Raw genomic sequence first — 55,629 nt, forward strand, 5'->3', positions numbered from 1 at the left:
CGGGCGGCTGGCGCGGGCGCCGCGGCTGGGGCGGGCGCGGCGGCCGGACGCACGGCGGCAGCCAGCACGGCGGCGCGCGGGTCGAGCAGGCTGGCTTCGCGCGCGGCCAGGGCTTCGGCCTGGGCGGTGGCGATGCGGGCCGCATCGGCCTGGGCATTGACGGCGCGCGCCGATTCGGCCGCCAGGGCCTGGGCGGCAACGGTGGCGGCGGCTGGGCTGGCCAGGGCATTGGCTTGCGCCTGCTGGCGCAGCAGGGCGGCATGGTCGGCAGCGGCGGCGCCGCTGGCCGGTGCGGTCAGGGCGGCGGCCACGGCCGCCACGCTGTCAGGGGTGGCGCCGGGCGTGCCGCCGCTGCTGCCCGTGCTTGGGGCCAGGGCGGCCAGGGCCAGGCCGTCCATGGCGGGCAGCATGGTGGCGACGGCTTGCGCCGCGGCGGCCGAGGTGCCGGCGGCGGCCTCGGCGCCCGGCTGGCTGGCCGTGCTGTCCTCGTCGGCGGGCGCGATGGCGCCGGCCATGGCGTCCAGCAGGGCGGCGAACGGCGCCGGGGCAAGCGCGGCGGCGCCTTCCAGCAAGGCGCCGGCCAGGCCCGCGTCGGCGCCGGCATTGGCGGCCGGGGCCGGCAGCAGGCTGGCGTCGGCGCCGCCAGCGGCGGCGTTAGGGGCGGGGACGGCGGGTGCCGCAGGCAAATTGATCATGCTTGTGTTCCGGTTGGTGCGTTGTCGCTGTCGAGGGCATATGCAAGCCAGCCCTCCCTGTTGTTCGTCAAATCGTGCATATGCTGGCCCAGCTCGGCGGCGGCGCCATCGACCTTGGCCACGGCCGCCAGGTGCAGCTCCCGCAGCGCGGCCAGCGCGGCGCGCTCGGCCGGGTTCCACTTGCCCTGCGCCGCCAGCTGCGGCAGGGTGGAGCCCATCAAAGTGTTAATCGCCGCCAGCGCTGCCCAGTCCCCGGCGGCGGTGGCGGCGCTCAGCTGCTGCCCCAGGTGCAGCAGCGTGCGATGCCTATCCATGCTTTTCTTGCACTCCCTGCCAGCCGGCGCGGATGGTGGTCAGCAAGCCCACCACCTCGTCGATCACGGCAGGGTCCATCTCCACCCCGGCCCGGTACAGGCGGGCGGCGCAATAGTCGTACAGCTTGCCCAGGTTGGCCACCACCTCGCCGCCCTGCTCGAAGTCGAGCGAGCTGGCCAGGCCGTTGATGATCTGCGTGCACTTATCGAGGCTGAGCGCCTTCTGTTCATAGCGCTTGCCCACGATATGGCCGCGGGCGCGCGCCAGCTCTTCCAGCAGGCCGTCGGTCAGCACCAGCACCAGTTCGACTGGCGTGGCGCGGGCCGTCTGCGCTTCAAGGTTGGTGCTGTGGTAGCTGCCGTAGGCGTCTTGGTTCATTGCTTAATGCTTTCAGGAGTCTGATTTGCTGAACAGCGCGTCGAACATGCTCGTCGTGCCGCTCATCTGCGATTGCAGGCTTTGCAGTTGCGTGAACTGCGCCAGGTAACGCTTGTAGGCGTTGTCGTATTGGGTCTCCAGCGCGGCCTGGCGGGTGGCCAGGGTCGCTTGCAGGCGCGTGTTGCTGTCCTTGCGCGTGGCCAGCTGGCCGGTGCCGGCCTTGGTCCAGCTGTTGACCAGGCTGTCCAGGCCGCCCAGCACGCCGGTGGCGTTGGCGCCGGTCTTGCCGAAGATCGCGTTCAGCCCATCCGGGTCGGCGGCCAGGGCTTTGCCGAGGCGACTCTTGTCGAGCGCCAGGGTGCCGTCGCGCTGGGCCGAGATGCCGTAGGCCACCAGGCTGCTGCCGCCCACTTCGGTGCGCAGCATTTCCTGCATGCGCGTCTTGAGGGCGGACAGGCCGGCGTCGTTGGCGTAAATGCCGGCCGCCTTGCCGCTGGCCGGGTCGCCGGCGGCCGATACTTCCTTGAACACGGCCAGCAGCTTGTTCCAGCTGTCGACAAAGTTCTGCACATTGGTGGCGGTGGCCGTGTCGTCGCGGCCCACGGTCAGCGTGACCGGGTTCTCCAGCGGCGCCTGGGCCTTGGTGAAGGTCATCGACACGCCGTCGATCACGTTGAAGGTGTTGCTGGCCTGCTGCAGCTTGTTGGCCGGGTCGCCGCCCTGGGCGCCGATCCAGACGATGGCGTCCTTGGCCGCCTGCAGCACGGTCTGGTTGGCCATGCCGAGCTCGTTGGCCAGGCCGGGGTCGGTGATCTGGCTGGTGTCGATGCCGACCACGCCATTGTCGGCGCCGGTCTGGGTCGAGGTCAGCACCAGGCGGGTCTGGCCGGCCACCGTCATGGTGGAGGCGGTAACGCGCGCGTTGTTGTTGGCTTCGACATTGATGGCGGCGGCGATTTCCTTGGCGGTCAGGGTGCCGTCCAGGTTCTTGTCGGCGCTGGCCAGGGTCACGGTGAAGTTGCTGCCGTCGGCCAGGGTGACGATCATGTTGCCGGCGGTGGCGGCGGCGGTGTTGCTGATGCCGTTGTACGACACCTGGCCGGCGGTGGCCAGCTGCTCGACATAGAACTGGTAGTTGCCCGGCGCGGCCGAGGCGCTGGCGGTGGCGCTGCCGACTTCCGCGCTGAAGCTTGCCTTGTTGGCAAGGATCGAGCTCTGGCCGCTGAGCGAGGACAGGGTGCCGCGGAAGGTGCTCATCGCGGTGCTGAGCTTGCTCAATGCCGACGCGATGGCGCTGGCATTGTTGGATTGGGTGGTCAGGATTTTCTGACGCCCTTCCACATAGAGCTGCGCCAGGTTGGTAGCGGTGCTCTTGGGATCAAAAGTTGGTGCGGTAGTTGCCATTTTCTCGTGCTCCGAGGAAATTTAAATGAAGTGTACCAAGGTATCAGGCGACCAAAGTAGTGACTTCATGAAATATTCCGTCCGAATCCTCATTTATGCCCGCGGTACCACAGTTGCGTTGCCAATTCGTCATGCTGCTTGCGTTCTTGCGAGCGCTGGGCGGTGACGGCGGCATGCTGGTGCTTTTCCAGCACCTGGCCCAGCACTTCGCGCTTGACGTAGGCGGCGGTCAGGGCGCGCTGCGACACCGCCATGTCGGCTTCGTGCATGGACAGGTTGACCTTCTGGCTGGCCGCCATCGCCATCACGCCCTGCTTGTAGTCGCCGCAGTTGAGGGCGAGCGCCATCGGCAGCCGGCCGGAGGCGCCGCTGCTCTCGTACAGCTGGGTGAGCTTGTCGAGCGTCTTCTGGTGGCGCTCGCGCAGGCTTTCCTTGGCCGCCACTTCCGACTGCAGCTTCTCCACTTCATTGCTGCGCAACTCGACCAGGGTCGACAGGTTGCGGATGGTGTGCTGGTTGTTCATGATGCCATCAGCCTTTCAAGTTGTTCGACGCAGGCGGCATAGGGGGCCGCTTCCTTGGTCCCCTGGCACAGGAATTCTTCGATATGCGGATGCAGGTTGACTGCCTTGTCCGTGACCGGGTCGGCGCCCGGCACGTAGGCGCCAAGCGGGATCAGGTCGCGCACGCGCTCGTGGCGCGCCATGGAGGCCTTCAGGGCGCGGGCGGCCAGCATGTGCTCGCGCGTGATGACGTGGTTCATGCAGCGGCTGATCGACGCGGCAATATTGATGGCCGGGTAATGGCCGCGTTCGGCCAGCTCGCGCGTGAGCACGATGTGGCCGTCCAGGATGGCGCGCGCGGTGTCGACCACCGGGTCCTGCTGGTCGTCGCCCTCGGCCAGCACGGTGTAGATGGCACTCATGCTGCCGTAGGGGTTTTCGCCGTTGCCGGCCGATTCGACCAGCTGCGGCAGGTTGGAGAATACCGACGGCGGGTAGCCCTTGGTGGCCGGCGGCTCGCCCAGGGCCAGCGCCACTTCGCGCAGCGCCATGGCGTAGCGCGTCAGCGAGTCGACCAGCAGCAGCACATTTTTGCCCTGGTCGCGGTAATGGGCCGCGATCGAATGGCACAGCTCGGTGGCCATGATGCGCATCAGCGGCGATTCGTCGGCCGGGGCGATCACCAGCACGGCCTTGCGCAAGCCTTCCGGGCCGAGCGACATTTCGACGAATTCGCGCACCTCGCGCGAGCGTTCGCCGATCAGGCCCACCACCACCACGTCGGCCACGGTCTGGCGCGTGATCAGGCCCAGCAGCACGGACTTGCCGACGCCGGAACCGGCCATCAGGCCGACGCGCTGGCCTTTGCCCAGGGTCAGCATGCTGTTAATGGCACGCACGCCGACGTCGAGCGCCTCGGTGACCGGCTTCTTCTTCAGCGGGTTGATGCGCGGCGGCTGCGATTCGAGCGGGTGCTCGCCTTCCAGCTTGCCCAGGCCGTCGATCGGCTCGCCCAGGCCGTTGACCATGCGGCCCAGCCAGCTTTTGCCGATCTGCAGGCTGACCTTGTCCGGCGAAGGCAGCACGCGGGCGCCGGTGGTCAGGCCGATGGCTTTCTTGAACGGCATCAGGAAGGACAGTTTTTCGCGGAAGCCGACCACCTGCGCGTCGAGCCAGTCGCCATCCACGGTCTCGATCTGGCAACGTTGGCCGGTATGCAATTTACAGCCGGCCGCTTCCAGCAGCAGGCCGGACGCGCCCACCAGCCGCCCGGTCGGGGTGGCCAGCGGAACGTCGTCGAGTTCCAGCTTGCGCAGTGCGTCTGCAATCATTCTTCGCTCTCAGCGTCGTCGCCGCCATCGGCGGCCTGCAACTGATTATCGACCTGTTCCATGACAGCAGCAAGACGCTGGTGGCAGCCGGCATCGACTTCGTTGTCGCCGGCACGAATCCGGCATTCGCCGACGTCGAGGCGGGCGTCGCCGATCAGGTTCCAGCGCTTGGCGCGCTTGGGGTCGACTTCCATGATGCGCTTGACTTCCTCCGGGTTGAGGTAGACGTCGATTTCATCGCGCGTGGGCGGCATCGAGGCCAGCGTTTCATCGACCAGGGCCATGATCTGCACCGGCTGCAGGGCCAGCTCGGCGCGGATCACATTGCGCGCCACTTTCGCCACCAGGTCGACCACTTCCTTGCGCTGCGCGGCGCGGTAGTCGGCGCGCAGTTTTTTCAGCGACTTCAGCATGCCGTCCACCGGGCGCGCCAGGTGGTCGAAGCCGACCAGGGTTTCCTGCCGGCCTTCCTCGCGGCCCAGTTCGATGCCTTGCTGGCGGCCCGCTTCGAAGCCGTCTTCCTGGCCGCGCTGCAGGCCGATTTCATAACCGTCGCGCTGGCCCTGCTCGAAGCCTTCGCTGACCGAGGCTTGCCACTGGGCGGCGTCGGCCATCTGGCCGGCGCCGGGGCCGCGCTGGCCGTTGTGGCCGTGCTGGTGCACGTACTGCTGCAGCGGCGGGAAACGGTAAGGGCGGAATTGTTTCATCACTCGACCACCGTTTCCGCGAACAGCTGCACTTCGACTTCGCCGGCGTCGGCCAGCGCCTTGACGGTGGCCATGATTTCCTGGCGCGTGGCCTCGATGCGCGACATCGGCACCGGGCCGGCGCGCCGCATCATGTCCTCGAACGCCTGCGCCTGGCGCTTCGGCATGGTCTTCAGCACCGCGTCGCGGATAGCCTGTTCGGCGCCCTTGAGCGCGATGGCCCACTGCTCGAGCGGCACTTCCTCGATGATGCGGGTGAGGGTGACTTCGGTCTGGGTCGACAGGATGAGGAAGTCGTACATCGACATCTCGATCTGCGCTACCACCTCCGGGTCGTGCGCGCGCAGCAGCTCGACGATCTGGGCGCGGTTGCCCGGCAGGCGGTTCAGGATCTCGGCCACCTGGCGCACGCCTTCCACGCTGGTCGACTGCGAATCAAACGAGGACAGGCAGCGGTTGACCAGCTCTTCCAGCTCCAGCAGCAGGTCGCGGTCGATCTCGTCCAGGCGTGCCATGTTCAGCAGCACCAGGTCGCGCCCTTCGAGCGGCAGCGCGTCGAGGATCTGGCCAGCCAGGGCCGGCGGCAGAAAGGCCAGGAACACGGCCTGCATCTGCACGTGCTCGTTGGCGATGAAGTCGGCCAGCCATTTCGGCGAGGCCCACTGCAGGCGCGCCATTTTCGGCCGCAGCTCGTCGCCGTAAATGCTGTTCAGCACGGTGTTCGCGATATCGCCGCCCAGCGCCAGGTCGAGCGAGCGCTTGAGGAAGGAGCGCGAGGCGCCATGCACGCCGGACTGCTGGCGGTAGTCGTCGAAGAAGGTCTGCATGGCGGTCTTCACCGCTTCCACCTTGATGCCGCTCATGCGCGACATCACTTGCGTCACTTCCAGCAGTTCCTCGCGCGACAGGCAGCGCAGCACGGCGGCGGCCGGCTCCTCGCCGATCGACAGCAGCACGATGGCGGCTTGCTCGACCGGGGTCAGGCTGTGCTCGTTTTCCTGGTCCAGGTTATTGTTGGTGTCGGCCATTTTTCTGCATCCATTGTTTGACGACTTCGGCTACGCGCTCCGGCTCTTTCTCGGCCAGGATCTTCAAGTGATCGACCATCACGTCCACCGGCGAACCGGCAGGCGGCAAATCGTAGTTTTCCAGCAGCGGCACCACCGGCATCTGGCTCGCATCGAGCGCGCCCGGGGTGCCGGCCTTGGCGGCGGCAGCGGCGGGCGCTTCCGGCGAGGCCAGGGCGGCCGGGGTGGCGGCCGCACCCGGCACCGCGGTGGCGGTGCCCGGGATCGGCGTCGCTTCGGCCTGGCCGGCGCGGGCGGCGCCCGCCAGGGCCGGCTTGGCGGCCGGCGCCGGCGGCGCGAAGCGCGCGGTCAGCAGGCGCAGCAGCGGACGCGCCAGCAGCAGGTAGCCCAGCAGCAGGGCCAGCGCGTAGCCCAGCCAGTTGGCCGAATCGACCACGGTGTCGCGTTCCTGCCACCATGGCACCTCGGCCGCCTTGGCCGGGAAGTTCATGGCGCTCACCACCAGCTTGTCGCCGCGCTCCTCGTTGATGCCAAGGCCGTTGCGCAGCACCTTGTCGATGTTGGCGATTTCGGCGGCGGTCCAGCCGGTTTTGGGGAAGGGCGCCGCCGCATGCGCCAGCACCACGGCCACGTTCTGGCGCACCAGGCGGCCGCGCGCCTTTTTGGTCTGGGTGATGCTGCGGTCGTAGGCGTACTGGCGCGTGGTGGCGTTCTTGCGCGCCGTGCCTTCGTTGGGCGCCTGGCCCGGCGCGCCGCCAGCGGCGGCGGCATCGGCGGCCTGCTGTTGCGGCGGGCGGTTGGACAGGGTGCCCGGCACGCCCATGGCGATGCGGTTGCGGTCCTGTTCCTCGCGCATGGCTTCGCTGGTGACTTTCGGATCGGCGCCGTACTTCTCGACGGTCTCTTCGACCTTGTCGTTGTCGACTTCGGCCGTCACGCTGACGCGGAAATTGCTGTCGCCGACGATCGGGCCCAGCATGCCTTTGATGTTGCCGCGGATTTCATCCTGCGCGCGCTTGGCGTTCTCGTTGGTGGCGGTGGAGGCGTCGAACGGCTCGCTCAGGTCGACGTGCGAGGACAGCAGGTTGCCGGACTGGTCGACCAGGCTGACGCGCGCCGGGCTGAGCGAGGCGACGCTGCCCGACACCATGTTGACGATGGCGGCGATATGTTCCGGCGCCAGGGTGCGGCCGGGCTTGGTGGCCACCACCACCGAGGCCGAGGACTTCTCGCCATCGCTGGCAACGAAGGAGGTCGACTTGGCGATCGACAGGTGCACGCGCGCGTGCGAGATCGCGTCCAGCGTCATGATCGACTGCGCCAGCTCGCCTTCCAGGCCGCGGCGGAAGCGCACGTCCTGCACGAACTGCGACACGCCGAGCGGGTCGTTCTTGTCCATCAGTTCCAGGCCGGCCGGCAGCTGGGCGGTCACGCCCTTGGCCGCCAGCATCATGCGCACCTGGCCGAGCTTACCCTCCGGCACCAGCACCTGGCCGGTCTCCGGATGGATGCGGTAGGAAATCTTTTCCGCATCGAGCACGTTCATCATGTCGGCCGTGGCGACTTTCTCGCGCTGGCCAAAGACCGGCTTGTAACCGCTCTGGTCCTTCCACAGGACCATCAGCACCAGGGCCGTCAGGCCGATGGCCAGCAGCAGCAAGGGATACAGGTTCTTCAGAACGGCGGGCGGCACGGTTGGCGCCGCAGCACCGCGCCAGCGTCCGATGGCGGACTTGATGTTTGCAATCACGTCTGGTCTTTCGAGAAAGAAGCGGAGATAGGTGCAGCTTACAGCGGAAGCTTGATCAATTCATCGACTGCGCCCATCACTTTGTTGCGTACCTGCATCAGCATCTGGAACGACAGGCTCGCTTCCTGGCTGGCCAGCATGGCGCCGACCAGGTCGTCGCTGCGGCCGGCATCGACGTCGGCCATCTTCTGGCCGGCATCGACGTCCTGCGCATTGACGCCGGCAATGGCGTCCTGCATGGACTGGGCGAAGGAGAAGGTATTGCCGGGCGGCTGGCCGGCAAAGTTGGCGGCGGGGGCGATAGCGCTAGCGTGCTGGGCCAGGTCGGCGGCCGCATTATTGAGCGCTGCCAGGTCGGCCTTGATCAAACTTGCGAATTCATTTGCCATTTAACACCTCAGTTTGGTTGCGCCACTGCTTGCACATCGTTACCATTAGTTCATCAGGCTTGGCTTAAGGATAAAGCGCCCGAATTGTTAAATGATGCCGCGTGGTATGAGTCATAGTAACCCGATTTCACGCTCGTAACAACCGCTTACAATTTGTAAAACTTCTTATAAATCATGCATTAAGCGCCGATTGTTAGAAGTTTATCTGTGAAACTTGCACTAATTTAGCTTACCCGCTGGCAACTTTTCTGTAAAGTGTTTTTGGCCTGCGAGTTACTTGATTCATGGCAATACTGAGGGATTTCGGTTATTCTACGCTTCCGAGATCATCCTGAGCGGATTACTTTGCGATACGATGTGATGCAGATGGATGGCCAACCATGAATACCACACAAAGCACTGTGCATTACGAAGTTCTTGACCCTTGCTTGCTGGGACGGCCGGTACACCGGCTGCCTGTGTTTGCTGCGCAACTGCGCGAGGACCTGGCCCAGGCCATGCGCCTGAATGTGCATCGCCGCTACTGGGGCACGTTCCAGGTCGACGACGTCGCCTTCAGCCGGCTGGACGGCAGTGAAGCGCGCCAGCGCTGGCTCGGCTTTGCCACGCCGGCCGGCCAGATCGCCTTTGCGCTCGAGCGCAAAATCCTGCTCAGTGTATTGAATTTCCGTTACGGCCGGGCCGCCCGGCCCGCCGCCGCCAGCAGCAGTACGGCTGTGGCCGACCCGGCCGTCGATGAACAGGCCGTGCGCGTGACGGCGACCGAAGAGCGGCTGGCCGTGGTGCTGGGGCAACAGTTGGCCGGCACGCTGGCCGCGCGCATTGAAAGCAACCTGCCCGCCGGCAGCCGTGACGCCGGCGACGAAGAAGGCATCAAACCCGGCACGGCAACCCAGCCGGGCAAGGGCAGCTGGATCGTCACCGTCAGCCTGAGCGACGGCGACCTGCAGGGCAAGGCCTGGTTTGCACTCGACAAGCAAGTGATGGGCAATGTGCTGCACGGCTTGCTGCCCGAGCGCGATACCAGTAAAAAGAGCAATAAGAATCCAGGGCCGCTGGCGGCGCGGCTCCAGGTTGGCCTGAACGGCCGGCTGGTTTCCAAGGAAACCACGCTGGGCGCGCTGTTCGACCTGCGTGTGGGCGATGTGATTCCCATCAGCCTGCACAGGGCAGACGTCATGCTCGAAGACTCCCGCCTGTTTACAGCTGCGGTAACAGAGCACAAGGGCAAACTCTGCTTAACCTCTTTTGAAGATATCGAATGAATATGATGAATGTGAACCCGAACGGGACCACCGACACGCTGCTGGACGACATGTCGGAGGAAATGATCATCGACCAGGTGTCGCAGGATCTGGCCGACGTGCCAGCCCCGCGCGCCAGCGGCCGGCGCGACCTGCCGGCCATGATGCGCAAGATCCCGGTCACCCTGACGCTGGAAGTGGGCTCGGCCCGCCTGTCGCTGCAGGACCTGATGCAGATCGGCCCGGACAGCGTGGTGGAACTGGACATGCTGGCCGGCGAGCCGCTGACCATCAAGGTCAACGGCACCGCCATCGGCCGCGCCGAGGTGGTGGTGGCCGGCGAAAACTACGGCCTGAAGGTCATTGATCTGGACGGTTTGAACCTCGACATGATGGCGCCATGACCTTGCGCCGCCTGGTGCCCGGCCTGGCGGCCGGGGCAGTGCTGCTGTGTGCCTGCGCGCCCGCGTGGGCGCAGGATTTGCTGGCCGGGGTAGTGCCCGGCGCCAAGACCGAGCTCTCGGTCAAGATGCAGATCCTGATCATCATGACCCTGCTGGGCCTGTTGCCCATCATGGTCATGATGATGACTTGCTTTACCCGTTTCGTCATCGTGCTCGCGCTGCTGCGCTCGGCCCTGGGCCTGCAGCAGGGCCTGCCCAACCGCATCATCACCGGCGTGGCCCTGATCCTGACCCTGCTGGTCATGCGCCCGGTCGGCGACACCGTGTGGCGCGACGCCTTCGTGCCCTACGACCAGGACAAGATCGGCTTGCAGGAAGCGCTGAAGATTGCTGAAAAACCGATTACGAAGTTCATGCTGGCGCAAACCAGCAAGGCGTCGCTGAAGCAGATCGCCGGCCTGGCGGGCGAAGCGAACGTCAGCAACCCGACTGAACACAGCTTTACCGTGAAGCTGGCCGCCTTCGTGCTGTCGGAACTGAAGACCGCCTTCCAGATCGGCTGCCTGCTGTTCATTCCCTTCCTGATCATCGACCTGGTGGTATCGTCGGTGCTGATGGCGATGGGTATGATGATGCTGTCGCCGCTGGTGATTTCGCTGCCGTTCAAGCTGCTGCTGTTCGTGCTGGTGGATGGCTGGACATTGACTGTCAACACGCTCGTCACGAGCATACAGGCCTATTAGATGTTGACCCCTGACGTGGCCGTTGACCTGGTGGTCGAGGCCCTGCATATCGTAATGATCCTGGTCATGGTGCTGGTGGTGCCAGGGCTGGTGGCGGGCCTGCTGGTGGCGCTGGTGCAGGCCGCCACCCAGATCAACGAGCAGACGCTGAGCTTTTTGCCGCGCCTGCTGGTGACCCTGCTGGCGATCATCCTGACGGGGCGCTGGATGTCCGGCTACCTGATGGATTATTGCGTCTCCATTTTCCAGCGCGCGGCAACACTGGTGGGATAGCGAAGCCATGGAACAGGTCCTGGCAAACCTCCTGGTCTGGCTGACCGCCATCTGGTGGCCCTTCGTGCGCTGCATGGCCATGCTGAGCGCGGCGCCGGTGCTGGGCGAGATGCTGGTGCCGGTCACGGTGCGCATCCTGGTGTCGCTGGTGCTGGCCATCGTGCTGCTGCCGCTGACGCAGGGGCAGGTGGCGCCGGGCATCGACCCGCTTTCGATCCAGGGCGTGGCGGTGACCATTGAGCAGGCGGTGATCGGCTTCGTGATCGGGCTGGCCTTCCATTTTTCGATGTCGGTGATCGCCTTGCTCGGCTACCTGATCTCGAGCCAGGTCGGCTTTTCCATGGCGGTGATGAACGACCCCACCAACGGCACCATGTCCGACGTGGTGTCGGCCATGCTGACCATGCTGGCCATCGTGGTCTTTTTCTCGATCGACGGCCACCTGGTGCTGGCCGGCGTGATCGGGCAAAGTTTCAAGGCCTGGCCGCTGGGCGGCGGCTTCCATCCGCTGCTGCTGCAGACGGTGGCGTGGAATGTGGCCTGGATTTTCTCGGCGGCCATGCTGCTGGCGATCCCGGTGGTGTTTTCCGCCCTGGTGGTGCAGATCGGCTTCGGCTTCCTGAACCGCGTGGCGCCCACGCTGAACCTGTTCGCGCTGGGTTTTTCGGTGATTACCATCTTCGGCCTGCTGATGCTGGGCCAGGTGGTGCGCTTCATCCCGCAGCATTACATCCGCATGTCGAACCGCGTGCTCGACATGATCCAGCAACAGATGGTGCCCCATGGCTGACGACAGCAGCGGCGACAAGTCAGAGAAGGCTTCACAACAGAAGCTGCGCAAGTCGCGCCAGGAAGGCCAGGTGGTGCGTTCGCGCGACCTGGCGACGGCCATCGGCATCCTGGTCTCGCTCAAACTGTTTGTGTATATGCTGCCGTCCTACCTGGTCGACTTCCGCGAGATCTTCCACCAGGCGTTTGCGCCGCTGGAAGGCGAGGGCGCCATCGACAACGTGATGAGCACGGTGTGGCTCAGTTCCTCGCTGCTGCTGGTGAAGATGGTGCTGCCGCTGTTCGTGGTGCCGCTGTTTATCGTGCTGGGCGCCATGGTGCCGGGCGGCTGGGTCATGAGCGCAAAGAACATCGAGCCCAAACTCGAACGTTTCAACCCGGTCACCAACCTGGGACGCCTGTTCACCAAACGCCACGCCTTTGAGCTGGCGGTGTCGATCGGCAAGGCGGCCGTCCTGTGCTGGGTGCTGGTCCACATCGGCACCACCACGATCAATGAGTACACCCGCCTGCAGGGCCTGGCCCTGAACGAAGCCATGCTGAACGGCGCCAGCCTGATGCTGGACGGCGTGATGGCCATGGTGGCCGTGTTCATCATCTTCGCCATCATCGACGTGCCGGCCCAGGCCTACTTCTACGCCGAGCAGCAGAAGATGACCAAGCAGGAGCTGAAGGAAGAATACAAGACGCAGGAAGGCCGGCCGGAAGTGCGCCAGCGCATCCGCCAGCTGCAGCGCGCCCTGGCCGAGCGGGCGGCGCGCAAGGTTGTGCCCGGCGCGGACGTGGTGATCGTCAACCCGGAGCACTACGCGGTGGCGCTGAAATACGACGACAAGCGCGCCGAGGCGCCGTTCGTGCTGGCCAAGGGTGTGGACGAGATGGCGCTTTACATCCGCAAGCTGGCGCAGGAAAACGGCGTCGATGTTTTATCCCTGCCACCTTTGGCGCGCGCCATTTACAATACGAGCCAGGTCAACCAGCAGATTCCCGTGCAGTTGTACCAGGCGGTGTCCATGGTCCTGCATTACGTGCTGCAGCTGAAGGCGTTCCGTGAAGGGCGCCGGCCGTCGCAGCCCAATCCGCTGGAAGCAGCGCAGGTACCAGTTCCAACATCCATGAGTGAGGCAGCAACGACATGAATTTCCTGAAGGCTCTGTTCGCGGAAGCGGGTCGCCACAAGATCGCCACGCCGGCGTTCCTGCTGGCGATCCTGGCGATGATTATCCTGCCCTTGCCGCCGATCCTGCTGGACGTCCTGTTCACTTTCAACATCATCCTGGCCCTGATCGTCATCCTGGTCAGCGTGAACGCCAAGCGGCCGCTGGACTTCTCGGTGTTCCCGACGGTGATCCTGGCCACCACCCTGATGCGCCTGACGCTGAACGTGGCCTCCACCCGCGTGGTGCTGCTGCACGGCCATGAAGGCACGCATGCCGCCGGCCGCGTGATCGAGGCCTTCGGCCAGGTGGTCATCGGCGGCAACTTCGTGGTCGGCCTGGTGGTGTTCGTGATCCTGATGATCATTAACTTCGCCGTGGTGACCAAGGGCGCGGAACGTATTTCCGAAGTGTCCGCGCGCTTTACCCTGGATGCCTTGCCGGGCAAGCAGATGGCGATCGACGCCGACCTGAATGCGGGCCTGATCAACCAGGAAAAGGCCACCGCGCGGCGCAAAGAAGTGGCGACCGAAGCGGACTTCTACGGCGCCATGGACGGTGCCGCCAAGTTCGTGCGCGGCGACGCCATTGCCTCGATCCTGATCCTGATCATCAATATCGTCGGCGGTGTCGCCATCGGTACCCTGATGCAGGACATGAGCTTTGGCGACGCGTTCAAGCAGTTTGCACTGCTGACCATCGGTGACGGCCTGGTGGCCCAGATCCCGGCGCTGCTGCTGTCGGCTGCGGCGGCGATCATCGTGACCCGTATTTCCGATTCCGACGCCAGCGACTTTGAAGCGCAGGTCGGCCAGCAGCTGCTGGCATCGCCGAATGTGCTGTTCAGCGCGACGGCGGTGATGGTGGTGCTCGGCCTGGTGCCGGGCATGCCGTGGGCTATGTTCCTGACCTTTGCGGCGGTGCTGGGTTATGTGGCCTACCGCCTGCGGGAGCGGCAGGCGGCGCCGGTGGCGGACAGCAACCTGGCCGCCATCGAAGCGGCGCTGCGCGAAGAGAAGGTGCCGGAACTGGAATGGCAGTCGCTGCCCGTGGTGCAGCCGCTGCAGGTATCGCTGGGCTATAAGCTGGTGGGCCTGATCGACAAGGCGCACGGCGAAGTGCTGACCAAGCGCCTGCGCGGCGTGCGGCAAAGCCTGTCGGAGTCGATGGGCATGGTGCTGCCGCAGATTTATGTGCGCGACGACCTGGCGCTGAAGCCGACGCAGTATGCGGTGATCCTGGGCGGTTCGAGCATCGCGCAGGCCGAGGTGTTTGCCGACCGGCTGATGGCGATCCCTTCGCCCACCGTGTACGGCCAGGTCGACGGCATTCCCGGCGTGGAGCCGGCCTACGGCATGCCGGTGACCTGGATCGAGGCCAAGGACAAGGCACATGCGCTGGGCCTGGGCTACCAGGTGGTGGAGGCGCCGAGCGCGATTGCGACCCATGTTTCGAAACTGGTGCGCGAGTACCTGCCCGAGCTGTTCCGCCACGAGGATGTGGCGGCGCTGATGGAGCGCTTGACGGCCTTGTCGCCGAAGCTGGCTGGGGCGCTGGACAAGGCGCTGACGCACACCCAGCTGCTGCGCGTGTTCCGCGTGCTGCTGCAGGAGAACGTGTCGCTGAAGGATATCGTGCCGATTGCGACGACCTTGCTGGATTCCTCGGAGACGACCAAGGACCCGATCCTGCTGGCGGCGGAGGTGCGCTGCGCGTTGCGGCGCCAGATCGTGTCCAGCCTGTTCGGGCAGAAGACGGAAATGCTGGCCTTTAACCTGGGCGGGGAGCTGGAGAATATGCTGCTTGGCTCGCTGAACCAGGCGCGCCAGAGCGGCAAAGTGGTGCTGGATAATTATCCGATCGATCCGCATCTGCTGGCGCAGCTGCAGGTGAATATGCCGGTGGCGCGCGAGCAGATGAAGCAGCAGGCGACGCCGCCTTTGCTGCTGGTGCTGCCACAGATCCGGCCGCTGCTGGCGCGCTATGCACGCCTGTTCGCGCCGGGGCTGCATGTGCTGTCGTATAACGAGGTGCCGGAGAACCGTGAGGTTTCCATTATTGGTACGGTTGGGTAAAACCCGGTAGGGCGGGGTCTGACCCAAGGGTCAGACCCCCAACGGTTTTGCAGTTGCTGGCACGGTTGTGCGCTTTTGATCTTCGACGAACATCAACGTCCCTAAACCAACACCAGCTGCGGTTGATCTGACGGGGTCTGACCCTTGGGTCAGACCCCGGTTTCCCGGGTTTAGGTTAAAATCCCCCGCCCGCACCAAAGCGGGCAAATCAAATACGTCTTCGGGGCGGGGTGCAATTCCCCACCGGCGGTAAGAACGGCAACGTTCAAGCCCGCGAGCGCCTGCCTGGCAGTAAGGGCAGGGTCAGCAGACCTGGTGTGACTCCAGGGCCGACGGTATAGTCCGGATGAAAGAAGATGTGCGCTGTACGCCGACCGCCTGTCCGTTCCCACGGCACGGGTGGCTGCGCCTATTCGCTTGCCCTGGAGCGTTTTTCGTTAACTTTTAGCGAGGAGCGTTTCCTATGTTGTCCCCTGCAACCCCTGTAGCATCCCGTATCCACGCCGCGCTGGAAGCCATGCGCGCCGGCGTTCCCGTCATCCTGCTCGACGACTTCGACCGCGAGAACGAAGCGGACCTGATCGTCGCCACCGACCGCCTCACCGTCGAAACCATGGCCCTGATGATCCGCGAATGCAGCGGCATTGTCTGCCTGTGCCTGACCGCCGACAAGGTGCGCGAACTGGAGCTGGCGCCCATGGCTTCCGAGAACGGCAGCAAATACGGCACCCCGTTCACGGTATCCATCGAAGCGCGCGAGGGCGTGACGACCGGCGTTTCCGCCGCCGACCGCGTCACCACCATCCGCGCCGCCACCGCGCCCAACGCACGCCCGGAGGACGTGGTGCGTCCCGGCCATGTGTTCCCGCTGCGCGCAGCGCCAGGCGGCGTGCTGGAGCGCGCCGGCCACACCGAAGGCTCGGTCGACCTGGCGCGCCTGGCCGGCCTGGCGCCTTACGCCGTGCTGTGCGAGCTGATGAACCCCGACGGAACGATGATGCGCGGCGAAGCGATCGAACAGTTCGCCGCGCTACACGGCATGCCGATCCTGACCATCGCAGAACTGATCGCGTGGCGCCAGCGCGGCTGATGTAGCTGCCGGGCGATGCAGCCACCCGAAAAAGGCGGTGGCTGCCAATGCGCCCAGCAGCTGGGCGGCGATATAGCCGGTGACGTCGCCCAGGCGGATGCCGGCCACGCTGTCCGTCGCCGCCCGCGCCAGCGTCAGCGCGGGGTTGGCGAACGAAGACGAGGCAGTGAACCAGTAACCGGCAACAATGTAGGCTGCGACGGCGAACGGCGCCAGGGCGGGCCGCTTGTGCGCGCAGCCCATGCCCACTGCCAGCAGGCCGAAAGTGGCGACGAATTCGCTCCACCATAGACTGCCGCCAGTGCGCGCCAGGGTGGCGCTGGCGAAGGCCGGCGCGCCGAACATCAGGTGGGCTGCCGCCACACCGGCGAAGGCGCCGCAGGTCTGCGCGGCGGTGTAGGCGGCGGCCTCGCGCCATGCCATTGTTCCGCGCCACGCCGCCGACAGGGTGACGGCCGGGTTGAGGTGGGCGCCGGAAATGTCGCCAAACGCCAGCAGCAATGCCAGCAGGCCGGCGCCGGAGGCGAGGGCGTTGGCCAGCAGGGCGAGCGCGGCATTGCCGCCGGCCAGGCGCCCGGCCATGATGGCGGAACCCACCACCATGGCCAGCAGCAGGGCCGTGCCGAGGGCTTCCGCCGCGAGGCGGCGCGCCCGGGTCATGCCAGCGCGCGCACCGCGTCCACCGCATCCAGGATCGCTTCGCCGGTGGCGGGCGCGCGCAGCGGCGGGTTGACGCGGTAGTCGCCGACCGAGGCGATGGCGTCGCGGATGGCCAGGAAGACCGAGAACGGCAGCAGCAGCGGCGGTTCGCCGACCGCCTTGGAGCGGTGGATGCTGTCGAAGGCGTTGCGGTTCCTGAACAGGCGTACGTTGAAGTTGTCAGGGCAGTCCGACACGGCGGGGATCTTGTAGGTCGACGGCGCGTGGGTCATCAGCTTGCCCTGGCCGTTCCACCACAGTTCTTCCGTCGTCAGCCAGCCCATGCCCTGGATGAAGGCGCCTTCCACCTGGCCGACATCGATGGCCGGGTTGAGCGAATTGCCGGCGTCGTACAGACAGTCGGCCTGCAGCAGCTTCCATTCGCCGGTCAGGGTATCGACGATCACTTCCGACACCGAGGCGCCGTAGGCGTAATAGCCGAAGGGGTTGCCGCTCATGGTTTCGCGGTCCCAGCTCAGGCCCGGGGTGGCGTAGAAGCCATCCGACCAGAGCTGGACGCGCGCCAGGTAGGCCTTTTGCACCAGGTCGGCGAAAGGCAGCACGGTTTCGCCAGCGAACACGGTGCCGTTGGCCAGCACCACCTCGGACGAGGCGACGCCGAACGAGCGCGCGGCGAATTCCACCAGGCGCTGGCGCAGCGTGGCGGCGGCGTCCTGCGCGGCTTTGCCGTTCAGGTCCGCGCCGGTGGAAGCGGCGGTGGCGGAGGTGTTGGCGACCTTGCTGGTGTCGGTGGCGGAGGCGCGCACGCGCGACAGCGGGATGCCCAGTTCATGCGCCACCACCTGGCACACCTTGGTATTGATGCCCTGGCCCATTTCGGTGCCGCCGTGGTTCACCAGCACCGAGCCGTCGGTGTAGATGTGCACCAGCGCGCCGGCCTGGTTGAAGTGGGTGACGTTGAAGGCGATACCGAACTTGACCGGCGTCAGCGCCAGGCCCTTTTTCAGCACCGGGCTGGCTGCGTTGAAGGCGCGCACGGCGTCGCGGCGGGCGCGGTAGGCGGAATCGTCCTCCAGTTGCGCCACCAGGTCGTGGATCACATTGTCCACCACCTTCTGGCCGTACTGCGTGACGTTGCGGCCTTCCTCGTCGTTGCGGCCATAGAAGTTGACCTTGCGCACGTCCAGCGCATCCTTGCCCAGGTTGCGCGCGATTTCGTCGACGATGTATTCGATGGCGATGGCGCCCTGCGGACCGCCGAAGCCGCGGAAGGCGGTGTTGGACTGGGTGTTGGTCTTGCCCGCCATGGCGCGGATGTCGCAGTCCGACAGGTAGTAGGTATTGTCGAAGTGGCAGATGGCGCGCGTGGCGACCGGCGCCGACAGGTCGGCCGAGAAGCCGGCGCGCGTCACCATCTGCACTTTGGCGGCGGTAATCTGCCCCCGGTCGTCGTAGCCGATCTCGTACTCGTAGTAGAAGCAGTGGCGTTTGCCGGTCACCATCATGTCGTCGTCGCGGTCGGCGCGCAGCTTGACGGGGCGCTTCAGGCGGGCGGCGCTGACGGCGGCGCAGGCGGCCCACAGTGCGGACTGCGACTCCTTGCCGCCAAAGCCGCCGCCCATGCGGCGGCATTCCACCACCACCGCGTGCGATGGGTAGTGCAGGGCATGCGCTACCACATGCTGCATTTCGGTCGGATGCTGGGTGGAGCAGTAAACGTGCATGCCGTTGCCTTCCTTCGGCACGGCGTAGGAGATCTGCCCTTCCAGGTAGAACTGCTCCTGGCCGCCCACATGCAGGGTGCCTTTCAGGATGTTCGGCGAACGCTCGAAGGCCGCCTGCGCGTCGCCGCGCGTCAGGCGCATCGGCGGCACCACGAAGGACTCGGCGTCGCGCGCCGCCTGCGGCGTGAGGATGGCGGGCAGCTCCTCGTACTGGACGTCGGCCTTGCGCGCCGCACGGCGCGCGTTATCGTGGGTGTCGGCTACCACGATAAAGATCGGCTGGCCGACGTACTCGACCTTTTGTTCGGCCAGGATAGGGTCGTCGTGGATGATCGGACCGCAGTCGTTGGTGCCCGGTATGTCCTGGTAGGTGAAGACGGCCACCACGCCCGGCATGGCGCGCACGGCGTCGAAATTGAGCGAAACGATGCGTGCGTGCGCCTTGGTCGACAGGCCGAGCGCGGCGTGCAGCGTGCCTTGCGCCTCGGGGATGTCGTCGGTGTAGACCGCTTCGCCCAGCACGTGCAGGATGGCCGATTCATGCGGGTGGCTTTGGCCGACTTCGGCCCAGCCTTTGGCGGCGCCGATGGTCATGAACGGTTCGGACTTGCTGTTCATGCAGCGGCTCCTTCCTTGAATGCGTAAGCGTTGACGTAGGTGTTCGGCAGCGCGTCTTGCGGACGGGTCTCCAGCCAGAAGCGGCGCAGCAGGTTCTGCGCGGTGCGCATACGGTAGTTGGCGGAGGCGCGCATATCGCTCAGCGGCGTGTAGTCGCGCGCCAGGGCATCCATGCCGGCGCGCAGGGTGGCTTCGTTCCACGGCTGGCCATTGATGGCGGCTTCCGCCTGCGGCGCGCGGCGCGAGGTGGCTGCCATGCCGCCGTAGGCGATGTGGGCGTTGCGCACCACGCCGCCTTCGAGCTCGATGGCGAACGCGGCGCAGACGGCGGAAATGTCCTGGTCGTAGCGCTTGGCCAGCTTGTAGGTGCGGAATTGCTGGCCGGTTTTCGGCGCCGGGATGCGCACCGCCTCCACGAACTCGCCCGGCTGCCAGTCCTTCTTCATGTAGTCGAGGTAGAAGTCCTGCAGCAGCAGGACGCGCTGGCCCTTGTCCGAGCGCAGCACGATCTCGGCGCCTAGCACGATCATCCACGGCGCCGAATCGCCGATCGGCGAACCGTTGGCGACGCTGCCGCCCAGGGTGCCGGTGCTGCGGATCGGCTGCGAGGCGAAACGCTGCCACAGCTCGTGCAGCGAGTCGTTCGGGTACAGCGCGAGGACGGCGCGGTAGGCGTCGTCCAGCGAGACGGCGGCGCCGATTTCCAGCTTGCCGTCCACGGTGGCGATGCGGTGCAGCTCCTGCACCTGGCGCGTGTAGATCACGTCGCCCAGGTTGCGCATCTGCTTGGTGACCCACAGGCCGACGTCGGTGGAGCCGGCCAGGATGGTGGCGGCCGGCTTGGCGGCGCGCAGGGCCGTCATTTCAGCCAGCGTGCGCGGGGCGTGGAAAGTCTGTCCGTCGTGGGTGTAGCTGAACATGCTGTCTCGTTGCAGGCCTTGCAGGGTGCTTTTCAGTGCGGCGCGGTCGAAGCCGACCGCCGGCAGCTCGCCCATGCGGGCGGCGGCGTCGATAATGGGGCGGTAACCGGTGCAGCGGCACAGGTTACCGGACAATGTCTCGTCGATCGTCTTGCGGCACGGTGGCTGGCTGCTGCCCTCCTGCTTCAGGTACAGACTCCACAAGGACATGGCGAAGCCGGGCGTGCAGAAGCCGCATTGCGAGCCGTGGCATTCCACCAGGGCTTCCTGCACGGGATGCAGGCCGCCATCGGGCTGTTTCAGGTCTTCCACCGTGAAGACCGCCTTGCCGTCCAGCGTGGGCAGGAACTGGATGCACGAATTGACGTTGCGCAGTTCCAGTTCACCGTCCACCAGCGAGCCGACGACGACGGTGCAGGCGCCGCAGTCGCCTTCGGCGCAGCCCTCCTTGGTGCCGGTGCAGTGCAGGTCCTCCCGCAGGTGCTGCAGCAGGGTGCGGGTGGGGGCGGCGGAATCGACTTCCTGCACGCGCCCCTGGTAGAAGAAACGAATCGGTTGGGACATCTTTACTACTCCTTGCTTCAACCTGGGATGTAAATCAATTTGAACAGGAACACGCCAGCGACACACCAGATCATGGCGCTGACTTCTTTGTATTTCCCGGTCAGGAGTTTCAGGCCGGCGTAGCTGATGAAGCCCAGCGCCAGGCCGTTGGCGATCGAATAGGTGAACGGCATGACCAGCGCGGTGACGACAGCCGGCACGCTCTCGGTGGTCTCCGCCCAGTTGACCTCGGCCAGTTCGCGCAGCATCAGGCAGGCGACGAAGAACAGGGCAGGGGCGGTGGCATAACCCGGCACCACGCCGGCCAGCGGCGCGATGAACAGCGCGGCCAGGAACAGCATGGCCACGGTGACGGAGGTCAGGCCGGTGCGCCCGCCCGCCTGCACGCCCGCCGCGCTTTCGATGAAGGCGGTGGTGCTGGAGGTGCCCATGACGGAGCCGGCGATAATGGCGCCGGAATCGGCCAGCAGGGCCTTGTTCATATTCTTCGGCAGTTTGCCGTCTTTCATCAGGCCGGCGCGCTGGGCCACACCCATCAGGGTACCGGTGGCGTCGAACAGTTCGACCAGGAAGAACACCATCACCACGGTGAACAGGCCGTGCGACACGGCACCCACGATATCGAGCTGCATGGCCGTTGGCGCGATGGACGGCGGCGCTGACACAACGCCATGGAACTCATTCCCGCCGAAGAAGAAGCTGAGGACGGTGACCGTCATGATGCCGATCAGCAGGGCACCGGTCACGCGCAGGCGGTCCAGCGCAACGATGACCAGGAAGCCGACGATGGCCAGGATAGGCGCCGGCTTGTGCAGGTCGCCCATGGTGACGAAGGTGGCCGGGCTGGAGACAACGATGCCGGCATTTTTCAGCGAGATCAGCGCCAGGAATAGGCCGACGCCCGCCGGAATGGCGATGCGCAGCGACTGCGGGATGGCGTTCATGATCTGCTCGCGGATGCGCAGCAGGCTGACGATCATGAAGCAGCAGCCGGAAATGAACACCGCACCCAGCGCGGCCTGCCACGGAAAGCCCATGCCCTGCACCACGCCGTAGGCGAAGTAAGCATTCAGGCCCATGCCGGGCGCCAGGCCGATAGGGAAGTTGGCATACAGGCCCATGATCAGGGTGCCGACGGCGGCTGCGACGCAGGTCGCCACAAAGACCGCATCCTTGGGCATGCCCGCATCGCCCAGGATGGATGGGTTGACGAAGATGATGTAGGCCATCGTCAGGAAGGTGGTGAGTCCGGCCAGGACTTCGGTGCGCACGTTGGTGCCGTGCTCACTGAGCTTGAAATAGTTTTCCAGGAATTGCATTTTGCTTTGTCTCCGTTTAGTTTTTTTCGCCCGAAACTCCGCCTCTCCGGGCGGACAAATGTGGCGTCCTCGCGCTGCGTTGATCAGGTTTCGCTGACGGCCTCCTTTTCAGCTGGGGTGCTGTTGTGCGCGCGGAACTGGCGCAGGAAGGAGAGCAGGATGCGCGCCGACAGGTCGGCATCATCGTCGGTCATGGTCTCCAGCGGGTTGTGGCTGATGCCGCCGTTGCCGCAGCGCGTGAAGAGCATGGCGACGTCGGTCACGCGCGCCATCAGCATGGCGTCGTGGCCGGCACCGGATGCCAGCTCGAAAGCCGGAATACCGTGGCGTTCCGTGGCGGCGGCCAGCTGTTCCATCAGCCATGGCGCACATGGCGCGCAATCGGCAGCCACGGTCTGCTCAATTTCATATGTGATGTGGCGGGATTCGCACACTTTTTCGATGTGGGCCAGGATGTCGGCCACGGCGGCGTCGCGCGCCTCGTTGTTGGCGGCGCGGATATCGAGCGAGAGGGTACAGGCGCCCGGGATGACGTTGGTGGAGCCGTTCGGCACCTGCAGCTGGCCGACGGTGCCGACCAGGGCCGATTCCTGGTCGCGCGCGCAGCGCTGCTCGACGTACAGCACGATTTCGGCAGCGGCAACGGCGGCATCCTTGCGCATCGGCATAGGGGTGGTGCCGGCGTGGCTGGCCACGCCTTTGAGGTTGACCAGGTAACGCTTGCTGCCCGCGATAGAGGTGACGATGCCGACCGGCAGGCCGCGCTCCAGCAGCACCGGGCCCTGTTCGATATGCACCTCCACAAAGCCCAGCAGCTCGGCCGGATCGCGCGCAATGGCGGCGATGCTGTTCACGTCCTGGCCCGCTTCCGTCAGCACGTCGCGCAGGGCGATGCCGTCGCGGTCGCGCAGGTCCAGCAGCTTGGGATCGAACTGGCCGATCACGGCGCTGCTGCCGAGGAAGGTGCTCTTGAAGCGCACGCCTTCCTCCTCCGCAAAGCCGATCACCTCCAGATGGAAGGGCAGCGTTTCGCCATGTTCATGCAGGTGCTTGACGACCGCGATGGCGGTCAGGATGCCCTGGCGGCCGTCGTATTTGCCGCCGTTTCGCACCGTGTCGTAATGCGAGCCGGTGAGCAGGGTGCGCGCCTGCGGATCGGTCGAGAGGTAGCGGCCCACCACATTGCCCACCGCATCGATATGGGCATGCATGCCGGCTTCGCGCATCCACTGCGCCAGCTGCACGGCGGTGCGGCGGTGGGTCGGCGTCATATAGGTGCAGGTCAGGCCCTGCTCGTCCTCGCTCCAGGCGCCGATCTCCTCGGACCAGGCCATGATGTCGCGCCCCATGTGCGGCACGTACTGCAGCACCGCGTTCAGGCGCATTTCCGCGATGCGGTGGATCTGGCGCAACGCCTCGCGCTGCTCATCCTCCACCTGATTGCGCAGGCGGCGGCGGAAGGCGGCGATGATGGCCTGGCGCGACAGGCCCTTGCCGTCGCCGCCTTTCACCGCCAGGATGAAGGGGAAGCCGAACCTGGCGTTGTAGGCTGCGTTCAGTTCCTGCAGGGCGGCGAATTCCTCCGGCGTGCACAGGTTCAGGCCCGCCTTGGACTGCTCACCGGTGGATTCCGGCGTCAGCTCGCCCGCCACCGCAGCCTTGCCCGCCAGCTCCGGGTGGGCGCGGATCAGGCTCATTTGCTCGTCGTAGGTAGCGCGCGAGACCACCTTCTGCAGGCCCAGTTTCAGTTCATCGATGGTGCGGAAAGGGCGCTGGGCGGCCGCGCGCTGCGGAATCCAGGGCGAATGCTCGTACAGCCCGTGCAGCAGTTCGGTGAAGGTATCGGCATCGCAGTTGTTCAGTTGCTTGAGGCTCGTCATCGTGCATCGGGCCGCCGCTGGCAGCGGCCCGCTCCATGTTGGGTATTCGGGGAATGTTGAATTGATATTAGATGCCCGGCGCGCCCGAGTTATATCGCTGGGCTGATATCGCCTATTTCTGCATCAGCCGCGCGGCCGCGCTGACCTGGGCGCGCAGCCACTTATGCTCGGTGGCGTGGTGGGCGCGCTCGTGCCATAGCTGGTAAAAGCTCAGGGGAGGGAAGTCCAGCGGCACTTTGTAGGACTTCAAACCCAGCAAATTTTCATAGAAGCTGGCGAACTGCTTGCCCGATGTGAGCACCAGATCCGTTTGCTGGACGATGTAGGGCAGCATGCGAAAGTGTGCCGATTCCACAACAATATTCCGCTCCATATTCTTCTCGGCCAGGAAGGAATCGATATTGCCGTGGTAGCCGGGCAGGATCTGCGCTGGTCCGACATGAGGCAGCATCAGGTATTCCTCCGGCGTCATGCCGTCTTTCGCGGTGCGCCGCGCATAGGCGCTGTTGGCGCGCATCAGGCACACGATCGGGTCGTCGAACAGCTTGGATATATGAAGGTGCTGGGGCGGTTCGTCCCAGTTGCCGACCACCAGGTCCAGCTCCCCATCCGACAGCAGGCGCACGTAATCGACATCCGGAACCAGCGAATGGATAACCAGCCGGCTCTTGGGCGACTCGCGCCGCAGGCGGGCGATCACCTCGGTGAAGAACTGCGTGTTCATATAGTCCGGCGCCGCGATATGGAAGGTGCGCGCCTGCTCGGCCGGCACAAAGGCGGTTTTGGGGCTGAACAGGCTCTCCGCCTCGTCCAGGATGCGTTTCGCGGTCTTCAACAGGCTCTCGCCGTGTTGCGTCGGCACCATACCGCGCCCGCCGCGCACCAGCAGCGGATCGCCGGTCAGATCGCGCAGCTTGCGCAGCGAGCCCGAGATGGAGGGCTGCGGCTGGTTCAGTTTGAGGGCCACACGCGACACGTTTTTCTCCACCAGCAGCAGGTAAAGAATGCGGATCAGATGGATATCGAGATGCTCAGGCAACCTGGACATGGGGGTCTCCGAATATTAGTTATTTAGATTTATGCATGAAAGGGTCGCACCTTCCGGGCCGTCAAACTATATGTTTTCCGCTATGCGAGTTATATACGAAACAGAAGGTCTCCCGCGCCCGCAACCGATATCGTTCCATCCACGCTGGTCGTAGCGGCAGCGATACAACGACCGTTTGGTCCATCTGAATTGCCCGCCAGAGGCAGATGGACAGACTCTCAGGAAGAAAAACATGGAGACATTATTCGGACCCTATGGGGTGGAGTGGCTAAACCTGCTGGTACGCTGGCTGCACCTGATCACCGGGATCGCCTGGATCGGCGCCTCGTTCTACTTCGTCTGGTTGGACAACTCGATCCGCCCGCCCAAGCCCGGCAGCCCGCTGGCCAAGAAAGGCGTGAGCGGCGAACTGTGGGCCGTGCACGGCGGCGGCTTCTACAACCCGCAGAAGTACCTCGTCGCCCCGGAAGAACTGCCGGAAGACCTGCACTGGTTCAAATGGGAAGCCTACGCCACCTGGATCAGCGGCTTTGCCATGCTGTTCATCGTCTACTACTTCAACGCCTCGGCCATGATGATCGACAAGAGCGTGGCCGACCTCACGTCCCTGCAGGCGATCGGCGTCGGCCTTGGCACCCTGGCCGGCGGCTGGCTCGTGTACGACGCGCTGTGCAAGACCAAGCTCGGAGAAAAGCCCGCCGCACTGGGCGTGGTGCTGTTCGTGCTGATCGTCGCCGCCGCCTATGTATTGACCCACACCCTGAGCGGCCGCGCCGCCTACATCCACGTCGGCGCCATGATTGGCACCATGATGGTCGGTAACGTGCTGTTCGTGATCATCCCCGGCCAGCGCAAGCTGGTGGAAGCGATGGAACGCGGCGAATCGCCCGACCCGATCTACGGCAAGCGCGCCAAAGTACGCTCGGTGCACAACAACTACTTCACGCTGCCGGTGCTGCTGATCATGATCAGCAACCACTACGCGATGACCTACAGCCACGCCTACAGCTGGCTGGTGCTGGCCGCCATCATGGCAGCCGGTGTTCTGATCCGCCACTTCTTCAACCTGCGCCATGCAGGCAAGGTATCGCCGGCGTACCCGATTGCAGGCGTGATCCTGCTGGCCGCAGTCGCTGTAGCGATTGCACCAGCGCCGCGCAAGGCAGTCGCCGCGCAAGCTGCCGCCGGCGCCGATGCCACCGCGCACGCCGCCCATGGCCCCGCCACCGGCGCACAGGGCGCAGCGCCAGTCCAGGCCACGCTGGCCAGCGTGCACCAGGTAATGGCCGCGCGCTGCGCTTCGTGCCACTCCGCCGCACCGACGCAGGCCGGCTTCGCCTCCGCCCCCGGAGGCGTCATGCTCGACACGCCGGAGCAGGTGAAGCAGCACGCCGCCAAGATCTACCAGCGCGCAGTGCAGAACAAAGATATGCCGCTGGCGAACATGACCCACATGACGGACGCCGAACGCGCAATGGTCGGCACCTGGTTCGAAGCAGGCGTCAACTGAAAGTAAAGGAAAGAGAAATGAGCAACGTAACTATCGACGGCTTCAACCTGACAGCGGAAGACGTGCTGGCCGTCGCCCGCAACGGCGCCAAGGTCGAACTCTCCGCCACCTCGCGCGCCGCCCTCAAGGAAAGCCGCGACTACATCGAATCGACCTGGATGCACGACGAAGCACCGATGATGTACAGTTTTAATACCGGCGTCGGCCTGCTGAAAGACACCCGCATCAAGGTCGAGCACATTGAGTTGTTCCAGACGCAGCTGATCAAAGCCCACAGCGGCGGCATCGGCGAACCGTTCTCCGAAGAAGTCGGCCGCGCCACCATGCTGTTGCGCGCCAACGCCTTCGCCAGCAACTATTCCGCCCCGCGCGTGGAAGTGGTGGACCGCCTGCTGGCCTTCATCAACGCCGGCATCCACCCGATCATGCCGCAGAAAGGCTCGGTCGGCGCCTCCGGCGACCTGGCCCCGCTGGCCTACCTGGCCGCCGCCGTAGCAGGTTTCGACGAAGCTGAAGTGATGTACAAAGGCGTGCGCATGCCCGCCGCCGAAGCCATCACCAAAGCCGAAATCGGCCCCGTCAAGTTCGACCTCAAAGCCAAAGACGCCTCCGCCCTGATCAACGGCTGCACCGCCTCGCTGGCGGTCGCCGTGCTGGCCGCCAAAGACGCGCGTGATTTGTTGACCGACGCCTGCCTCTCGCTCGGCCTGACGCTGGAAGCCATGCGCGCCGAAATGTCCGCCTTCGACCCACGCATCCAGCAAGCCCGCCCGCACCCTGGCCAGATCAAGACCGCCGCCGTGGTACGCAAGCTGCTGAAAGGCTCCACCCGCACCAGCCACGAAGCGCGCGCCGTGCAATTCCCCGATGAACTGCGCCGCACCGACATTCCCTACACCCCGCGCATCCAGGACGTCTACTCGCTGCGCTGCACACCGCAAGTGTATGGCCCCGTGTTCGACGCGCTGGATTACATCGACAACATCGTCAAGAACGAGATCAACTCCGCCACCGACAACCCGCTCATTTTCGGCAAAGATGGCGGCGGCTTCGAGATTATCTCCGGCGGCAACTTCCACGGCCAATACCTGGCGCAGGCGATGGACTTGCTGGCCATGGCCATCACCGACCTTGGCAGCATCTGCGAACGCCGCGTCGCCCGCCTGATCGACCCGACGCTATCGTGGGGGCTGCCGCGCAACCTCATGTCCGGGCTGCGCGGCGTGAACACCGGCTACCCGGTGGTGCAATGCTCGCTCAGCTCACTGGTGATGGAAAACCGCACGTTGTCGATGCCCGGCAGCGTCGACTCCATCCCATCGAAGGGCAATAGCGAAGACCACATTTCCAACTCCACCTGGTGCGCCCGCAAGGCCCACACCGTGGTGCAGAACACCCAGTACATTGTGGGCGTAGAGATGCTGCTGGCCGCGCAAGCGCTGACGATGACCGAAGGGCTGCTGCCCGGCTTCAAGCTCGGCGAAGGCACACAAGCCGCATACGACGAGATCCGCAAGCAGATCCCCGCCTGCCTGGAGGGCGACCGCTGGTTCCACAACGACATCCAGGTAGCGCACAGCTTCGTCACCAGCGGAACGGTGCGCCAAGCTGTCACAGCCAAGGTGGGGGAGTTCGTCTAAGGCCAGTTGCCCAAAAAACCGGTGCCAAAAACCGGTGCCGGTGCCAAAAACCGGTGCCAGGTCTGTCATTTGGACACGCGAGATGCTTCTTTGATCTACCTCAATACAAAAAAATTGCACCTTTTGCGTATTGAGAAAAATCAAATGATAGCGTTAGCTGTCCAAATGACAGACCTGGCACCGGTTTTGGGGGCAGGGAAAGTAGATGATTTCGTCTAAGGTGGAAATTGGTGATTCTTTACTGGCGGCAAGATGGTAATCTCGCGCCATGAAAATTCAGACTCTGAAATCGATATTACTGAAGGTGGTGATGGGACTGGTTCTACTAGCTGTCCTGTCGCTATTAGTCCTAGTCCTTATAAACAGCAGAGATGAAAAGCCTTCCGCCGCAACGCTCAGTTTGACTAAGATCGCGGACAGCGCGCCGTCGATCAATGATACCGAGAATGCCTTCATCTATGTGATGGGGTTCGATGCCCCAGATGACGTCGAGCCCATGCCTGCAGGCGTCGCGAAGGTCGCGCAGTTGCGGTCGTTTATGGCCGCTGCTGGAACCCACGACCTGCCCCCTTCATCCGGTAACGCACGCCCGAATGCCGAGAAGCGAGATCCGCAACTGAACCAGCTCGCGGCAGTCTGCAAGAACGACAATCGCGGCTGTGCAAGCGAGATCCAGCGTTCCGTCGAGCACATTGAACACTGGATGCAAGCGCATGCGAAACTGATTCAACGCTATGAAAGTTTGCTGGAGTTCCGCCAATGGCATGAGTTGTGGCCAAGCGACCCCCGAACGCCGCATGCACCGTTCCGGCAAGTGCTGGAAGCCCAGCGCCTGGCACTGCTGAAAGCTTGGTTACGGGCGGACAAGGGCGACCAGTCGGGGAGTGTGCAACTGCTCGAAAAAGACCTGCAGTTCTGGCGCATGGTCCTGCGGGAAAGCTCCAGTGTCATCGTCAAGACGATCGCAGCGCGCGGTCTTGAGCAACATTTCGCGCTGGGAAACCTTGTTTCGCGCCGCATACAAGCTGCCCCACACGGTTGGCAAGTACCGTTCTCGCAGTCCGAACGCTCAATGGCGAAAGTCATGGCCAATGAATGGAAGTTCTTCAACCTGCATATGCAGCAAGCGGCAAGCGAGCTTGCGGGCGAGAGCAAATGGTCTGCGTTGCCTGGACAATTTACGTTCCAGCCGCAGGCGACCAGCAACACCCATGCGGAGCACATGCTTGGTTTGGCCAAGGTGTTCGATCTTGAGGTTGCGGCGATTCCCGCTGCTGTAGCAAAGTTGGCCGAATCCACGTCGCATTCACGCATCTACAACCCGGTCGGCAATGTGCTGGTAGAAGTGGGCGATCCGCAGTTGTTCGCCAAATATGGCTACCAGGTGGCTGACCTGGAAGGCATGCGCAGGATGGCATTACTGGCGTCCCAACTGCGCCGCGAGGGGGCCACGGCCGAAGGCGTGTTGGCCGGCACCGGGACGAGCAAGCTGCGCGATCCGTACGATGGAAGCAGCTACGCTTGGATTCAGGAGAGTGGCACTTTGGCCTTCCACCGACCACATTCGCGCAGGCCTGATTTCGAATTGCTGTACTGAGAAATGCCAGAACCGGTGCCCAAAAACCGGTGCCAGGTCTGTCATTCGGACAGCGAAGCCATTTGTTTGATTTTTCTCAATACGCGAATACGGAGTTATTATCGTATTGAGGAAGATCAAATGATAGCGTTAGCTGTCCAAATGACAGACCTGGCACCGGTTTTAGAACCGGTTTTTTGACGGCGGCTTTAGCGCCCTTAGCGCCGGTGCTTCGCGAGGAAGTCGAGAACCATGCGGCTGGCGTCCGGACCGGGCTTTGCGTTGAAACGAAGCGTCGGGTCGCCGCCGCTCCAGGCGTGCCCCAGGCCTTCAATATGGGCGACGCGCAAGATGACTTTTCGCCCTGTTGCGTAATCCTGGATCAGGTGTGCATGGCGTGAACCGTTGCGGACGGCCGGCTTGCTGTCCACGCGGGTTGGCTGCGCGCCTTCCATTCCATTCAGCAGCAACCATTGGTGCACCAGCTGCTGCTGGTTCACGGGGCGCACCACGCGGTCGTCGCTGCCCTGGATGAGCAGGGCGGGCATGGCCGGCATGCCGTCTGCGCTTCGGCGCTGAAGCAGATGCCTGATTGCTGCCGTAGCCTGCACTCCATCGCCATGGTGCATTACGCGCAAGGCTCCGCCAGAGCCGTGTCCGGCGCCGAAAATTGGACCAGAGTGCATCGCTACGGCGGCAATCAGCTCGGGATGGTTTATTGCCAGCACCGCCGCCATCCCCGCGCCCGCCGACAGGCCGCAGGCGTAGATGCGACGGCGGTCAATCGGGTACTGTTCGCAAATGCTGCGCACGAGGTTCGCCAGCATGGCAGTCTCGGCCTCGCCCCGTTGCACGGCCGGTTCGTACCAACGCCAGCAGCGGTGCGCCTGCGTCCGCAACGCTTGCTGGGGATACAGCACGGCAAAGCCTTTTTGTTCGGCCAGCCAGTTCATGCGTGTGCCTTGGGCAAACTCGGTGGCGCTTTGCTGGCAGCCGTGCAGCATGACAAGCAACGGCAAGCCGGGTGTTGTCGCTTCGCCCGTGGGACGGTCGGGCAGGTACAGCCAGTAAGCCATGCGCTGTCCCTGGCTGTAGGTGTATTGCGCCAACCATTTCCCGGGAGCGGTCTGGGGCGCGGGCCGCGTCGGCTTTCGAAGTTCCAGCTGGGCGGCGGTTTTCGCTGCGGTCTTGGCCCGTCCCTTGCGTGCAGGTTTGCGCGGTTTGGGTGTGGTTGCTGCGACCAGGCGGGCCAGGCTGCGCAGCAATCTGAGTCCCGGAAGGGGCTTTGCCATGACTTCTCCTGCGCGTTATGTTGCGCTGCAATATATTCTGGGCGGCGCGCAAAGTCCGTGCGATGGCGAACGGTGTGTTTTTCTACCGTGCTCCACTGGTCTGGGCAATCCTCTAGCATTGCCATTCCTATAATTATTGCGAGAGTCAGTATGTTTTTGAAACCATTAAGGGTGGTTGGTGTTTGCGCGGCGTTGCTCGTGATGGGCGGCGCTGTAGCACAGGAAGATGCGGTGGGTGAGGTGGAATTGACGGATAAGCTGATCAGCATCAGCGGCAGCGGCCACCAGCGCACTTTCGCTTGCGACGGCCGCAAACTGGAAGTCGTCGGCACCGGCCACACCATCACGGCTACCGGTGTATGCAGTTCGGTCGAGATCCTGGGCGTAGGGAATGTGGTAAACGTGGAGGTGGCCCCGAAAGGCCGGCTTTCGATTACTGGCACTGACCACACTGTTCGCTGGAAGTCCCAGGGCAAGATCGCGCAAAGCGTGACCGGCACCGGCCACCGCGTCACCCGAATCAACTAGGCGAAGTTCGGGGTCAAGTTCGGGGTCAGGTCTGACATTCGGACACAGAGGACCAACCTTTGACAAATCTCAATACGCAAAATCGACTACTTTTGCGTATTGAGAAATATCAAATGATTGCGCTAGCTGTCCGATTGTCAGACCTGACCCCGAATTTGGGCGAGGTTGGTGGCGAGCTGGTTGTGGCGTTCGATCACCAGCGGGAGGTCGATGGTTTGCAGGATGCCGTCCTTTACCACGACCTTGCCGTTGATGATGCTGTAGCTGACGTTCGCCGGCGTGCAGAACACCAGCGCGGCTACGGGGTCGTGCAGGGCGCCGGCGAAGCCGATCTGGTCGAGCTTGAACATGGCGATGTCGGCGGACATGCCGGGCTTTAGCGCTCCAATGTCGTCGCGGTTCAGCACTTTTGCGCCGCCGAGCGTGGCCAGTTCCAATGCCTGGCGTGCGGTCATGGCGTCGGGGCCGAAGCCAACCCGCTGCAGCAGCATCGCCTGGCGTGCTTCGCCCAGCATGTGGGCGCCGTCGTTGGAGGCGCTGCCGTCGACGCCCAGTCCGACCGGTACGCCGGCATCCACCATCTTGCGGATCGGGGCGATGCCGGAGGCCAGGCGCATGTTTGAGCAGGGGCAGTGGGCGACGCCCGTTCCCGTTCGGGCGAACAGGTAGACGCCGTCGTCGTCCAATTGCACGCAGTGGGCGTGCCAGACGTCATGGCCTACCCAGCCGCAGTCTTCGGCGTATTCGGCGGGCGTCATGTTGAACTTCTCGCGGCTGTAGGCGATGTCGTTGACGTTTTCCGCCAGGTGGGTGTGCAGGGAGACGCCGTAGCTGCGGGCGAGCGATGCGGCTTCTTTCATCAGGTCGCGCGAGACGGAGAACGGCGAGCAGGGGGCGACGACGATGCGTTGCATGGCGTGGCGTTCTGCGTCGTGATAAGTTTCGATCAGGCGCTGGGTGTCTTTGAGGATGGCTTCCTCATCTTCCACCACTCGGTCGGGCGGCAGGCCGCCTTTCGATTGGCCTACGCTCATGGCGCCGCGGGCGGCGTGGAAGCGCATGCCGATCTTGCCGGCGGCTTCGATGCTGTCATCCAGCTTGCAGTCGTTCGGGTAGATGTACAGGTGGTCGCTGCTGGTTGTACAGCCGGAGAGGATCAGCTCGGACATCGCGGTCAGCGTCGAGACGTGCACCATCTCGGCCGTCAGGTTGGCCCAGATCGGGTAGAGGTTGGTGAGCCAGTTGAATAGCTCGCCGTCCTGCGCGGCGGGGATCACGCGCGTCAGGCTTTGGTACATGTGGTGATGGGTGTTGACCAGGCCGGGGATGACGACGTGTCCGGTGGCGTCGATCACTTCGTCGGCAGTTTGCGGCAGGTCGGCGCTAGCGCCAACCTGTTCGATCACATTGCCGCGCACGAAAATGGCGCCGTTGTCGATTTCGCGGCGCTGTTCGTCCATGGTGACGACAACGCGCGCATTCTTGATCAGTAGGGTTTTGGTCATTTGACTCGCTCGAAATGATTAAACACTGCGGAAACAATGCGCGCGGCACTGCGGAAACAATGTTGATGGTTTGGTTTAGCCGGCCTTTCGGATCAGCATGGGTTGGGGTACATCGTCTTCTTCGTCTTCGTCCACCACGGCGGCGGGGCGATCGGGCAGCACGAGGTTCAGCACGACCGCCATGATAGCGGCTGTGGAGATGCCGGAGCCGAAAATCTCGTGCACAAAGGGCGGCAGCTTGGACAGCAGTTCTGGTCGCACCGATACGGCCAGGCCGCAGCCGACGGAAACGGCGATCAGCAGGCCTGTGCGTTTGTCATGCTCGACGTGGGACAGCATCTGCACGCCGGCTGCGATGATCATGGCGAACATCATCAGGCCGGCGCCGCCCAGCACTGGCTGCGGGATCGTTACGACTACCGCGCCCAGCACGGGGAACAGGCCTGCCGCCGCCAGCATCACGCCGGTCAGCGCCACCACGTAGCGGCTTGCCACGCCGGTCAGCGAGATGACGCCGACATTCTGGGCAAAAGTTGATACCGGCGGTGCGCCCAGCACGGAGACGAAGGCGGAACCCAGGCCGTCGCACAGCACGCCGCGGCACAGCAGCTTGCCCTTCATCTTGGTGTTGGTGGCGGAACCGAGGGCCATGAAGGTACCGGTGGTTTCCACGATGGTGACGATGTAGGCGAGCGACATGGCGAGAATGCCGCTGATCGGGAAGGTCATGCCAAAGTGCAGCGGTTGCGGTACGGCGAAGACTGCTGCTTTCTGCACGGTGGAGAAGTCCACCAGGCCGAGGAACAGGCAAACGGCGTAGCCGATGGCGATGCCAATCACCACGGCAGCTGCGGAGATGATGCCTTTCCCGAACTGCACGAGCGCGATCACAACTGCCAGTACGAACAGGGCGATGCCAAGGTTAGTCGGGTCGCCGTAGCTGGCGCCGGCGCCTTTGCCGCCGGCGGCCCAGTCCACCGCGACGGGCACGAGGGACAGGCCGATCATCGTCACCACGACGGCGGTGACCTGGTGCGGGAACAGTTTGCGGATCTGCGGCATGAAGAAGCTGCCCAGGATCATGATCGCGGATCCCGCCAGCGAGGAGCCGAGGATGCCGGGCACGCCATGCTCAAAACCGATGCTGATGGCGGCGCCGACGAAGGCGAAGCTGGTGCCCATTACGCATGGCAGGCGGATGCCGACCGGTCCCACGCCAATGCATTGGATGGCGGTGACGATGCCGGAGCCGAGCAGGGCGGCGTTGACCAGCGCGACGATCTGGTCGGCGGGGAGCTTGAGGACGGCGCCGACCACCAGCGGCACGGCAATGATGCCTCCCAGTGCGGCAAGCATATGCTGGGCGGCCAGCAGGGTGGTCGTGATGGGAGGGGGACGGTCGTCCACTTTGTATAGCAGGTTGTTCATGGTGTCTCCATTTGTGCTATCCGGTTTATGGCAGGGTCAGGCCCTTTGGGCCTGCCCCGTCTTAGAAGTGGTACTCGGCGCGGATCATTGGCGTTTTGGCGGTGCTGCCGGGGATGTTATGCGGATTCCCGAACTTGTTGCGCCAGTATTGGTATTCGAGGCCGACCTTGAAAGTATTGGCCTTGGCGCCCAGGTGCGGGCTTACGTCATACATCACCTGCGCATCAATGTTCACCTCCGGCGACGTCTGCCCACCGAATTCGTCTTTGCCTTTCTGGCCGATCCAGTTGGCGAAGCCTTCGAAACTGAAGCCCGCACCAAGGGGGATACCCCAGGCGGCGCTCAGCATGGCGTGCGTGTCGTAGGAATAGCGTTTGGTGATGCCTTTCGGCTGGTTGCTTTCCCACAGGACCAGCAGGCTGACATTCAGGAAGCCCGGCACGTCCAGCATCAGGGTAGGGCCAGCCACCGCCATCCGCTTGCGCGAGTTGTAGCTGTCGTCGTTCTTGGTATTCCAGTCGAAGCCTGCGGTCAGGCCGACGCCGCGCACGGGACCGAATTTGAAGTCCTTGCCGGACACTTTGCCCAGGTCCAGTGTGTGGCGATACAACAAATAGGCCTCGTGGGCGTTGTTGTCGGTGCTGTCGGAGCGCAGGAAGTCGAGGTTCATGTAGTTGCCGCCGTATTTGTAACCGTCGGCATAAGTCCAGCTCAGGATCTGCTTGTTGATGTCTTTCGGGTTGTACGGTTCCGCGTACTTCGACCCGGCGCGGTAGCCAATCGAGGTGTCGCTCCATTCGGCGGCCATGGCTGGCTGGGCGCCCATGGCCAGGCCAAGAACGGCAATAGTCCCCGCCGCCGCGACGCGTAATGCTTGCTGCATGTTGTCTCCTGTATTTTTTGATATGGAATCCCGATTATGTCCGCCTGGCTCATGGTTGATATTCACGGGCGTGTATATATCGCGCGGGCCAGCCCTATAAGATCGACCCATCACTAAGAGGAGACATGATGGGCAAACTGAGTACACACGTCCTGGATATCACCCAGGGCAAACCCGGCGCGGGCGTGAAGGTGAAACTGTTCCGCGTGGACGGGGGCGAGAAGACGCTGCTGAAAACCGCCGTCACCAACCTGGACGGCCGCTGCGAGCAACCGTTGTTGGCTGGCGACGAGGTAAAGCGCGGCAAATATGAGCTGGTGTTCGCGGCGGGCGACTATTTCGCGGGCCAGGGCGTCAGCCTGCCGGACCCGCGCTTTGTTGACGAAGTGATCATCGCTTTCGGCATCGCCGATCCGGCGGCGAACTACCACGTGCCGATCGTGGTGTCGCCGTGGGCTTACTCGACTTACCGGGGAAGCTAAGCCATGCAGCAAGACGTCAAGGCGTTCCGCGCCAGCATCCTGTACTTCACGGCCGATCCTGCGCTCAGCGACAAGGCCCATTCCTGGCATGAGGACGGCCTGCTGGTGCTGCGCGACGGCCGTGTGCAGGCGGCGGGTGACTATGCGCAGCTGAAGGATACGCTGCCACCGGGCACCCAGCTGCGCGATTATCGCGGCAAGATCATCATGCCGGGCTTTATCGATACCCACATCCACTACCCGCAGACGGACATGATCGCATCGCCGGCGCCGGGCCTGCTGCCGTGGCTGGATACCTACACCTTCCCGACCGAACGCCAGTTCAAGGACCCGGCGCACGCGCGCGGGGTGGCGGATTTCTTCGTCAAAGAGCTGCTTCGTTGCGGCACCACCACAGCCATGGTGTACTGCACCGTGCACCAGGAGTCGGTGGATGCCTTCTTCGGCGCGGCGGAAGCCTATGACCTGCGCATGGCAGCTGGCAAAGTGATGATGGACCGGCACAGTCCCGAATTCCTGCAGGATACGGCGGAAAGCGGGGCGCGCGAGAGCGAGGAGCTGATCCACCGCTGGCACAACAAGGGTCGCAATATGTACGCCCTCACGCCGCGCTTCGCCCCGACGTCGACCGAGGCGCAACTGCAGATGTGCGGCGAACTGGCGCGCGCCTATCCGGACACCTACGTCCAGACCCACGTGGCCGAAAACACCGATGAAGTGGCATGGGTCAAATCGCTGTTCCCGGATGCTCGCAGCTACCTCGACGTCTACGACAAGGTCGGCCTGCTGCGCCCGCGCTCGATGTACGCGCATTGCATCTGGCTGGATAACGAAGACCGCGCGCGCATGGCCGCCACCGGCGCTGCCGTCTCCATGTGCGCGACCTCCAACCTGTTCCTCGGCAGCGGCCTGTTCGACTTCGCCGCGGCTGACCGCCAGCAGGTTGCGCTCTCGCTGGCGACCGACGTCGGCGGCGGCACGTCCTTCTCCATGCTGCAGACCATGAACGAAACCTACAAGGTCGCGCGCATGGGCGGCACCCACCTTCCGGCGCTGCGCATGTTCTACCTGGCCACGCTGGGCGGCGCGCGCAGCATGCAGCTGGAGGGCGTCGTCGGTAGCTTCGTGCCCGGCACCGAGGCGGACTTCATCGTCCTCGACCCGAAAGCCACGCCGCTGCTGGAGCGCCGCACCACGCGCTGCAACAGCCTGGAGGAACTGCTGTTCGCGCTGGCGCTGCTCGGCGACGACCGCACTATCGCCGCCACCTATGCCGCTGGTAAGCAGGTCCACCAGCGCGGCGAGTAATCTGTCTGCCTGCCGGCCGAGCATTCGCAACGCGCCGGCAATCCCACCTTGCGTGAGAATCTGCGCATTTTCTGCTTGAGCAAAATGATATTCTTCTGCCGGCCCGCACTCCTGCGGTCGAAAGATCTCAGATCACGCTCAATGCATGAAGACAATCCTGTTAGCCCTGACCTTGTTCTTTCCTTTTCTGGTGAACGCTGCGGATGTCTCATTGAAGGAAGGCCAGACATGGGCGTACACCGCCCGGCCAGGTGAAAGCGGCTCTACGCTGACGGTGCTCAAGATTGAGCAGTACAAGGACCTCGGGCAAGTGGTTCACGTCAGACTGGACGGCATACAGATGCGCAATCCCGTCAAGGGGAACATCATCACGGACATCCCCCATTTGCCGTTTCGCGCCTCTGCGGTGAAGCGAAGCGTAACAAAGCTTTTGCACCAGTCGTCGCCGGTCCCTGGTTTCAAGGACGGCTACGATATACGCTAATGTTGATTTGCTGTATTAAATTGAATTTTTTAAACCTGCTTAAATAAATTAATGTACAAAGAAATCAAGTCTTACTCAGTCGTTGCCTTATCTTTGGTAATTGCAAACTTAACCTCCGGTTGCGGTACATTGCCGACCTATGTTTCTTATGAGGGCGAACGACTTCCACCTTCATCTGAATCAAAAATTGTCGGGAATAATGATGAAAGTCATAAGCTCCTCAAAGGACTCAATCGATACGTCATGCTTGTGTGCGTCAACGGAAAGTCGACAAAAGGCCCGATACTTACCACCGCAGCAATTGCATATCCATTTGACGCAGCTTTGAAACCAGGTAGAAACTACGTCGGTGTGCTTTACGGCTACCTGGGCACATTTGCGGCGGGGAGCTTATGGCTGGACGCCGAACCCGGACACACTTATAAGGTAGAGCATAGTGTGTCCGAGAAAAAGGTTTATTTTTCGATACATGATGTTATTGATAATAAGGTGGTTGGAGGTGGTGTTGGAACGGAGCCTAGTGGTTCGGCTTTAGACATGAACTGTGACAAGGTGGTTGAAAAGGTTAAGGCAAGCGAGTCTCAATTTAGGTATGTAGAGATATACCGCTAGAGCTACTCAGATTTCACGATCAAGGCCGACGGGTGATGATTTCAATCTTCTTGGTCATCTCTAAGGACGTTTGCTGAGAATGGTTGCATTGAAGTTAACGGTTGTTCGTTTCCTGACGCTAGCCCTTCGTTAAAAAAAAGACGCCGGTTGGAGGACCGGCGTTAAAAGAGAAAGTCTGTACGGTGTTGCTTACTGCGGCCAGATCTCGGCCAGGCGCAGCAGGTTGGTGCTGCCGGGCTGGCCGAACGGCGTGCCGGCGGCGATGGCGATGTGGTCGCCGGGTTGGACGAAGCCTTCGCGCAGCGCGGTGCGGCAGGCTGCGGCGACCATTTCATCGACGCTGTTCACGTCTTTGCTGACGGTGCTGTGCACGCCCCAGGCGAGCGCCAGGCGGCGGGCGGTTTCGGGTTTTGGGGTGATGCTGACGATTGGCGCCATCGGGCGTTCGCGGGCTGTGCGCAGGCTACTGTGGCCTGATGTGGTGTAGGCGACCATGGCTTTGGCGCCCATGATGCGGGCGGCGTCGCGCATGGCGGCGCTGATGGCGTCGCCTTTGTTGGGCAGCGGTGCCTGGTGCTGGGCTTCGATCATGGCGGGGTACAGCGGGTCGCGTTCCACTTCGGAGATGATGCGGTTCATGATCGAGACGGCTTGCACCGGATACGCGCCGCTGGCGGATTCGGCGGACAGCATGACGGCGTCGGCGCCTTCGTAGACTGCGTTGGCGACGTCGGAGGCTTCGGCGCGGGTTGGCACCGGGGCGTTGACCATGGATTCGAGCATCTGCGTGGCGACCACCACTGGTTTGCCGTGCTTGCGGCACAGGCGCACGATGCGCTTTTGTACGCCGGGCACGCGTTCGGGCGGCAGCTCTACGCCCAGGTCGCCGCGTGCGACCATGATGGCGTCCGAGACGCGCACGATTTCTTCCAGGCGGTCCAACGCGGCGGGCTTTTCGAGCTTGGAGAGGACGCCGGCGCGGCCGGCTACGATCTCTTTGGCTTGCACTACGTCTTCTGGCAACTGCACGAAGGAGAGGGCGATCCAATCTACGCCGAGGCTTAACGCGAAATCCAGGTCGGCGCGGTCTTTGGTGGTGAGCGCGGGGATGGGCAGCACGGCGTCGGGTACGTTCACGCCTTTGCGGTCGGACAGCACGCCGCCGTTCACCACCCGGGTGCGGATGGTACCGGCGTCACTGGCGAGGACTTCGAGGCGAATGCGGCCATCATCGAGCAGCAGCGATTGGCCGGCGCTGACGGCGGCGAACAGTTCGGGGTGCGGCAGGCAGACGCGCGAGGCACTGCCGGGTGTCGGTGCCTGGTCCAATTGGAACTCGGCGCCTTCGCGCAGGGTGACTTTGCCGCCGTCGAACTGGCCGATGCGCAGCTTGGGCCCTTGCAGGTCGGCCAGGATGGCGATGGGCCTTCCCAGTTCGCGTTCGATGGAACGCACGATGCCGTAGCGGGCTGCGTGGTCGGCGTGGCTGCCGTGGCTGAAATTGAAGCGGAACACATCGGCCCCGGCTTCGAACAGCGCCTTGATGGTGGCGTGGTCGGAACTGGCCGGGCCCAGGGTGGCTACGATTTTGGCTTTGCGTTCTCGGCGCATGTTTGGGGGTCTCTCTTATTATTGAATCAGGATGGCGCGGAAGTCGTTGACGTTGGTGCGGGTCGGCCCGCTCACGACCAGGTCGCCGAGTGCGCTGAAGAAGCTGTAGGCGTCGTTGTTGGCCAGCAGGTGCTTGCCGCTGACGCCTTGCGCGGCGGCGCGTGTGAGCGAGTCGGGGCCGTAGACGGCGCCAGCGTTGTCTTCGGAGCCGTCGATGCCGTCGGTGTCGCAGGCGATGGCGTGCACGTTGGCGGCGCCTTCCATCGCCAGTGCAAAGCTGAGCAGGAATTCGACGTTGCGGCCGCCGCGCCCGTTGCCGCGCACGGTGACGGTGGTTTCGCCGCCGGACAGGATGACGCAGGGGCGGGCGAACGGTTGGCCGCGCGTCAGCACCTGGCGCGCCATGGCGGCGTGCATCAGGCCGATGTCGCGTGCTTCGCCTTCGATCCCGTCGGACAGGATGTAGGGCGTGATGCCGAGCGTGCGGGCTTTGGCGGCGGCGGCTTCCAGTGCGTGCTGCGCGGTGGCGATCACGTGGTGGCTGTGGCCTTCAAAGCGGGCGTCGCCTGGCTTGGGCGTTTCGCTGGCGGGCGATTCAAGGTGGGCCAGTACGCTTGCCGGCACGTCGATGTCGTACTTGCGCAGGATGGCCAGCGCTTCGGCGCTGGTGGTTGCGTCGGGCAGGGTGGGGCCGCTGGCGATCACGCGCGGGTCGTCGCCCGGCACATCGGAGATCAGCAGCGTTACCACGCGCGCTTTGCCGCAGGCCAGTGCCAGGCGGCCGCCTTTGATGGCTGACAGGTGCTTGCGCACGCAGTTCATTTCGCCGATGGCGGCGCCGCTGCGCAGCAGCGCCTTGTTCAGGGCCTGTTTTTCGGCCAGGGTGATGCCTTCGGCGGGCAGCGCGAGCAGGGCGGAGCCGCCGCCGGAAATCAGGCACAGGACCAGGTCATCCGCGGTCAGGTCGTGCACCATGTCGAGCATGCGTGCGGCGGCCTTCTGTCCCGCGTCGTCCGGCACTGGATGTGACGCTTCGACCACTTCTATGTGTTTCGTTTCGGCGCCGTGGCCGTAACGCGTCACTACCAGGCCGGACAGCGGGCCGGTCCAGCTGCGTTCCACAGCTTGTGCCATCGCGGCCGCACCTTTGCCTGCGCCGATGACGAGGGTCCTGCCGCTCGCGGGCGGCGGTGGCAGGAAGTCTTGCACCAGGTTGCGCGGGTGGACTGCGCTCACTGCTGCGTCGTACAGGTCCAGCAGGAGCTGGCGGGGTGCGGTCGCGGTCATGGTGCTTAGCCTTGTGCGATTTTGTGGTTGGACATCAGTTCGATGGCCTGGCACAGGGCGGAGTGGTCCAGGCCGGACATGCCGTTGGCGGCGCAGGCGTTCATCAGCTCTTGCGTGGCGGAGGTGTTCGGCAGCGAGACGCCGAGCGCCTTGGCGCCTTGCAGGGCCAGGTTCAGGTCCTTCTGGTGCAGGGCGATGCGGAAGCCCGGGTTGAAGGTGCGCTTCACCATGCGTTCGCCGTGCACCTCCAGGATGCGCGAGGAGGCGAAGCCGCCCATCAGCGCTTCGCGCACCTTGGCCGGGTTGGCGCCGGCCTTGGAGGCGAACAGCAGCGCTTCGGCCACGGCCTGGATGTTCAGCGCTACGATGATCTGGTTGGCCACCTTGGTGGTCTGGCCGTCGCCATTTTCGCCGACCAGGGTGATGTTCTTGCCCATTAGTTCAAACAGCGGCTTCACGCTGTCGAAGGCTTCCTGCGGGCCGCCCACCATGATGGTCAGCGAGGCTGCCTTGGCGCCGACTTCGCCGCCGGACACCGGGGCGTCCAGGTAGGCGCAGCTTTTCTTGTTGATCTTCTTGGCGAATTCCTTGGTGGCGATGGGCGAAATGGAGCTCATGTCGACCACGATCTTGCCGGCGCTCAGGCCGGCGGCCACGCCTTCTTCGGAGAACAGCACTTCTTCCACGTGAGGCGTGTCGGGCACCATCACGAAGATGATATCGGCGCGCTTGGCTACTTCCATGGCGGAGGTGCATACGGTGGCACCGGCTTCCACCAGGTTGGCCGGCGGGTTCTTCACGTCGTGCAGGTAGAGTTTGTGGCCGGCTGCCTGCAGGTGTCCTGCCATTGGGCCGCCCATGATGCCAAGGCCGATGAATCCGAGTTTTTGCATGATGTGTCTCCTCTATTATTGAGCGTTGCGCCAGCCCAGGCCTGCTTCGGTGCCGGCTTTTGGTTTGTATTCGCAGCCTACCCAGCCCTCGTAGCCGATTTCGTCGAGGTAGTTGAGCAGGAAGCGGTAGTTGATTTCGCCCGTGCCTGGCTCGAAGCGGCCCGGGTTGTCGGCCAGCTGGATATGCTTGATCACCGACAGGTGGTTCTTGATGGTGTTGGCCAGTTCCCCCTCCATGCGCTGCATGTGGTAGATGTCGTACTGCAGGAACAGGTTGTCCGAGCCCACCGATTCGATCAGGTCCAGGCCCTGGCGGGTGCCGGACAGGAAGAAGCCGGGGATGTCGAAGGTGTTGATCGGCTCGATCAGCAGCGGGATGCCGGCTTTCTTCAGCGCTGCAGCCGCGAACTTCAGGTTGCGGACCAGGGTGGCGCGGGCGTCGGCGGTGGACACGCCTTCCGGCTGGATGCCGGCCAGGCAGTTGATGCGCTGGGTGCCGAGGACGCTGGCATACGCCAGCGCGGTCTCCACGCCTTGTTCGAACTCGCCTACGCGGTTCGGGTGGCAGGCGATGCCGCGCTCGCCGCCGCCCCAGTTACCGGCGGGGAGGTTGTGCAGCACCATTTCGAGCCCATGCTGTTGCAGTTGTTCGTGCACCTGCTGCGGTTCAAAGTCGTAAGGGAACAGGAATTCCACGCCCTTGAAGCCGTTGCGCGCGGCGGCGCCGAAGCGTTCCAGGAACGGCTGTTCATTGAACAGCATGGTCAGGTTGGCGGCGTATTTTGGCATGGCGGTTCCTTATGCGGCGTCGATGATGTCGTTGAATTCGTTGATGGCGTTGATCTCGGTGCCCATGGCGATATTGGTCACGCGCTCCAGGATCACTTCCACCACCACCGGCACGCTGAATTTGGCCATCAGTTCGCGCGCCTGTTCGAAGGCGGGGATGATGTCGTCCGGCTTGTGCACGCGGATCGCCTTGCAGCCCAGGCCTTCCACCACGGCCACATGGTCGACGCCGTAGCCGTTCAGTTCCGGCGCGTTCACGTTCTCGAAGGACAGCTGCACGCAGTAGTCCATGTCGAAACCGCGCTGCGACTGGCGGATCAGGCCCAGGTAGGAGTTATTCACCAGCACGTGGATGTAAGGCAGCTTGAATTGCGCGCCGACTGCCAACTCTTCGATCAGGAACTGGAAGTCGTAGTCGCCCGAAATCGCCACGATGTCGCTGCTCGGGTCGGAGGCGCGCACGCCCAGCGCGGCCGGGATGGTCCAGCCCAGCGGGCCGGCCTGGCCGCAGTTGATCCAGTTGCGCGGCTGGTAGACGTGCAGGAACTGCGCGGCGGCGATCTGCGACAGGCCAATGGCGGACACGTAGCGCGTGTTGCGGCCGAAGTACTTGTTCATTTCCTCGTACACGCGCAGCGGCTTGACCGGCACGTTGTCGTAGTCGGTCTTGCGCAGCATGGTGCGTTTGCGGGTCTGGCATTGTGCCACCCAGCCGCTGCGGTCGCGCAGCTTGCCGGCGGCCTTCCATTCCTTGGCCACTTCGACAAACAGCTCCAGCGCATAGCCGGCGTCGGACACGATGCCCAGGTCCGGGCCGAACACGCGGCCGATCTGGGTCGGTTCAATGTCGACGTGCACGAAGGTGCGCCCTTCGGTGAACACATCGACCGAGCCGGTGTGGCGGTTGGCCCAGCGGTTGCCGATGCCGATAATGAAGTCGGATGCCAGCACGGTGGCGTTGCCGTAGCGGTGGCTGGTCTGCAGACCGGCCATGCCCGCCATGAGCGGGTGGTCGTCGGGGATGGTACCCCAGCCCATCAGGGTCGGGATCACCGGCACGTTCACGATCTCCGCGAATTCCTGCAGCAGGGCGGAGGCGTTGGCGTTGATGATGCCGCCGCCCGCCGTGATCAGCGGGTGCTCGGACTCGTTCATCATTTCCAGCGCCTTCTCGACCTGGGCGCGGGAGGCGCGCGGCTTGAAGGCTTCCAGCGGGGTGTAGGTCTCCGGGTCGAACTCGATCTGCGCCATCATCACGTCGAACGGCAGGTCGATCAGCACCGGGCCGGGACGGCCGGAGCGCATCAGGTGGAAAGCCTGCTGGAACACGCGCGGCACCTGGGCCGGTTCCAGGACCGTGGTCGCCATCTTGGTGACCGGTTTGGCGATGGACGAGATGTCCACGGCCTGGAAATCTTCCTTGTGCAGGCGGGCGCGCGGCGCTTGGCCAGTGATGCACAGGATGGGGATGGAGTCGGCCTGGGCCGAGTACAGGCCGGTGATCATATCGGTACCGGCCGGGCCCGAAGTGCCGATGCAGACGCCGATATTGCCCGGCGCGGCGCGGGTGTAGCCTTCGGCCATGTGCGAGGCGCCTTCGACGTGGCGGCCCAGGATGTGCTTGATCTTGCCGACCTTCTTCAGTGCTGCGTAGAGCGGATTGATGGCGGCGCCCGGCACGCCGAATGCGACCGTAATGCCTTCCTTCTGCAGTACGTGAACAGCTGCTTCAGCTGCTGTCATCTTAGCCACGGTGATCTCCTGATGAGTGTGTTATGAATGATTTGTATGCTATAGGCGATCACTTCCCCTGATAAGACGATAAAAAATCGTTTCATTCAATACTCTGGGTATGGAATAATCAAGGCCATGGATAAACTCAAGCAAATCGAGGCTTTTGTGGCCGTGGTCGAGAAGGGCAGCCTGGCGCGCGCGGCGCTGGAACAGAACATCACGCCGGTCATGCTGGGGCGGCGCATCGATGCGCTGGAGAAGCGCCTGGGCGTCAAACTGATGCACCGCACTACGCGCCACCTGACCTTGACCGAGCAGGGCAATGTGTTCCTGGAGGATTGCCGCAAGCTGCTCTCTGGGCTAGAGGTTGCCGAGCGCAATATTTCGGAGGGACGGCACAAGGCCACCGGGCACCTGATCGTGTCGGCGCCGGCCTCGTTCGGGCGGCAGCATGTTGCACCGCACGCGCCGGGTTTTTTGGCCGCCAATCCGGACGTGCAGATTTCCTTCAACCTGACCGACCAGGTGATTGACCTGGTGCGCGAAGGCTACGACCTGGGCATCCGTATCGGCGGCGTGATCGATCCCAGTTTCGTCGCCGTGCGTCTGGCGAAGAACCGGCGCGTGGTGTGCGGCACGCCGGAATACTTCGAGCGGCACGGCATCCCGCGCACGCTGGACGACCTGGCGAAGCACAACTGCCTGGCCTTCAACCTGCAGGGTGGTCAACAGCGCGGCTGGTACTTCCAGCAGGGCGGCAAGGCGGTGACGGTGCGGGTGCAGGGCAACCTGGACTGCAACGACGGCGAGCTGCTGCACCGCTGGGCGTGCGAAAGCCTGGGCCTGGCGTGGCGTTCAACGTGGGAGATCCAGGCCCAGCTGGCGGAGGGCAGCCTGATTACGGTGCTGGATGATTTTGCGCTACCGGACTACGACATCATGGCGGTCTACCTGCAGCAGCGTCACCTGCCGGCCAAGATCCGCTTCTTTATTGATGAGCTGAAGGCGATCTACAACGAGCCCGGCTACTGGACTAGGCCGACAGCGCTTCTTCCGGCAAGCGCGGCTGCGACAGGAACACGGCCACTTCCGCCATCGCCTTGAAGACGGCGGTGCTCAGCAGCGCGATCTGGGTGCGGGTCGGCTCGTTATCGAGGGGATTGACCGGCGACAGCTCGCGCATCAGGCGCGCGCGCACGATCTGCAGGCCGCAGCGGCCGATGATGGTGGCGATCTGCGGCAGCAGCTCGCGCATCTGCTGCATGGCCTCGTTGCCAGGGGCGCCGATTTCCAGCACCACGCCCAGTTCGGCCGGTTCCATCTGCACCACCACCTTGCCCAGGTCGGGCAGGGTCATCTCCAGGCGCACGGCGATGCGCGGCCGGCGCCGGCGCTGGTCGGGGCCATCCTGGCCGGGATCGCGCGCCACCACGCGCAGGGTCAGCTTCTCGGCGCCCCAGGCATAGACGGCGAAACGCCAGGCATCCAGCTCGGACACCATGCCGGGGAAGGCGCGGCTATCGCGCAGCACGGGCGGCGGCGGGTCGGCCATGAACACGCTGGCGGGCAGCTGGCGGCCTTCCTGCTGCTGCATCAGCGCGCCGCGCTGCTCGCTGTAGGTGCGCACCATCACTTGCCAGGACGCGGCCAGCATATTGGTATCGGGGGTGTGCCAGACCAGCTGGCGCAGGGGGAACAACTGGTTCGGCTGCATCGACAGCGACTCGTGCGCCAGCATGGCGCCGGCCGCGGCACCGGCGGTGGCGGCGGCTTTGGCGGCGGCACTGCCGCGCTGCGCGCCTTCCATGGCTTCGATCAGGGCGCCGACGGCTGCCGGCAAGCCACTTTGCAGGGCGAAGTCGGGCGCATCGCCGGGAGGCTGGGCGACGGGCGGTACCGGCTGGGCGTGGACCTGGCCGGGATTTTCGCGGACCTGGCGATCGTGGATGCTCAGGGCCGGATTGGACGGGGTGATGCGATCGATTGCCATAAAAACTGATAGTAATACGGCGATATAAAAAAAGCCAACCGCGCGCGGTTGGCTTTTCAGTGCGCGTTACGCGATTACTGCAGCAGGGACAGGACCAGGGAGGACTGGCTGTTGGACTGCTTCAGCATTGCGGTGCCAGCTTGCAGCAGCATCTGCGATGCGGTCATGGATGCGGACTCGGATGCGAAGTCGGTGTCCATGATGCGGCCGGTTGCGTTCTTGGTGTTGGTCGAAATGTTCGACAAGTTGTTGTAGACGTGGTCCAGACGGTTGGACACGGCACCCAGCTTCGAACGCAGGGCCGACACGGTGTCGATTGCGGTGGTCAGCTTGTTGATGGAGCCGTTAGCGGCGCCAGCGGTCAGCACGTCGGTACCTTGTGCGGCAACTGCGACACCGGTTGCACCGTCGTAGCCTACAGCGGCAGCGCCGATGTCGGTGTGCAGGGCGGTCAGTTCGGTGGTGAAGTCAGCGGTCAGCTTTTCTGCGCCGTCGGCACCGATCTGGAAGTCGATGGTGGTAGCCATCTTACCGGTACCGGAGGTCAGCAGCGCGGTGCCGCCGAACTTGGTGTTGGTGGTGATGTTGGACAGTTCGCTGATCAGGGAGTCATACTCAGCCTGCATTGCGGTACGGTCGTCATCGGTCGAAGAGCCGTCGGCGGACTGGGTTGCCAGGTCCTTCATACGGTTCAGGATGGAGGTCACTTCGTCCAGCGCGCCCTCGGCGGTTTGCATCAGGGAGATCGAGTTCTGGGTGTTGCGCATAGCGACGTTCATGCCGCTGGTTTGCACTTTCAGACGGGTTGCGATCTGCAGGCCTGCTGCGTCGTCCATCGCCGAGTTAATGCGGAAGCCAGTGCTCAGGCGGGTCATCGACGTCGACAGGTGGGTCTGCGTGCGGGAGATCGAGTTCTGGGCGGACAGTGCCGCATTGTTGGTGTGAAGGCTCAGCATTTAAAACTCCTGTTGGGGTAGGTTCGTTCGTACAGAGAAGCTGCAGTCTCTGCGCTCTCAGAAGTACAGGACGACCGTTTTGCGCCCGGCATTAAATTCCGTAGAGAAATTTTTCGATTTTTTTTTCCTCCCCCCCGAAAAATGGGGACGTACCCCATTTTTTCGGCAACAAAAAGGCGGCCCGCGGGCCGCCTTTGTTGCCAAATAAATGGGGTACGGCCCCATTTTTTTTGCTTACATATTTGGATAGTTCGGGCCGCCGCCGCCTTCGGGGGTGATCCAGACGATGTTCTGGGTCGGGTCCTTGATATCGCAAGTCTTGCAATGTACGCAATTCTGGGCGTTGATCTGCAAACGGTCCTGGCCTTCGTCGGTTTTGACGAATTCGTAGACGCCGGCTGGGCAGTAGCGCGATTCCGGGCCGGCAAACTTTGCCAGATTGACATTGACCGGGACCGAGGCGTCTTTCAGCGTCAGGTGGATCGGCTGGTCTTCGGCGTGGTTGGTGTTCGAGATGAACACCGAGGACAGGCGGTCGAAGGTCAGCTTGCCATCCGGCTTGGGATAGTTGATCGGTGCGAACTCCGAGGCCGGGCGCAGGCAGGCGTGGTCCGGGGTCGAGTGGTGCAGGGTCCATGGCGCTTTGCCGCGGAAGATGATCTGGTCGATGCCGGTCATCAGGGAGCCCAGGTACAGGCCTTTCTTCAGCCATGGCTTGACGTTACGCGCCACGTGCAGCTCTTCGTGCAGCCAGGACTGTTCGAAGGCGGTCGGGTAGCTGGCCAGTTCGTCGCCGGTGCGGCCGGCGCCCAGCGCTTCCACCACCGATTCGGCTGCCAGCATGCCGGACTTGATGGCGGCGTGCGAACCCTTGATGCGGCTCATGTTCAGGAAACCGGCGTCGCAGCCGATCAGGGCGCCGCCCGGGAACACCAGCTTCGGCAGCGATTGCAGGCCGCCGGCGGTAATGGCGCGGGCGCCGTAGGAAATGCGCTTGCCGCCTTCCAGGAAGGTGCGGATTTCCGGGTGGGTCTTGTAGCGCTGGAATTCCTCGTACGGCGACAGGTATGGGTTTTCGTAGTCCAGGCCCACCACGTAGCCGATCATCACCTGGTTGTTTTCCAGGTGGTAGAGGAAGGAGCCGCCGTAGGTTTTGCTGTCCAGCGGCCAGCCGGTGGTGTGGATCACCAGGCCTGGCTGGTGCTTGGCCGGGTCGATTTCCCACAGTTCTTTAATGCCGATGCCGTAGGATTGCGGGTCTTTGCCCTTGTTCAGGTCGAACTTGGCCATGAGCTGCTTGCCCAGGTGTCCGCGCGCGCCTTCGGCGAACAGGGTGTATTTGCCGTGCAGTTCCATGCCGAGCTGGAAGTCAGGGCCTGGCTCGCCGTCGCGCTTGACGCCCATATTGCCGGTGGCCACGCCTTTAACGGAGCCATCATCGTTGTACAGTACTTCGGCGCCGGTGAAGCCGGGGAAGATTTCCACGCCCAGGGCTTCGGCCTGCTGGCCCAGCCAGCGCACCACATTGCCCAGGGAAATCACATAGTTGCCGTGGTTCTCGAAGCACTTCGGCAGCATGAAGTTGGGGGTCTTGTACGCCTTGGTTTCGCTCAGGAACAGCACGCGGTCTTCGGTGACCGGGGTGTTCAGCGGGGCGCCCAGCTCTTTCCAGTTAGGGATCAGCTCGGTGAGCGCTTTTGGGTCCATCACGGCGCCGGACAGGATGTGGGCGCCCAGCTCGCCGCCTTTTTCGAGCACGACCACGGAAATGTCCGCGTTCAGCTGCTTGATCTTGATCGCTGCCGACAGGCCAGCAGGGCCGCCGCCAACGATCACAACGTCATACTCCATTGCCTCGCGTGGGCCGTACTGTTCTACAAGGTTGCTCATAGTATTTTTGTAAGAATGGTGAAATTTGGTGCGGGAAATAGAACGAGTGTGCTCTTTTTTCCTTGGGATTGCAACGGTGGCGCCATTGTGAGGGCTAATATTAGACGTGGCAATCTAATAAGGCAGTTTTTTGTGTCATGATGGCGGAACGGAATCATGAGGAGCAGTCGGTGGGGATCGAAGTAAATTTTGAGGGCAAGATTGCCCTGATCACAGGCGCCTCCAGCGGCCTGGGCGCACGGTTTGCGAAAGTGCTGGCCAAGGCGGGCTGCCAGGTGGTGCTGGCGTCGCGCCGGATCGAGCGGTTGAAGGAGTTGCGCGCCGAAATCGAAGCCGACGGCGGTGCGGCGCACGTGGTCACGCTGGACGTGACCGACTACGGCAGCATCAAGTCGGCGATCGCACATGCCGAGACTGAGGCCGGACCGATCGATATCCTGGTGAATAATTCCGGTGTATCAATGACGCAACGTTTGCTGGACGTTACGCCCGACGATTATGACTTTGTCATGGATTGCAACCTGCGCGGGGCCTTCTTCGTGGCGCAGGAAACCGCCAAGCGCATGATCGCGCGCGCCAAGGGCGATCCGCGCAAGCAGCACCGCATCATCAACGTCGCTTCGGTGGCCGGCATGCGCGTGCTGCCGCAGATCGGCGTCTATTGCATGAGCAAGGCCGGCGTGGTGCACATGACCAAGGCCATGGCGGTGGAGTGGGGCAAGTATGGCATTAACACCAATGCCATCTGCCCCGGCTATATCGAAACTGAAATCAACGAGGACTATTTCGCCAGCGAGCAGGGCAAACGCCTGATCGACATGCTGCCGCGCAAGCGCGCCGGCAAGCCGGAGGACCTGGATGGCCTGCTGCTCCTGCTGGCGGGCGACGATGCCCATTTCATCAACGGCGCAGTGATCTCGGCCGACGACGGCATGCTGGCGGGCTAAGCCGCTTCAGCGCGCGCCGGCCAGCTTGTGCACCAGTTCCGTCGCGGTCGCGGCGCCGAACTTGCGCATCAGGCTGGCGCGGTGCATTTCCACCGTGCGCGGCGACAGGCCCGTGTCGCGTGCGATCAGCTTGCTGGTCTTGCCTTCCACCAGCAGCGCGGCGATTTCGCGTTCGCGCGGGGTGAGGGCGGCGGATACTGGCCGCTGTTCCGACAAATCCTCGAAGGTCCAGATGCCCGCGCCCAGCGGCTGCGCCGGGTCGAGCGCGCGGCCCGTCACATGGCACCAGAACAGCTCGCCGTTTGCGCGGCGCATGATGCGTTCGTCCGAATAGCGGCCCTTGGCGTTCATGATGGGAATGATGCGGTCGCCAGTGCGCAGGTATTCATCCTGGGTGGGATACAGCAGCTGGAACGATTGCCCGTCCAGCGCGCCGGCGCCGTAGCCGAACATGGTGGCCAGGGCGTCGTTGCCGGCCTGGATCACGCGGTTGTCGGAGACGCACATGCCTACCGGCGCGAACTGGAAGATGGAGGCGTAATCGATCGGCATTGCGGTATTTCTACGGTATTGATGTTTGGCCGGGCGTATTCTATCCTCAAACCCCATCTGGCCTATTGTGCAATTTGAGCGAGGAGACAAAATGAATAAGATTTACCCGGATGCGAAGGCCGCCCTGGCCGGCATCGTGGCCGACGGCCAAACCATTGCCGTGGGCGGTTTCGGCCTGTGCGGCATTCCGGAAGCCCTGATCGCCGCGCTGCGCGACAGCGGCGCCACTGGCCTGACCGCCATTTCCAACAACGCCGGCGTGGATGGCTTCGGCCTGGGCCAGCTGCTGGAAACCCGCCAGATCAAGAAGATGATCTCGTCCTATGTGGGCGAGAACAAGGAATTCGCGCGCCAGTTCCTGGCCGGCGAGCTGGAACTGGAATTCACCCCGCAAGGCACGCTGGCCGAGAAGCTGCGCGCTGGCGGCGCCGGCATCCCGGCCTTCTTCACCAAGACCGGCGTCGGCACCATCGTCGCCGACGGCAAGGAAATCCGTGAATTCGACGGCGAACAGTACGTGATGGAGCGCTCGCTGGTGGCCGACGTGTCGCTGGTCAAGGCCTGGAAAGCCGATAAATCGGGCAACCTGGTGTTCCGCAAGACCTCGCGCAACTTCAACCCGAACGTGGCTGCCGCCGGCAAGATCTGCGTGGTGGAAGTGGAAGAGATCGTGGACGTGGGCGCCATCGACCCGGACGCCGTGCACCTGCCAGGCATCTATGTGCACCGCATCGTGCTCAACGCCAACCCTGAAAAACGCATTGAACAGCGCACCGTGCGTGCCAACTAAGGAGACAAGAACATGGCATGGACCCGTGATGAAATGGCCGCGCGCGCGGCGAAAGAGCTGCAAGACGGCTTCTACGTGAACCTGGGCATCGGCCTGCCGACCCTGGTCGCCAACTATGTGCCGCAGGACATGGAAGTATTCCTGCAATCGGAGAACGGCCTGCTCGGCATCGGCCCCTTCCCGACCGAAGACGAAGTAGACGCCGACCTGATCAACGCCGGCAAGCAGACCGTGACCGCGCTGCCAGGCGCCGCCTACTTCAGCTCGGCTGATTCCTTCGCCATGATCCGTGGCGGCAAGATCAACCTGGCGATCCTGGGCGCGATGCAGGTATCCGAGAAAGGCGACCTGGCGAACTGGATGATCCCGGGCAAAATGGTGAAAGGCATGGGCGGCGCCATGGATCTGGTGGCCGGCGTGAAAAAGGTTGTAGTGCTGATGGAACACGTCGCCACCGCCAAGGATGGTTCGACCTCGCACAAGCTGCTGAAGAAATGCGACCTGCCGCTGACCGGCGTTGGCGTGGTGGACATGATCATCACCGACCTGGGCGTGATGGAAGTGACCCCGACCGGCATCAAAGTCACCGAGCTGGCGCCAGGCGTGACCCGCGAGCAAATCAGCGCCGCCTCCGGCGTCGAACTCAGCTTCTAAACAGCAAAAAAAAGGGACGTACCCCATTTTCGCGGAGCGAAAAATGGGGTACGTCCCTATTTTTTTTGCGGCAGGCTTTTACTCGGCGGTTGCGGCCAGGGGCTCGGCTGCGACCGGGGCGATTGGCGCGGCCAACGGGGTGGGGTTGGCCAGTTCGCGCTGCATCGTTGCCATATCCAGCTCGCCTTCCCATTTGGCGACCACCACGGCGGCCACGCCATTGCCGACGAAATTGGTCAGGGCGCGGCATTCGCTCATGAAGCGGTCGATGCCGAGGATCAGCGCCATGCCGGCCACAGGAATCGTCGGTACCACGGCCAGGGTGGCGGCCAGGGTGATAAAGCCGGCGCCGGTGATGCCGGAGGCACCTTTCGAGGTCAGCATGGCGACTCCGAGGATGGTCAGCTGCTGCATCAGGGTCAGGTCGGTGTTGGTGGCCTGGGCCACGAACAGGGCGGCCATGGTCATGTAGATATTGGTGCCGTCCAGGTTGAAGGAGTAGCCGGTCGGGACCACCAGGCCGACCACCGGCTTGGAAGCGCCCAGCTTTTCCAGCTTGCGCATCAGCGATGGCAGGGCGCTTTCGGAGGAGGAGGTGCCCAGCACGATCAGCAGCTCTTCCTTGATGTAGGAGATGAAGCGGGTGATCGAGAAGCCGGTGTACTTGGCAATGCCGCCCAGCACGATGAAGACGAACAGCGCGCAGGTCAGGTAGAAGGAACCCATCAGCTTGGCCAGCGGCAGCAGCGAGTCGATGCCGTATTTGCCGATGGTGAAGGCCATGGCGCCGAACGCGCCGATCGGGGCGGCCTTCATGATGATGTTGACCATGCCGAAGAAGGCGTGCGAGATTTCGTCGATCAGCTTGGTCACCGGGCGGCCGCGTTCACCGAGCATGGAGAGGGCAAAGCCGAACAGCACTGCCACCAGCAGCACCTGCAGGATGTCGCCTTTGGCAAATGCGTCCACCACGGTGTTCGGGATGATGTTCATCACGAAGTCGGTGGTGGATTGCGCCTTGGCCTTTTCGGTGTACTGGGCGATGGACTTGGTGTCCAGGGTGTGCGGGTCGGCGTTGAAGCCGGCGCCCGGCTGCATGAAGTTGGCGACGGCCAGGCCGATCACCAGGGCGAAGGTGGACACCACTTCGAAGTAGAGCAGGGCTTTGCCGCCGACGCGGCCGATTTTCTTCACGTCCTGCATGCCGGCGATGCCGCTCACCACGGTGCAGAAGATGACCGGCGCGATGATCATTTTGATCAGCTTGATGAAGCCGTCGCCCAGCGGTTTCATGGCCACCGCGTCGGTGGGCAGGTAGATGCCGAGCAGGACGCCGCACACGATCGCGAACAGCACCTGCACGTACAGGATTTTGTAGAAGGGTTTCTTTTCCATGATGAGGACCTCGATTTGTCTCCGAATGTCCCCATCATGTCAAACGGCCATGGTTGCCGCTATTGTGAGTATCCGCATTGTGGTTAACCACAAGGGCGGAACCGGTTCTTACTGAGCGACCCAGCCTCCGTCCATATTCCACGCCACGCCGCGCATCTGGCGCGCCGCGTCGGAACACAGGAAGACCGCCATCGCCCCCAGCTCCTCCGGCGTGACGAACTCGCCGGACGGCTGTTTTTCCGCCAGCAGGGCCGCTTTCGCGGCTTCATTCGACAAGCCATCCTTCTCGGCGCGCGCATCGACCTGCTTCTGTACCAGCGGCGTCAGCACCCAGCCCGGGCAGATGGCGTTGCAGGTGATGCCGGTTTTCGCCGTCTCCAGCGCGGTAGCCTTGGTAAAGCCGACCAGGCCATGCTTGGCCGCGACGTAAGCCGACTTGCCGGCCGACGCCACCAGCCCATGCACCGACGCCAGGTTGATGATACGGCCCCAGTTGCGCGCCTTCATATGCGGCAGCGCCAGACGCGTGGTGTGGAAGGCCGAAGTCAGGTTGATAGCGATGATGGCGTCCCAGCGCTCGGCCGGGAAGTCTTCCACATTGGCCACGTGCTGGATACCAGCGTTGTTGACCAGGATATCCACGCCGCCGAAGGTGCTGGCCGCGTAGTTCATCATCGCCTCGATTTCGGCCGGCTTGCTCATGTCGGCGCCGTGGTAGCCGGCCTGCACGCCGAACTCGGAAGCCAGCGCTGCCTGCAGTTTGGCGATCTCATTGGCATCGCCAAAGCCGTTCAGCACGATGTTGGCGCCTTCCGCAGCCAGGCTGCGCGCAATGCCCAGGCCGATGCCGGAAGTAGAGCCGGTGACGAGTGCGGTTTTGCCGCGCAAAGTGGTGCTGCCCATTGAGTCCCCTATAATTTGTTAGCCAATGTAGAATGTAGCGCAAAAACCAAGGAGCGAGAAGCCGCATGCCTGAAGCAAAAATCAAATCCGTCCAGTGTTTCTCCCTGTCCGGCCTGCACCAGATGGCCTATAAGGAATGGGGCGAGCAGGACAACCCTAATGTACTGGTGTGTGTGCACGGCGTGACCCGCGTGGCGGACGATTTCGATAATCTTGCACAGTCGCTGTGCAAGGATTACCGTGTGGTGGCGCCCGATGTGGTGGGCCGCGGCCGCTCCGGCAAGCTGCGCAATCCGCAGCTGTACCGCATTCCGCAGTATGTCAGCGATATGGTGACCTTGCTGGCGCGCGTGCTGGCCAACAGCGAAAAGCAGAGCGTGGACTGGTTCGGCACCTCGATGGGTGGCCTGATCGGCATGGGCCTGGCTTCGCTGCCGGACAGCCCGATCCGCAAGCTGGTACTGAACGACATCGGCCCGACCCTGGACTGGACCGCCATCCAGCGCATCGGCGACTATATCGCCCAGGATGTGCGCTTCCCAACCTTTGAAGCCGGCGCCGACTTCGTGAAGATGGTCTCGGTCACCTTTGGCCCGCACACCGACGCCGAATGGCGCAAGCTGGCGGCCGACGTGCTGCGCCAGGACAAGGACGGCTCCTGGGTGCGCCACTACGACATGGGCCTGGCGCAACCGTTCCAGTCGGTCACGCCGGAATCGGCCAAGGCCGACGAAGCGGCGCTGTGGGCCGCCTACGATGCGATCCGCTGCCCGACCTTGTTGGTGCGCGGCGAGCATTCCGACCTGCTGTCGCGCGAAACCGCGCAGATGATGACCCAGCGCGGCCCGCAGGCGCGCCTGGTGGAGATTCCGGGCGTAGGCCACGCGCCGACCTTCCTGCATGACGACCAGATCGCCATCGCCAAGGATTTTTTGTTGAACAGCTGAAGAGAGAAGAATGGAAATCAAACGTTTTCACGTAG

General features: G+C 63.6%; 52 protein-coding genes, 1 pseudogene and 1 riboswitch (1 of these 54 only partly in view). Of the genes and pseudogenes, 22 read left to right on the top strand and 31 right to left on the bottom strand.

Annotated elements, in window-relative coordinates; all coding sequences use genetic code 11:
• The 10 genes and pseudogenes from ACE3TQ_RS10365 to ACE3TQ_RS10410 all read right to left on the bottom strand — a co-directional run.
• Positions 1-695: pseudogene (locus tag ACE3TQ_RS10365) on the bottom strand (hypothetical protein); the annotation flags it as partial.
• On the bottom strand, positions 692-1,009 hold the full coding sequence (locus ACE3TQ_RS10370) for a hypothetical protein (protein ID WP_374582059.1): 318 nt from the start codon (positions 1,007-1,009) through the stop codon (positions 692-694). The pseudogene ACE3TQ_RS10365 and the gene ACE3TQ_RS10370, both read right to left, overlap by 4 nt.
• Positions 1,002-1,388 (bottom strand): flagellar export chaperone FliS, encoded by a 387-nt coding sequence (gene fliS / locus ACE3TQ_RS10375; protein WP_374582060.1) that lies wholly within the window; start codon positions 1,386-1,388, stop codon positions 1,002-1,004. The genes ACE3TQ_RS10370 and fliS overlap by 8 nt, the downstream gene beginning before the upstream one ends.
• A 12-nt stretch (positions 1,389-1,400) precedes the next feature.
• A complete protein-coding gene (fliD, locus tag ACE3TQ_RS10380) occupies positions 1,401-2,792 on the bottom strand; it encodes a flagellar filament capping protein FliD (protein ID WP_374582061.1) in 1,392 nt (463 codons plus the stop codon).
• A gap of 89 nt (positions 2,793-2,881) precedes the next feature.
• Positions 2,882-3,316 carry a flagellar FliJ family protein gene (locus tag ACE3TQ_RS10385; protein ID WP_374582063.1) on the bottom strand — a complete coding sequence of 145 codons (435 nt, stop codon included), beginning with the start codon at positions 3,314-3,316 and terminating at the stop codon, positions 2,882-2,884.
• Complete coding sequence (gene fliI / locus ACE3TQ_RS10390) at positions 3,313-4,626, bottom strand: flagellar protein export ATPase FliI (RefSeq protein ID WP_374582064.1); 1,314 nt, start codon at positions 4,624-4,626, stop codon at positions 3,313-3,315. The genes ACE3TQ_RS10385 and fliI overlap by 4 nt, the downstream gene beginning before the upstream one ends.
• On the bottom strand, positions 4,623-5,333 hold the full coding sequence (fliH, locus tag ACE3TQ_RS10395; RefSeq protein WP_374582065.1) for a flagellar assembly protein FliH: 711 nt from the start codon (positions 5,331-5,333) through the stop codon (positions 4,623-4,625). The genes fliI and fliH overlap by 4 nt, the downstream gene beginning before the upstream one ends.
• The gene (locus ACE3TQ_RS10400) at positions 5,333-6,361 is read right to left on the bottom strand and encodes a flagellar motor switch protein FliG (protein WP_374582066.1); all 1,029 of its coding nucleotides are present in this window, start codon (positions 6,359-6,361) and stop codon (positions 5,333-5,335) included. The genes fliH and ACE3TQ_RS10400 overlap by 1 nt, the downstream gene beginning before the upstream one ends.
• Positions 6,342-8,111 (bottom strand): flagellar basal-body MS-ring/collar protein FliF, encoded by a 1,770-nt coding sequence (fliF, locus tag ACE3TQ_RS10405; RefSeq protein ID WP_374582067.1) that lies wholly within the window; start codon positions 8,109-8,111, stop codon positions 6,342-6,344. The genes ACE3TQ_RS10400 and fliF overlap by 20 nt, the downstream gene beginning before the upstream one ends.
• 38 nt (positions 8,112-8,149) lie before the next feature.
• Positions 8,150-8,500: a flagellar hook-basal body complex protein FliE gene (locus ACE3TQ_RS10410; protein WP_374582068.1), complete on the bottom strand. Its 351-nt coding sequence runs from the start codon at positions 8,498-8,500 to the stop codon at positions 8,150-8,152.
• Positions 8,501-8,880: 380 nt separating this feature from the next.
• On the opposite strand from ACE3TQ_RS10410, the gene ACE3TQ_RS10415 reads away from it, so the two are divergent.
• The 8 genes from ACE3TQ_RS10415 (at position 8,881) to ribB (ending at position 16,275) form a co-directional block, all read left to right on the top strand.
• Positions 8,881-9,765: a FliM/FliN family flagellar motor switch protein gene (locus ACE3TQ_RS10415; RefSeq protein ID WP_374582069.1), complete on the top strand. Its 885-nt coding sequence runs from the start codon at positions 8,881-8,883 to the stop codon at positions 9,763-9,765.
• A gap of 2 nt (positions 9,766-9,767) precedes the next feature.
• Complete coding sequence (locus ACE3TQ_RS10420; RefSeq protein WP_374582137.1) at positions 9,768-10,148, top strand: FliM/FliN family flagellar motor switch protein; 381 nt, start codon at positions 9,768-9,770, stop codon at positions 10,146-10,148.
• The gene (gene fliP, locus ACE3TQ_RS10425; RefSeq protein WP_374582071.1) at positions 10,145-10,891 is read left to right on the top strand and encodes a flagellar type III secretion system pore protein FliP; all 747 of its coding nucleotides are present in this window, start codon (positions 10,145-10,147) and stop codon (positions 10,889-10,891) included. The genes ACE3TQ_RS10420 and fliP overlap by 4 nt, the downstream gene beginning before the upstream one ends.
• Positions 10,892-11,164, top strand: a complete 273-nt coding sequence (gene fliQ, locus ACE3TQ_RS10430; protein WP_028101175.1) for a flagellar biosynthesis protein FliQ — start codon at positions 10,892-10,894, stop codon at positions 11,162-11,164. It begins immediately after the preceding gene.
• Between the two features lie 7 nt (positions 11,165-11,171).
• Complete coding sequence (locus ACE3TQ_RS10435; protein WP_374582072.1) at positions 11,172-11,954, top strand: flagellar biosynthetic protein FliR; 783 nt, start codon at positions 11,172-11,174, stop codon at positions 11,952-11,954.
• Positions 11,947-13,092, top strand: coding sequence for a flagellar type III secretion system protein FlhB (gene flhB, locus ACE3TQ_RS10440; protein WP_374582073.1), 1,146 nt, complete (start codon positions 11,947-11,949; stop codon positions 13,090-13,092). The genes ACE3TQ_RS10435 and flhB overlap by 8 nt, the downstream gene beginning before the upstream one ends.
• Positions 13,089-15,185 (top strand): flagellar biosynthesis protein FlhA, encoded by a 2,097-nt coding sequence (locus ACE3TQ_RS10445; RefSeq protein ID WP_374582074.1) that lies wholly within the window; start codon positions 13,089-13,091, stop codon positions 15,183-15,185. The genes flhB and ACE3TQ_RS10445 overlap by 4 nt, the downstream gene beginning before the upstream one ends.
• 212 nt (positions 15,186-15,397) lie before the next feature.
• Positions 15,398-15,547, top strand: a riboswitch (FMN riboswitch).
• Positions 15,548-15,648: 101 nt separating this feature from the next.
• A complete protein-coding gene (gene ribB, locus ACE3TQ_RS10450; protein WP_374582075.1) occupies positions 15,649-16,275 on the top strand; it encodes a 3,4-dihydroxy-2-butanone-4-phosphate synthase in 627 nt (208 codons plus the stop codon).
• On the opposite strand, the gene ACE3TQ_RS10455 is transcribed toward ribB, so the two are convergent.
• The 6 genes from ACE3TQ_RS10455 to ACE3TQ_RS10480 form a co-directional block, all read right to left on the bottom strand.
• Complete coding sequence (locus ACE3TQ_RS10455; RefSeq protein WP_374582076.1) at positions 16,216-16,935, bottom strand: aquaporin; 720 nt, start codon at positions 16,933-16,935, stop codon at positions 16,216-16,218. The two genes, ribB and ACE3TQ_RS10455, sit on opposite strands and share 60 nt — an antisense overlap.
• Complete coding sequence (gene xdhB / locus ACE3TQ_RS10460) at positions 16,932-19,277, bottom strand: xanthine dehydrogenase molybdopterin binding subunit (RefSeq protein ID WP_374582077.1); 2,346 nt, start codon at positions 19,275-19,277, stop codon at positions 16,932-16,934. Before xdhB ends, ACE3TQ_RS10455 begins: the two co-directional genes overlap by 4 nt.
• Positions 19,274-20,761 (bottom strand): xanthine dehydrogenase small subunit, encoded by a 1,488-nt coding sequence (gene xdhA, locus ACE3TQ_RS10465; RefSeq protein WP_374582078.1) that lies wholly within the window; start codon positions 20,759-20,761, stop codon positions 19,274-19,276. The genes xdhB and xdhA overlap by 4 nt, the downstream gene beginning before the upstream one ends.
• A 17-nt stretch (positions 20,762-20,778) precedes the next feature.
• Positions 20,779-22,080 (bottom strand): NCS2 family permease, encoded by a 1,302-nt coding sequence (locus tag ACE3TQ_RS10470; protein WP_374582079.1) that lies wholly within the window; start codon positions 22,078-22,080, stop codon positions 20,779-20,781.
• An 83-nt stretch (positions 22,081-22,163) separates the two neighbouring features.
• The gene (locus tag ACE3TQ_RS10475) at positions 22,164-23,960 is read right to left on the bottom strand and encodes an allantoate amidohydrolase (RefSeq protein WP_374582080.1); all 1,797 of its coding nucleotides are present in this window, start codon (positions 23,958-23,960) and stop codon (positions 22,164-22,166) included.
• A 112-nt stretch (positions 23,961-24,072) separates the two neighbouring features.
• Entirely contained in the window at positions 24,073-25,008 is a 936-nt protein-coding gene (locus ACE3TQ_RS10480; RefSeq protein ID WP_374582082.1) for a LysR family transcriptional regulator, read from the bottom strand.
• Positions 25,009-25,240: 232 nt separating this feature from the next.
• Here ACE3TQ_RS10480 and ACE3TQ_RS10485 point away from each other — a divergent pair, with 232 nt between their 5' ends.
• From ACE3TQ_RS10485 to ACE3TQ_RS10495, 3 genes are all read left to right on the top strand, one after another.
• Entirely contained in the window at positions 25,241-26,518 is a 1,278-nt protein-coding gene (locus ACE3TQ_RS10485; protein WP_374582083.1) for a urate hydroxylase PuuD, read from the top strand.
• Between the two features lie 17 nt (positions 26,519-26,535).
• Positions 26,536-28,158, top strand: coding sequence for a histidine ammonia-lyase (hutH, locus tag ACE3TQ_RS10490; protein ID WP_374582084.1), 1,623 nt, complete (start codon positions 26,536-26,538; stop codon positions 28,156-28,158).
• A gap of 268 nt (positions 28,159-28,426) precedes the next feature.
• Complete coding sequence (locus tag ACE3TQ_RS10495) at positions 28,427-29,755, top strand: hypothetical protein (RefSeq protein ID WP_374582085.1); 1,329 nt, start codon at positions 28,427-28,429, stop codon at positions 29,753-29,755.
• 197 nt (positions 29,756-29,952) lie between these two features.
• Here the strand turns inward: ACE3TQ_RS10495 and ACE3TQ_RS10500 are convergent, their stop codons facing one another.
• Positions 29,953-31,026 carry a PHB depolymerase family esterase gene (locus tag ACE3TQ_RS10500; RefSeq protein ID WP_374582086.1) on the bottom strand — a complete coding sequence of 358 codons (1,074 nt, stop codon included), beginning with the start codon at positions 31,024-31,026 and terminating at the stop codon, positions 29,953-29,955.
• 201 nt (positions 31,027-31,227) lie between these two features.
• Here ACE3TQ_RS10500 and ACE3TQ_RS10505 point away from each other — a divergent pair, with 201 nt between their 5' ends.
• Positions 31,228-31,554 carry a DUF3060 domain-containing protein gene (locus tag ACE3TQ_RS10505; protein ID WP_374582087.1) on the top strand — a complete coding sequence of 109 codons (327 nt, stop codon included), beginning with the start codon at positions 31,228-31,230 and terminating at the stop codon, positions 31,552-31,554.
• Positions 31,555-31,691: 137 nt separating this feature from the next.
• Here ACE3TQ_RS10505 and ACE3TQ_RS10510 read toward each other — a convergent pair whose 3' ends face one another.
• The 3 genes from ACE3TQ_RS10510 to ACE3TQ_RS10520 form a co-directional block, all read right to left on the bottom strand.
• Entirely contained in the window at positions 31,692-33,059 is a 1,368-nt protein-coding gene (locus tag ACE3TQ_RS10510) for an 8-oxoguanine deaminase (protein ID WP_374582088.1), read from the bottom strand.
• A gap of 75 nt (positions 33,060-33,134) precedes the next feature.
• A complete protein-coding gene (locus tag ACE3TQ_RS10515) occupies positions 33,135-34,487 on the bottom strand; it encodes a uracil-xanthine permease family protein (RefSeq protein ID WP_374582089.1) in 1,353 nt (450 codons plus the stop codon).
• 61 nt (positions 34,488-34,548) lie between these two features.
• Positions 34,549-35,370 carry an outer envelope protein gene (locus ACE3TQ_RS10520; protein ID WP_374582090.1) on the bottom strand — a complete coding sequence of 274 codons (822 nt, stop codon included), beginning with the start codon at positions 35,368-35,370 and terminating at the stop codon, positions 34,549-34,551.
• Positions 35,371-35,498: 128 nt separating this feature from the next.
• Between ACE3TQ_RS10520 and uraH the strand changes: the two genes are divergently transcribed.
• The 4 genes from uraH to ACE3TQ_RS10540 all read left to right on the top strand — a co-directional run bounded on the left by uraH (position 35,499) and on the right by ACE3TQ_RS10540 (position 38,256).
• Positions 35,499-35,852: a hydroxyisourate hydrolase gene (uraH, locus tag ACE3TQ_RS10525; protein WP_374582138.1), complete on the top strand. Its 354-nt coding sequence runs from the start codon at positions 35,499-35,501 to the stop codon at positions 35,850-35,852.
• A gap of 3 nt (positions 35,853-35,855) precedes the next feature.
• A complete protein-coding gene (gene guaD, locus ACE3TQ_RS10530; protein WP_374582091.1) occupies positions 35,856-37,160 on the top strand; it encodes a guanine deaminase in 1,305 nt (434 codons plus the stop codon).
• 145 nt (positions 37,161-37,305) lie between these two features.
• Positions 37,306-37,644 carry a hypothetical protein gene (locus ACE3TQ_RS10535; RefSeq protein WP_374582092.1) on the top strand — a complete coding sequence of 113 codons (339 nt, stop codon included), beginning with the start codon at positions 37,306-37,308 and terminating at the stop codon, positions 37,642-37,644.
• A 51-nt stretch (positions 37,645-37,695) separates the two neighbouring features.
• Positions 37,696-38,256 carry a hypothetical protein gene (locus ACE3TQ_RS10540; RefSeq protein WP_374582093.1) on the top strand — a complete coding sequence of 187 codons (561 nt, stop codon included), beginning with the start codon at positions 37,696-37,698 and terminating at the stop codon, positions 38,254-38,256.
• A gap of 189 nt (positions 38,257-38,445) precedes the next feature.
• Here ACE3TQ_RS10540 and pyk read toward each other — a convergent pair whose 3' ends face one another.
• The 5 genes from pyk to gcl are packed head-to-tail and all read right to left on the bottom strand — an operon-like array spanning position 38,446 to position 44,588.
• Entirely contained in the window at positions 38,446-39,867 is a 1,422-nt protein-coding gene (gene pyk, locus ACE3TQ_RS10545; RefSeq protein ID WP_374582094.1) for a pyruvate kinase, read from the bottom strand.
• Between the two features lie 18 nt (positions 39,868-39,885).
• On the bottom strand, positions 39,886-41,154 hold the full coding sequence (locus ACE3TQ_RS10550) for a glycerate kinase (protein WP_374582095.1): 1,269 nt from the start codon (positions 41,152-41,154) through the stop codon (positions 39,886-39,888).
• A gap of 5 nt (positions 41,155-41,159) precedes the next feature.
• Positions 41,160-42,047 (bottom strand): 2-hydroxy-3-oxopropionate reductase, encoded by an 888-nt coding sequence (gene glxR, locus ACE3TQ_RS10555; RefSeq protein WP_374582096.1) that lies wholly within the window; start codon positions 42,045-42,047, stop codon positions 41,160-41,162.
• A 15-nt stretch (positions 42,048-42,062) separates the two neighbouring features.
• Positions 42,063-42,836, bottom strand: a complete 774-nt coding sequence (gene hyi / locus ACE3TQ_RS10560) for a hydroxypyruvate isomerase (protein WP_374582097.1) — start codon at positions 42,834-42,836, stop codon at positions 42,063-42,065.
• 9 nt (positions 42,837-42,845) lie between these two features.
• Complete coding sequence (gene gcl, locus ACE3TQ_RS10565) at positions 42,846-44,588, bottom strand: glyoxylate carboligase (protein WP_374582098.1); 1,743 nt, start codon at positions 44,586-44,588, stop codon at positions 42,846-42,848.
• 117 nt (positions 44,589-44,705) lie between these two features.
• On the opposite strand from gcl, the gene ACE3TQ_RS10570 reads away from it, so the two are divergent.
• A complete protein-coding gene (locus ACE3TQ_RS10570) occupies positions 44,706-45,674 on the top strand; it encodes a LysR family transcriptional regulator (RefSeq protein WP_374582099.1) in 969 nt (322 codons plus the stop codon).
• On the opposite strand, the gene ACE3TQ_RS10575 is transcribed toward ACE3TQ_RS10570, so the two are convergent.
• The 3 genes from ACE3TQ_RS10575 to ACE3TQ_RS10585 form a co-directional block, all read right to left on the bottom strand.
• The gene (locus ACE3TQ_RS10575) at positions 45,604-46,560 is read right to left on the bottom strand and encodes a hypothetical protein (RefSeq protein WP_374582100.1); all 957 of its coding nucleotides are present in this window, start codon (positions 46,558-46,560) and stop codon (positions 45,604-45,606) included. The genes ACE3TQ_RS10570 and ACE3TQ_RS10575 overlap by 71 nt on opposite strands.
• Positions 46,561-46,634: 74 nt before the next feature.
• Positions 46,635-47,516 (bottom strand): flagellin, encoded by an 882-nt coding sequence (locus tag ACE3TQ_RS10580; protein WP_374582101.1) that lies wholly within the window; start codon positions 47,514-47,516, stop codon positions 46,635-46,637.
• 234 nt (positions 47,517-47,750) lie between these two features.
• Entirely contained in the window at positions 47,751-49,367 is a 1,617-nt protein-coding gene (locus ACE3TQ_RS10585; protein WP_374582140.1) for an electron transfer flavoprotein-ubiquinone oxidoreductase, read from the bottom strand.
• A gap of 179 nt (positions 49,368-49,546) precedes the next feature.
• Here ACE3TQ_RS10585 and ACE3TQ_RS10590 point away from each other — a divergent pair, with 179 nt between their 5' ends.
• Positions 49,547-50,353 carry an SDR family oxidoreductase gene (locus tag ACE3TQ_RS10590; RefSeq protein ID WP_374582142.1) on the top strand — a complete coding sequence of 269 codons (807 nt, stop codon included), beginning with the start codon at positions 49,547-49,549 and terminating at the stop codon, positions 50,351-50,353.
• 6 nt (positions 50,354-50,359) lie between these two features.
• On the opposite strand, the gene ACE3TQ_RS10595 is transcribed toward ACE3TQ_RS10590, so the two are convergent.
• The gene (locus tag ACE3TQ_RS10595) at positions 50,360-50,905 is read right to left on the bottom strand and encodes a LuxR C-terminal-related transcriptional regulator (protein WP_374582102.1); all 546 of its coding nucleotides are present in this window, start codon (positions 50,903-50,905) and stop codon (positions 50,360-50,362) included.
• Between the two features lie 91 nt (positions 50,906-50,996).
• Between ACE3TQ_RS10595 and ACE3TQ_RS10600 the strand changes: the two genes are divergently transcribed.
• Positions 50,997-51,695 (top strand): CoA transferase subunit A, encoded by a 699-nt coding sequence (locus tag ACE3TQ_RS10600; protein WP_374582103.1) that lies wholly within the window; start codon positions 50,997-50,999, stop codon positions 51,693-51,695.
• Between the two features lie 12 nt (positions 51,696-51,707).
• Entirely contained in the window at positions 51,708-52,349 is a 642-nt protein-coding gene (locus ACE3TQ_RS10605) for a CoA transferase subunit B (protein WP_374582104.1), read from the top strand.
• A gap of 78 nt (positions 52,350-52,427) precedes the next feature.
• Here the strand turns inward: ACE3TQ_RS10605 and ACE3TQ_RS10610 are convergent, their stop codons facing one another.
• Together ACE3TQ_RS10610 and ACE3TQ_RS10615 are read right to left on the bottom strand one after the other, a co-directional pair.
• Positions 52,428-53,744, bottom strand: a complete 1,317-nt coding sequence (locus tag ACE3TQ_RS10610) for a dicarboxylate/amino acid:cation symporter (protein ID WP_374582105.1) — start codon at positions 53,742-53,744, stop codon at positions 52,428-52,430.
• A 108-nt stretch (positions 53,745-53,852) separates the two neighbouring features.
• Positions 53,853-54,647 (bottom strand): 3-hydroxybutyrate dehydrogenase, encoded by a 795-nt coding sequence (locus ACE3TQ_RS10615; protein ID WP_374582106.1) that lies wholly within the window; start codon positions 54,645-54,647, stop codon positions 53,853-53,855.
• A 65-nt stretch (positions 54,648-54,712) separates the two neighbouring features.
• Here ACE3TQ_RS10615 and ACE3TQ_RS10620 point away from each other — a divergent pair, with 65 nt between their 5' ends.
• Positions 54,713-55,594, top strand: a complete 882-nt coding sequence (locus ACE3TQ_RS10620; RefSeq protein ID WP_374582107.1) for an alpha/beta fold hydrolase — start codon at positions 54,713-54,715, stop codon at positions 55,592-55,594.
• 10 nt (positions 55,595-55,604) lie between these two features.
• Positions 55,605-55,629, top strand: the beginning of a protein-coding gene (locus ACE3TQ_RS10625) for a RidA family protein (protein WP_374582108.1). The gene runs 323 nt beyond the window's last position; 25 of the gene's 348 nt are visible here — the first part of the coding sequence; it begins with the start codon at positions 55,605-55,607; its stop codon lies off the right edge, out of view.

It is taken from the genome of Pseudoduganella sp., from assembly GCF_041914865.1.
GTDB lineage: Bacteria > Pseudomonadota > Gammaproteobacteria > Burkholderiales > Burkholderiaceae_D > Rugamonas.

Coding starts and splice junctions, on each gene's coding strand:
- ACE3TQ_RS10370 (WP_374582059.1), bottom strand. CDS start 1,009: ATGGATAGGCATCGCACGCTGCTGCACCTGGGGCAGCAGCTGAGCGCC.
- fliS (WP_374582060.1), bottom strand. CDS start 1,388: ATGAACCAAGACGCCTACGGCAGCTACCACAGCACCAACCTTGAAGCG.
- fliD (WP_374582061.1), bottom strand. CDS start 2,792: ATGGCAACTACCGCACCAACTTTTGATCCCAAGAGCACCGCTACCAAC.
- ACE3TQ_RS10385 (WP_374582063.1), bottom strand. CDS start 3,316: ATGAACAACCAGCACACCATCCGCAACCTGTCGACCCTGGTCGAGTTG.
- fliI (WP_374582064.1), bottom strand. CDS start 4,626: ATGATTGCAGACGCACTGCGCAAGCTGGAACTCGACGACGTTCCGCTG.
- fliH (WP_374582065.1), bottom strand. CDS start 5,333: ATGAAACAATTCCGCCCTTACCGTTTCCCGCCGCTGCAGCAGTACGTG.
- ACE3TQ_RS10400 (WP_374582066.1), bottom strand. CDS start 6,361: ATGGCCGACACCAACAATAACCTGGACCAGGAAAACGAGCACAGCCTG.
- ACE3TQ_RS10410 (WP_374582068.1), bottom strand. CDS start 8,500: ATGGCAAATGAATTCGCAAGTTTGATCAAGGCCGACCTGGCAGCGCTC.
- ACE3TQ_RS10415 (WP_374582069.1), top strand. CDS start 8,881: ATGAATACCACACAAAGCACTGTGCATTACGAAGTTCTTGACCCTTGC.
- ACE3TQ_RS10420 (WP_374582137.1), top strand. CDS start 9,768: ATGATGAATGTGAACCCGAACGGGACCACCGACACGCTGCTGGACGAC.
- fliP (WP_374582071.1), top strand. CDS start 10,145: ATGACCTTGCGCCGCCTGGTGCCCGGCCTGGCGGCCGGGGCAGTGCTG.
- fliQ (WP_028101175.1), top strand. CDS start 10,892: ATGTTGACCCCTGACGTGGCCGTTGACCTGGTGGTCGAGGCCCTGCAT.
- ACE3TQ_RS10435 (WP_374582072.1), top strand. CDS start 11,172: ATGGAACAGGTCCTGGCAAACCTCCTGGTCTGGCTGACCGCCATCTGG.
- flhB (WP_374582073.1), top strand. CDS start 11,947: ATGGCTGACGACAGCAGCGGCGACAAGTCAGAGAAGGCTTCACAACAG.
- ACE3TQ_RS10445 (WP_374582074.1), top strand. CDS start 13,089: ATGAATTTCCTGAAGGCTCTGTTCGCGGAAGCGGGTCGCCACAAGATC.
- ribB (WP_374582075.1), top strand. CDS start 15,649: ATGTTGTCCCCTGCAACCCCTGTAGCATCCCGTATCCACGCCGCGCTG.
- ACE3TQ_RS10455 (WP_374582076.1), bottom strand. CDS start 16,935: ATGACCCGGGCGCGCCGCCTCGCGGCGGAAGCCCTCGGCACGGCCCTG.
- xdhB (WP_374582077.1), bottom strand. CDS start 19,277: ATGAACAGCAAGTCCGAACCGTTCATGACCATCGGCGCCGCCAAAGGC.
- xdhA (WP_374582078.1), bottom strand. CDS start 20,761: ATGTCCCAACCGATTCGTTTCTTCTACCAGGGGCGCGTGCAGGAAGTC.
- ACE3TQ_RS10470 (WP_374582079.1), bottom strand. CDS start 22,080: ATGCAATTCCTGGAAAACTATTTCAAGCTCAGTGAGCACGGCACCAAC.
- ACE3TQ_RS10475 (WP_374582080.1), bottom strand. CDS start 23,960: ATGACGAGCCTCAAGCAACTGAACAACTGCGATGCCGATACCTTCACC.
- ACE3TQ_RS10480 (WP_374582082.1), bottom strand. CDS start 25,008: ATGTCCAGGTTGCCTGAGCATCTCGATATCCATCTGATCCGCATTCTT.
- ACE3TQ_RS10485 (WP_374582083.1), top strand. CDS start 25,241: ATGGAGACATTATTCGGACCCTATGGGGTGGAGTGGCTAAACCTGCTG.
- hutH (WP_374582084.1), top strand. CDS start 26,536: ATGAGCAACGTAACTATCGACGGCTTCAACCTGACAGCGGAAGACGTG.
- ACE3TQ_RS10495 (WP_374582085.1), top strand. CDS start 28,427: ATGAAAATTCAGACTCTGAAATCGATATTACTGAAGGTGGTGATGGGA.
- ACE3TQ_RS10500 (WP_374582086.1), bottom strand. CDS start 31,026: ATGGCAAAGCCCCTTCCGGGACTCAGATTGCTGCGCAGCCTGGCCCGC.
- ACE3TQ_RS10505 (WP_374582087.1), top strand. CDS start 31,228: ATGGGCGGCGCTGTAGCACAGGAAGATGCGGTGGGTGAGGTGGAATTG.
- ACE3TQ_RS10510 (WP_374582088.1), bottom strand. CDS start 33,059: ATGACCAAAACCCTACTGATCAAGAATGCGCGCGTTGTCGTCACCATG.
- ACE3TQ_RS10515 (WP_374582089.1), bottom strand. CDS start 34,487: ATGAACAACCTGCTATACAAAGTGGACGACCGTCCCCCTCCCATCACG.
- ACE3TQ_RS10520 (WP_374582090.1), bottom strand. CDS start 35,370: ATGCAGCAAGCATTACGCGTCGCGGCGGCGGGGACTATTGCCGTTCTT.
- uraH (WP_374582138.1), top strand. CDS start 35,499: ATGGGCAAACTGAGTACACACGTCCTGGATATCACCCAGGGCAAACCC.
- guaD (WP_374582091.1), top strand. CDS start 35,856: ATGCAGCAAGACGTCAAGGCGTTCCGCGCCAGCATCCTGTACTTCACG.
- ACE3TQ_RS10535 (WP_374582092.1), top strand. CDS start 37,306: ATGAAGACAATCCTGTTAGCCCTGACCTTGTTCTTTCCTTTTCTGGTG.
- ACE3TQ_RS10540 (WP_374582093.1), top strand. CDS start 37,696: ATGTACAAAGAAATCAAGTCTTACTCAGTCGTTGCCTTATCTTTGGTA.
- pyk (WP_374582094.1), bottom strand. CDS start 39,867: ATGCGCCGAGAACGCAAAGCCAAAATCGTAGCCACCCTGGGCCCGGCC.
- ACE3TQ_RS10550 (WP_374582095.1), bottom strand. CDS start 41,154: ATGACCGCGACCGCACCCCGCCAGCTCCTGCTGGACCTGTACGACGCA.
- glxR (WP_374582096.1), bottom strand. CDS start 42,047: ATGCAAAAACTCGGATTCATCGGCCTTGGCATCATGGGCGGCCCAATG.
- hyi (WP_374582097.1), bottom strand. CDS start 42,836: ATGCCAAAATACGCCGCCAACCTGACCATGCTGTTCAATGAACAGCCG.
- ACE3TQ_RS10570 (WP_374582099.1), top strand. CDS start 44,706: ATGGATAAACTCAAGCAAATCGAGGCTTTTGTGGCCGTGGTCGAGAAG.
- ACE3TQ_RS10575 (WP_374582100.1), bottom strand. CDS start 46,560: ATGGCAATCGATCGCATCACCCCGTCCAATCCGGCCCTGAGCATCCAC.
- ACE3TQ_RS10580 (WP_374582101.1), bottom strand. CDS start 47,516: ATGCTGAGCCTTCACACCAACAATGCGGCACTGTCCGCCCAGAACTCG.
- ACE3TQ_RS10585 (WP_374582140.1), bottom strand. CDS start 49,367: ATGGAGTATGACGTTGTGATCGTTGGCGGCGGCCCTGCTGGCCTGTCG.
- ACE3TQ_RS10590 (WP_374582142.1), top strand. CDS start 49,547: ATGGCGGAACGGAATCATGAGGAGCAGTCGGTGGGGATCGAAGTAAAT.
- ACE3TQ_RS10595 (WP_374582102.1), bottom strand. CDS start 50,905: ATGCCGATCGATTACGCCTCCATCTTCCAGTTCGCGCCGGTAGGCATG.
- ACE3TQ_RS10600 (WP_374582103.1), top strand. CDS start 50,997: ATGAATAAGATTTACCCGGATGCGAAGGCCGCCCTGGCCGGCATCGTG.
- ACE3TQ_RS10605 (WP_374582104.1), top strand. CDS start 51,708: ATGGCATGGACCCGTGATGAAATGGCCGCGCGCGCGGCGAAAGAGCTG.
- ACE3TQ_RS10610 (WP_374582105.1), bottom strand. CDS start 53,744: ATGGAAAAGAAACCCTTCTACAAAATCCTGTACGTGCAGGTGCTGTTC.
- ACE3TQ_RS10615 (WP_374582106.1), bottom strand. CDS start 54,647: ATGGGCAGCACCACTTTGCGCGGCAAAACCGCACTCGTCACCGGCTCT.
- ACE3TQ_RS10620 (WP_374582107.1), top strand. CDS start 54,713: ATGCCTGAAGCAAAAATCAAATCCGTCCAGTGTTTCTCCCTGTCCGGC.